Origin of the sequence: Microvirga calopogonii (genome assembly GCF_003347665.1) — a bacterium.
In the GTDB taxonomy this organism is placed as follows: domain Bacteria; phylum Pseudomonadota; class Alphaproteobacteria; order Rhizobiales; family Beijerinckiaceae; genus Microvirga; species Microvirga calopogonii.
Genome location: NZ_QDGA01000022.1, coordinates 6,819 through 64,489, shown reverse-complemented (window position 1 = coordinate 64,489; position 57,671 = coordinate 6,819). Strand labels below are relative to the sequence as shown.

Genomic DNA, 57,671 nt, shown 5'->3' with positions numbered 1-57,671 from the left:
CTCGCTGCGGCCGGGAAAACGCAGCCGCAAACCTTCATCCAGGTGGATATGTCGCATAACGGGAAGCCCCCAAATCACCCTTTCCGGGCACCTTTTGTTGGAATGTATCAAGGAATGCCATCGACCGGAAGGCGGCATGGACGCGCATCCGCTGGGGCAATGCGCAGGGCGGAACCTGCCCGCCTGGCCGCTCATTAGCCCTGCGACCGATTCGAGAATCAGGAGGGCTCCCATGGCTGAGCGCAGGATCACCGCGTTCTTCGACACTTACGACGAAGCCGCGCGGGCAGTGGAGCGGCTGGAGGCGGCCCATGTTCCGAATTTCGAGATCAGCCTCGTCTCCAACAATTTCGACGATGCCTATACGCATCGCGCGACACGCTCCTTCGACAAGGAGGGGGCGCCACACGAATTCGCCGGGGCCACTGCGGCAGCCGGCACGGTCGCCGGGGCTGGAGCCGGCCTTCTGGCAGGGCTCGGCACGGTTGCCGTTCCGGGCTTCGGGCCCGTGATCGCCGCGGGGTGGATCGTCTCGACACTCGTGGGAGCCGGCGCCGGGGCTGCCGTCGGCGGCCTCGCAGGCGCACTGGTCGATGCCGGGCTCGGCGACGAGGAAGCGCAGAATTACGCGGAAGGCGTCCGCCGCGGCGGCGCGCTCGTGACTGTGAAGGTTGATGAGACGCAAAGGGACAGGGTCGTGCGCATTCTCGACGACGAGGGCGAGATCGAACCGGGCGAAGAGACGAGGGCGGCGGCAAGGGAAGAGGATGAAGCTCCCGCTCCTCCCATCGGCGCTGCCGCTTCAACCACCACGGGGCTGACCACGGATCTCATGCCGATTCCCTTCGATGAAGATGATGGCGACCATACGCTCCACGTCGAGTTGGAGGACGAGCGTCTTCGCCGCCCGACGGGCACGAAGCCTGAATAGGAAGAGGGAAAGGTCTCTCTGCGGCTCGCCCTCCATCTCTTCGGCCCGTGCCGTCAGGCCGAGCGCATCGTGCGGACAAGTGGATCCGGTTTTTACACGATGCGCCCAAGGAACTGAGCGGTGACGCGATCCCGAAAGTGCAGGTCCACTTCGGGTCCGATGCTCTAGCGGCTGCCGCGGAGGGCTCGATCCAGGCTCCATGCGCCGCCGCCGGCCGCTGCGATGAACAGGAACACGAAGCAATAGAGAATGGCCGCATCGCCGCCGTTCAGAACGGGGTAGAAGCTGCGCGGAGCATGGGCAATCCAATAGGCGGCAGCCATGAGGCCCGAGAGCACGAAAGCAACCGGGCGCACGAACAGGCCGGGGATCAGGAGGGCTCCGCCCAAGAGCTCCAGAACGCCCGCAATCCAGGGAAGGCTGAAGGCCGCCGGTCCAGGATTGGGAGAGATCGGAAAGCCGAGGAGCTTCTGCGTTCCATGCGCCATGAAGATGAGGGCAGCGACGATGCGCAGGATGCTGAGAAGGCGCGGGGCCCAGACGGTTTCGAGCCGAGTGGTGTTCATCAAGGGTCTCCAAGCTGCAGATGGTGGAGCGGATGGCTTGGCCGATCCGCCCGTGAGCGAAGTCCCGATACAGGCTCGGCTTCGATCTTCCCAGCCTTCAACGCGAAGCTTCCGGTAACGAGTTGCTTACCACGTTCCCAACTCGCTCTGATCCGGCCCACGACTTGGGCGTTTCTCCTACGCCAACAGAACAGGGGGCTTTCATGACCATCCTCGATCCGAAAACCGGTCAGCTCGTCACCATCGATCTCACGTCCAAGCCGCGTCGCGCGTGACGTCAATCGCCGACGAGATGTTCGGCGCTTCGGATGAGCCTCACAGACTTTTCTCCTCCCAATATTTTGATCGCCCCCTCCGCTGAACCTTCATGCAGAGCGCCTAATTCAATATCGAGCGGCACGCGTTCGTGACCTGACGCACATCGCTCCTGTGACAACTTGTCGATAGTGGAATGGCCGGAACCCTTACTGTGCAACGGCATTGGCTAACAGGAATGCATTCAACTGATGCCAAGGCCAGGGTTGGGGCAGTCTTGATCGGCAGTTGCACTTTAGGCGATCTGCGTTTTTGAAGAATCGAGAGTTGAGGAGAGTCGAATGGCTCTGACGGGACGTTTCAATCTTCGCAAAACCTTCACCGGCCGCATTGTCCTGCAGGTCGAGGAAGAGGTGATGGGCTTCTGGAGCCGGATGTTCGGCAAGGCCAAGCTGCATCGCCGCTGGCGCGATGCGAATGTGCTGGACTTGGCGGCCCCGGAACTCCGCAGCCTCGTCGACTTGCGTTTCCGTCCGCGTTACATGCCCCAAACCAACGAGACACCCCAGGATTGGCCGAAGTCTCCGCGTCAGCTCGAGGCGATGCCGGCACAGACCCTTCACTATGAAACCTATCAGGAGGAGGGGCGCTTTTCGACCCATTGAGAAGCGACGGGGTAGGGCGCCTAGTCGGAAACCGAACATCATCCCACGGGGATGATGCCCCGCAGCTCAATCGACGATTTCGATCGTGAGAAGAATGGTCGGAGTGGCAGGATTTGAACCTGCGACCCCCACGTCCCGAACGTGGTGCGCTACCAGACTGCGCTACACTCCGACACCGAGAAATTCCCGGGAGGCCGGTCTTATAGCGGTGGCGCGGGGGCGCCGCAAGGGGAGAATTCGGTCTTTCTTCGAGATATCCGACCTCGCGCAAAACGGTGTTGCCAGCCGCCATCTGGCCGATTATGTACACGCCACATCTGTTGGGGCGTCGCCAAGTGGTAAGGCAGCGGTTTTTGGTACCGCCATTCCCAGGTTCGAATCCTGGCGCCCCAGCCAATGTTTCTGGGCATAGAAAATTGCCCACAAGATCAACATCTTAATTAAAGTCTTAAGCTGGCTGCGTGCCCAAGCGCGTACCCAGCGTGAGTACCCGCGAACAAGGCTGATCCCATCTTCGTGCGCGGGGGGTAGGGAAAAGGCCTGTGGATGTTAGGCCGAACCTTCATCGGCTGATTCGGCCTGTGATAGACAACAGCGGGCTGAAACTTAGCTTATGGGGGCGATATGGAATTTATGGTTTTGTTGACGCTAGAGCATTGGTTGAACTGGCTTCCAATGTTTCTTTCAGGATTCTTAGCGTTCAAATTGAAGAGTAAATGGCGCTGGGCGTGGGCTGTTCTCCTGGCCCTTCTCCCTTTGCTCGCCCTTCCAGGTAACTTCATGGGCAATAGGAATTTTGCCATCCTAAGCACGATGTTCATAGCCATCGGCTTCTTCTCTGGATCGTTCCTAGGTTTGCTGTTGCAGCGGAAGAACCAAGCAGCCGCTTGATCGCGGAGTAGCGAAGGGGCTTAGCCATCGGAAACGGCCTGAATTAGGTTCAAGCCCCTTTCGCAATTTGGGATGCCTCTTGGAAGGCGGATCACCCGCGATGTGAGCCCATTTCTACTCAGCGGGTGTCGAGGACGTGGGGACCCGAATTTCCTTGTTCGCTTCCGGCCTTACCAGCGGGGTGTCGCCACCTTCCGCCTTTGACACTTGCCTGAGTCGATCGCCAAGGCCAGGCACTAACTCCAGGGCCTTTTTGAACTCCGCTGACTTCAGAAGTTCGTGCCATGGGCTGCCGTGAGTTTCCAACTCAACAAGGCGAAGTGGCGCTTCCTCAAGGCGGGTCAGTGCGGACCCAAACAGACGGGCCTCAAGAGCCTTATCAAAGCGCGCGGCTTCTCTGCGATACCCTTCATATGCCTTCGCCACTGATGCTTTGAAAGCGTAGTCCTCAGCTAGGCGAAAGCGTTGACCAATCTGTTTTGTTGCGAGCCAAGCAAACCATAGGGGAGCCGCAAGGCTGACCGCAGCTAAGGCAACCTTGGCCCATATCGTTGTCCAAACAACAGCGGGTTGGTTCAAAGACTCTGACAAGGCCTGAACGCGGCCATAGCCTATCCCCATGCCCACCAATAGAGCCAATACTAGGCAACCTACCCAGATATTGACGGAGCGATTGAGCTTGGTTGCGCGGTCATCAAATGCAGCGGCTAGTCCCACTGATGTAGTGACGCGGTAGGCTTCCGCGCATTTGCTCACTAGCTCTTCACCTTCTCTGGAACGTTCCTGAAGGGCATCAACTAAGTTCTTAGCTTGCTCATCGTTCCCCTTGATCCGGCCAATGCATTGAGACGCTTCTTCGCCCATCCGCTCGATAGCCGCACTGTCCCTCTTGAGCCGGTCCAGCGTTGTCGGAAGTTCCTCTGCTGTGTCATGTGCGTTGTTGATCTTCTCGACCTTGGCTTCGAGCGTCACTAGGTCGCCAACAATAGTATCTAGTTGGGACTGTGCTGTTTCGACTCTACGCGCCAAAGCAGAGGGTAAGGCCCTCTTGTCTTTGACGATTTCCCAACCAAGCAAGCGGGCAACTTGGTCAGCGACAACGTTAATAAGTTGAAGGTAAGGAGGAAGCGCCGTTGAGATATTGCTATTACCCATATGCGGTATAATGGACGGGTGAAGAGCCTCAATCGAAGCGACCAGCTTCAGTAAACTCTCGCTGTCAGCGTCATCCAATTCGGTGATATTTTGTGCCTTTATCTTCACCGATAGTTGCTTTGGTACATCGGAAATTTGCTCTAGGGTGAGCGGGGCTACGTTCCAAGTCCCGAATAAATCGGTAACCCGCTGTGTGTTATTCGGATTGAGGGCAAGAACAGCAGTGGACACCTTGTCCAGCGCATCACATAGCTTCTGAAGAGTCTTATGCATCGTTGCCCCCGATTATAGCCAAGCTTAGGTCCGGCTAGCCAGTAATTGCATTTTGGCCCAATGCTATAGGCTAGTCAGATAATCCTAGCAATGACTCACCGGGTTCGGCCAACAAATTTCCTCAGATTTTCACACATTCAGTAGCTAAGCTTGCAGTATGCTTACGTGTTGTGATTTGAACTTCGGGGACGTTATCAAAAATTCTCCTTGATATGCTAACACCCTGGCGGTGGACAAACCCGGGGTGAGGCTAACGAGTCATAGTTGCCCAGGCGGTCCCAAGAAAAATCGTCGCTGTGCAACGATTTTACTTAAGATCATCCTAGGCCATCTGTGCAACTTGCACATTGTTGTAAGTGCACATCGAAGGCTAACCCTAGATGTTCAAGGCGCCTTCCTGGGCGATCATTTCCTTGTGTTCCTCAACTAGCGCCAAGGCGGTTTCAAACCATGCCTCAATCAAGGCTCCTGGAAGGCCAGGGCTGATGTATTCCAAAGCCCTCGCTAGGATGTCTGGTTTATCTCTGAAGAATACACCAGACTTCAACAGCTTCTCCGCGAGCTTCTTGGCTTCCTTGTCAAACCATTCTTCACGGTCCCAATGCTCAGAGGCCAAGTGATTGCTTCGGGCCCGACGCCATGACACGCTATCAAGGTCGAACCGTTGTTCACTCAGGGCCTTATAAACCCGCCTCATGTTTGCAACAGCGCCATCGCTGGCTTTAGTCATATCCACAATTTGCTTTCTTGAGTAACCACCGTGCCTAGCGTCCCCAAGTTTCACCAGACGCCAAGCAAGCTCTTGCCTGTCGTTCGGGGTCATTGGAAGTTTGTTCTTATTGTTGAGGGCGATGGACTCTTTGAAGGCTTCCGAAAGGGTCCCTTCAAACACCGTAATCGGCACTAGGTCTTCCCATCTCACCGCTTCGTAGGCCGCATATCGATGGTGGCCGTCCACGAGAAAGAACCGCTGGCCGATGGGCGTAACTAAGATAGGGTCTAAAGGCTCGCCCTGGTTATCAAGAGCCTGTGCGAGTTCCCTGATATGCTCATTGCTCGCCAGAGCGTTCCCACCAGGGAAGCGGGGCTGAAAGACCTTATCGGCAATCTGAATATCGTTCAGCCAGAGCCCTCTCGGGCGCTCTTGGGTCTGCTCTTCTGTGTCCTCAAGCCGCTTCAGCTCCTCAAGGTCCACCTGAGATGTCGGAAGCTCAACGTCAAACTTCCTAAACATTATTCAGCCCTCTGGGGGCATAGAGGCGTTCGCTATTCATCGTTAGGTCCTTTCAAAAGCATGTAAAAAAGAAAAGCCCGCACGATGGCGGGCCAATGAGTAAAGAGGCCAGCACAGGCCCTTCTATAGTCCGCCACAAGACCCTCTTAGGTGGCTTAGATCGTTGAGTTCCCAGAGCATTTGGTTGCAAATGTTGAGGCGGTTATTTCAAATAGGCGTCTCTAATTCATACTGTCTATATTCCTATTTTAAGGCGCCCTCAAAATAGGTTTCACGTGACCCGCCGAAGAGCCCTCGCAACCGTAGTCTTGTGCCAGTCACCGCCCCGCGGCGTCTTCACTTCACGCCTGTTCAATTCGGCAGCGATGGCCTCAAGCGTCACTAGCCCCTGGGAGCGGATATGATCGATAATGGGCAGGACACTCGCCGCCCGCTTCTCAGCCCGTTCCTTGATAGTCTTGGTGGCCTTCACGCGGCCTTCTACAAGGTTCTGTTCCTTCCCGAGGCGGACCCCTTGAGCCTTAAGTTCAGCCAAGGCCTCCCTGGTCCGCTGGCTGATGAGCTTGCGTTCCTTCTGGCCAAGCGAGGCGTATATGTGAAGCATGAACTCATCAACGTCATGGCCCATGTTGGCACAGACGAAGCGGACCTTGCGGTTCATGAGGCCAGCGATGAACTCAACATCACGCGATAGGCGATCTAACTTGCTGGTAACGATCCAGGCCTTGTGCTTGCGGGCATAGGCAAGGGCCTTCAGAAGCTCAGGGCGGTCGTCGTGCTTCCCGCTCATGACATCCGAGAAGTCTGCGATAACCTCGCCGCCCTCAGCTTCAACGAAGGCAGCAATGGCCCGCTCTTGAGCATCGAGGCCAAGCCCAGACTTCCCCTGTTCCTCTGTGCTGACGCGGCGGTAAGAGACATATTTCCTAGACATCTAGGCTCCGTACACAAACCAGAACGACCGTTCACGTTTGTAACTTAGCGTGGTTCAAATTCTCGTCAATTAGAAGATGGGCTAGCGTCCTAGATAGCTGAAGCTATTCTGGGATATGGTCAAATAGTCAGATAGAGGGGGCGGTAAAAGATTGGGTGTGGTTATCTAATAGATTACGTCGCAATTGTATTTATTCTAAGTTGTCAGGCCTTCATGGGTCCTATATTAGAAATATATACCAGGTGGCACCCTCGCCCTCACTTCGAAAAAAGGGCTAAAGCCCAAGGTTGTTGTTTGCTTTCGTTGAGAGGTGTCGTTCAATTTTGGAAAAGGGGGCCGAAGCCCCCTGATTACTCCATACCCCGCGCAACTCGCCAGTACCTGCGCTTCTTGCGTAATGACTCCTTGGTAATCCCCGTCATCTTGTGAAGGGCATTATCCGACATTCCGTAGTCGAAGGAGGCGAAGAGCCATTCGTCAGCCTCAGGAGTAAGTGCGGAGCTATTGTCGCCAGGAACCGACCGGAGTTCGGCTGGCATCGGCGGCGGTCCGCTATCCTGTCCATTCTGAGCATCAAGAAGTCTCAACGTTTCGGTAGCGAGCTGAAGCATCTTTGCCGCGTTATCCCGGATACGGGCGAGGTGGGTGTTGTCCATTTGATCACCTGCATGGGGGTGGGTTAGCCCCATTAGACTGGACCAGCTTCATTCAGCGTGTCAAGGGGGTAATTCACGGTCACCCATGTTGAAGGCGCAGAAGACCTGAGACTGTCAGCAACCCGCCGCGAAGTGGCCCTAGATTTCTTTGGTGTACGAGGGGGCGTGGGCGGTCCTGGGCGGACTTCAAGTACGGCACGACACCCCTCGCTTGATATGAGGCCTTTAGGCCGCCTTCGCGTCCTCTGTGACCTGAAGAGCTTGGCTCGTGTCAGGACTCTCAGGAAGCCTCACAGCCTCAATACAGGCCCGGCATTGTTCACGAAGCTCCGCCCCAGAATAAACGTTGAGCGTAATGCCCCCGCGCTTATGCCCGACCACAGCCGCAATGACGGATTCGGGTTGTCCGGCTTCATCCGCCTTGGTGATGAACCAGCGGCGGAACGAGTGGAAATTAGTGCGGGCTCTACGCCTTCCCTCGACTTTCTCATGGACGCCAACGGACTCACGATAGCGCCCGAAGGCCTTAACAGCGGGCATCGAGCGTTCCCGCCCTTTGTTAGGGGGCGGCTCTGGAAACTCAGGAAACAGGTCGTCCTCATGGCTTCGACCTTCCGTCATTTCCGCGATGAGCGGCACTAGGGCCGAATGGATCGGGACAATCCTTTCCCCTGGTTCGCGTTTCTGGGGCTTGAACACGAAGAATCCATTGACACAATCCTTCACCTTCAGGCTCACGATGGCGTCAATACGGGCTCCCGTGAGCGCCGCGATACGCATGAGCGGCCCCAGCGCCTTGTTGTGGGGCGTCCCATTGAGAAGTTTCAGCAGCTCCTCATCTGTGAACGCTCTTTCCGCCTCGCCCTTGGGGGTCCGCTCTTTCGGAAGGGACTGTTCGCGCCAAGGGTTGTCTTCAACCAGCCCACGCCGCTTGAGCCATTTCCAATAGGCGGTGAGTTGCGAAATGTTCTTGTTGATGGAACGGACGCTCAGCTTCTGGCCGCTCTGGCCGCTTGCTGAAACAGCCGACATGCCGCCGATGAAGCGACCAGCCGCCTTGCGGGTGATGGCCTCAATGGTTGGGCTGACGTTTTCACGCTTGCACCACTCTTCGAGGTACCTGAGGGCACGACGGTCCTCATCTTTGGTCCTGGGTTTCCGGTCAGGTGTCTGTGTGTGCCACTCGTCAACATAGGCTGACAGGGGCGTGGTCCGGCCTGTCGCAATGCCATAGAAATGGTCGGCCCTTTGTTCACGCTCAGGATCGTATTCATACTGGCCCGAATAGGGGTGCGGGTCTTTATCGAGCGGGTCACCGCGGATTTCTTCAGCCCGCTCACTCACAACCCAGAGCTTGAACTCCTCAACCTCATGGGGCTTCATCCGCGCCAGCTCAGCACGCAATGCCAAGGCCTCCTGAAGCAGAGGGTCGGCGGGCGTGTTCTTCTGGGCTTTCGCGATTTGGGCCTTGAGTTCAGCTACAACGTTCCATTTGAGGGCGTTGGCGACCTTGAGGCTATCGGTGTTCAGCCCTCGCTTGAGCTTGGTTGCGCCAAGTGTCTTTTGAAGGTCCCTGGGTACCGACACCGTGACCCGCCACATTCCCCCGTGCTTCTCAAGATAGCTCTTATCAGTCTTGTTCATGGTCCTCTTCGAGTGTCTGAGATTCAGCGCGTACCCCGCTGCGTACCCAGATTGCGTACCCAAAGCAACGCTTAAAACCCTTCAAATCCTTACATTTTAATGGCTTAATGGTACCCAAGATGAGGCTCCTGGCGCCCCAGCCATCTCTCAAAGTTTTTGAGCGTGAAGAGCTTTCGCAGGCTGTGGGCGAGAGGCTCTGCAATACTGCGCATTCCTGTCTTTTCCCGACATCGGAGATCGTCAGCTGGCTTGCGGGAAGGGCGTTCTCTATGAAGAACAACCTTGCCTGGTTCGACGCTGCGGCAGCTTCAAGAAACTCTGCTCAAGGTTCAGATCCCCATCAATAAGAACATTTATCTCTGGCGGCGCTGTCCGAGAGCAGATTTTGCTACTACCGGGTGTTCTAAAAAAAGAACATTCTGGTTGTAATAGCGGACATTCGAAGGCGATAATTCCCTTGCAATTCAGCTCACGGCCAGCCGCATAGGGGATCTATCGTGACACTCAAATCTCGCTTTGGAGGCAAAGTCGGCCTTCTCGCTTTGGCAGGGGCTACGTTCCTCGCAGGCTTCTCGATGGGGACGAGCGGCACGATGGCCGCCGGGTCCGGTCAGACACCCGTGAAGGGCGGCTCTCTGATCTATCTCGAGCAGCAGGCCCATACCAATCTGTATCCGCCGGCTGGCGGCTTCTACCCCAATGGCGGAATTCTCAATCAGATCACCGACAAGCTCACCTATCAGAATCCGAAGACGCTCGAGATCGAACCCTGGATTGCCGAGTCATGGACGGTGAATGCCGATGCGACGGAGTATACCTTCAAGATCCGGAAGGGCGTGACATTCTCAGACGGCACGCCGCTCGATGCCGCTGCGGTGGCGAAGAATTACGACACGTTCGGGCGTGGCAACAAGGAGTTGAAGCTCCCGGTCTCGGAGGTCATCAATAATTACGACCGGAGCGAAGTCATCGACCCTGAGACCGTCAAGTTCATCTTCAAGAAATCGTCTCCCGGCTTTCTGCAGGGCACGTCCGTGATCGGCTCCGGCCTCGTTTCCCTGAAGACGCTCGCGCTGCCCTACGAGGCGCTGGGCGATGCCACGAAGATCATCGGCTCCGGCCCCTTCGTCGTCGCCAGCGAGACCCTCGGACGCGAGCTCACTCTGAAGGCGCGAACCGACTATAATTGGGGGCCGGCGAAACTCGGGCACCAAGGTCGCGCCTATCTCGACGAGATCAAGTACATCGTCACGCCGGAAGACAGCGTGCGCATTGGTGCTCTCGTGGCAGGACAGGCCGACATCATTCGCCAGATCCAAGCCTATGACGAGAAGCAGGTTGAGGATGAAGGCTATCTGATCTATGCGCCCTCGACCCGCGGTGTGAACAACAGCGTTGTCTTCCGTCCCGACAATCCGCTCGTGGCCGATGTCCGGGTTCGTCGCGCTCTGCTGCATGCCACCAACACGGATGAAATCGTCTCGACCTTGTTCTCGGCTCATTACCCGAAGGCGACCTCGATCATCGCCAAAACGGCGCTCGGGTATGTCGATCTCTCGTCGAAGCTTTCCTATGATATTGAGAAGGCCAAGGCGCTGCTCGACGAGGCTGGTTGGACAATCGGCCCGAACGGACGGCGCCAGAAGGACGGACAGACGCTTGAGTTGTCGGCCTATGAGTCCCTGCCGCAGCCGCAGAACAAGGAAACCCTGCAACTCGTCGCGCAGCAATGGGAAAAGATTGGCGTGAAGCTGAACGTGCTGACCGCAGATTCGGGCAGTGCGACGGTGAATAATCTCGATCCGGCCAAGGCACCCGTCTCACCAGCCATGGTCGGCCGTGCCGATCCCGACGTGATCAAGAGTCAATACTTCCCGACGAACCGCAATGTCCTCCTGCAGAAGGGCGGAAACAGCGACAAGGTGCAATCCTTCGTCGACGAGCGCCTCAATGCGCTTCTGGATCAGCTTGCCTCCGAGCCGGATCGCACCAAGCGCCTCGCTATCGCCGGCGACGTCCAGAACTATGTGATCGATCAGGCCTACGCGATCCCGATCTTCGAGGAGCCGCAGGCCTTCGCCGCCGCCCCTTACGTGAAGGACGTGTCCTTCGAAGCCGTCGGACGTCCAAGCTTCTACGGCACTTGGCTCGCACCCCGCCGCTGACAACAGCATCGTGCCGGCCGGATATCGCGGGAACGATATCCGGCCGGATCGCATCGTCTCGATTATCGGACAGGGATCATCCATGTCGCGCTACGTGATCGGAAGGATCGGACAGGCAGCCCTTGTACTCTGGGCCGCGTTCACTGTTTCATTCATCCTGCTCCAAGCCCTGCCGGGCGACGCCGTGCTCATCAAGTTCCTCAATCCCGAACTCGGCCTGGGCCCGGAGCAGATTGCTGATATCCGTGCCTCCTATGGGGCGGACAGCCCGCTTTGGGTGCAGTATCTCCATACGGCCACGAATTTCCTCACCGGTCATTTCGGCTATTCCATCCATGCGGGCGTCCCCGTCGGCGACCTTATACTCGCCAACCTGCCGCCCACCCTGTGGCTTGCAACGCTGGGCTTCGTGTTGGCGGTCATCATCGCAGTCACGCTTGCCGCTCTCGCTGCGCTGTCGCCTTTCTCGTGGCTACGCTCCTTCATCCAGTCGATTCCGGCCCTCTTCATCTCCACGCCTGTGTTCTGGCTGGGAATCCTGTTGATCCAGGTCTTCTCATTTCAGCTCAGGCTCATTCCCGTCATCAATCCGGGACCCTGGCAGGCCCTGATCCTACCCGTTCTGACGCTGGCCGTTCCGATATCGGCGCCCCTCGCGCAAATCCTGATGCGCAATATCGACCATGTGCTGACGGAACCCTTCGTGGCAGTCGCGCGCGCCAAGGGCGCATCCCACCGCTGGGTGCTGTGGAAGCATGTGGCGAAGAATGCCGTTCTGCCGACTCTTACCATTGCCGGTATCCTCTTCGGCGAGCTTCTGGCCGGCGCGGTCGTCACGGAAGCCGTGTTCGGGCTCAACGGGTTCGGCGGACTGACGCAGCGCTCCGTCAATGATCAGGACATCGCCGTGCTGCAGGCCATCGTCGTGTTTTCCGCAGCAGCCTTCGTGCTCATCAATCTCACGGTGGACCTGCTCTACCCCGTCTTCGATCCTCGCCTCAGAGTGAGACAAGGAACTCCCGCATGACCGGACAGAACATGATCGGGCGCAGTCTGCTGCGCGACGGTACGGACATTTCCAAGAGTGCCTCTTCCTCTGGATCGAGGGATATTGCTCCTGGCGCGCGCCGTCTGCGGTTCATCGGAAGCATTCAGCCGGGTCTCGCATTGTCATGGTTTGTCATGGCTGTCGTCGTGCTCTGGGCGCTGTTTCCGCAGTGGTTCACCGGCTACAGCCCGACAGTCGGCGTCGCACGCCAGCAGCTCCGCGCACCGAGTGCCGAGCATTGGCTCGGGACGGATGCGCTCGGGCGCGACCTTCTGGCCCGCATCATCTATGGCGCGGGCAATTCGCTTTCGGGGGCCTTCGTGGCCGTCGGCGTCGGCCTCGTAGTAGGTACGACCCTCGGTATCGTCGCAGGATCGGCGCGCGGCAGGATTGACGGAGCCATCATGCGCTGCGTCGACGTGCTGCTCTCGATTCCGCAGCTTCTTCTGTCGCTCAGCATCGTCATCCTCCTGGGCTTTGGCATTCTCAATGCCGCCATCGCGGTCGGCGTAACATCGATCGCCAGCTTCGCGCGGCTGGCCCGCTCCGAAGTGGTGCGGGTCCGTGCCAGTGATTACGTGGAGGCGGCCTTTGGGAGCGGCGGAACGTTCAGCCGCGTATTGCTGCGTCACATTCTGCCGAACTCCCTCACGTCCGTGATCGCGTTCGCGGCCCTGCAACTTGGATGGGCCATTCTGACCATCTCCACACTGGGCTTTCTCGGCTACGGCGCACCGCCGCCGACTCCTGAGTGGGGTCTGCTGATCGCCGAGGGGCGAAACTACATCGCGCGGGCTTGGTGGTTGACGACCGTTCCCGGAATCGTGGTGATCCTCGTCGTTCTGTCGGCGAACCGCATCAGCCAGTCCTTTGGAAAGGCCAAAGCATGACCACGGCAATCGACATCGGGCACGTGTCTGCGGGCGTCTCGGCGGCGCCTGTTCTCGAGATCAGCAACCTCGCGGTGGGCTATCGTGGCAGCGACAGGTTTCAACGGGTCGTCCACGAGGTTTCACTCCGGGTTCAGCCGGGCGAAGTGGTGGCCCTTGTCGGCGAGTCGGGTTCCGGAAAGACCACGACCGCCCAAGCGGTGATCGGGCTCCTGGCAGAGAACGGTCGCTTGGAGGCGGGGGCGGTCCGGCTCAACGGAACCGATATCGCAGGATGGTCGCAGAGGCAGCTCGATACGATCCGCGGTAGCAAGATCAGCCTGATCCCGCAGGACCCGACGAGTTCGCTCAACCCCGTCAAGACCATCGGTGCCCAGGTGGCCGAGGTGCTTGAGATCCACCGGCAGGGCAACAGGGCAGGGATCGACGCGCGTGTCATCGAACTTCTGGCACGTGTCGGCCTCTCTCAACCGGAGCTGCGCGCCAGACAATATCCGCATGAGCTTTCGGGGGGTATGCGCCAGCGTGTCCTGATCGCTATTGCGATTGCGCTGCGTCCAGCCCTGATCATTGCCGACGAGCCCACCAGCGCGCTCGACGTAACGGTGCAGAAGCGCATTCTTGACCTGATCGACGAGCTGCGTCGCGAATACGGCACAGCCGTTCTTCTGGTAACGCACGATCTGGGTGTCGCGGCCGACCGGGCCAATCATATCGTCGTGCTCAAGGGCGGACGCATTCAGGAGCAGGGTCCGACCGCGGAGGTTCTGTCGTCCCCGCGCAGCGAATACACGCGCAAGCTCTTGGCCGATGCTCCCTCGCTTGGCAAGGCTCGTGCCGCACCGAGGGGCACATCCTTGCGCACCAGCGGCAGCGATGAAGTCATCGCCGTCGAGAACCTCGTGCAGGATTTTCCCATCGGAGACCGCCGGGAGTCCTTTCGCGCAGTGGACGGCGTATCCTTCACTGTCCAGAGGGGAACGACACACGCCATCGTCGGAGAATCCGGTTCTGGCAAAACGACCACCGCACGCAGCATCGTCGGGTTTCAGAAACCTACGTCGGGGCGCATCCTCGTCGACGGCATTGATGTCACCACCCTGCGCGGGGAAAACCTGCGCCGGTTCCGCAAGACGATCCAGCTCGTCTATCAGAACCCTTTTGCCTCGCTCGATCCGCGGCAGACCATTTTCCAGATCGTCGAAGAGCCGCTTCTGAACTTCGATCCTCTGTCGCGGGAGGACCGTGCGACACAGGTTCAGTCCATTCTTGACCGTGTCGGTCTTCCGCAATCGGTTCTGGCCCGCAAACCGCACGCGCTTTCCGGAGGGCAGCGCCAGCGTGTCGCCATCGCCCGCGCGCTCGTGCTCAATCCGAAGATGCTCGTGCTGGACGAGGCGGTATCGGCGCTCGACGTCACAGTGCAGGCACAGATCCTCGCCCTTCTCGACGAACTCCAGCAGGCCCTCGGGCTGACATATCTCTTCATCTCCCATGATCTCGCGGTTGTTCGCCAGATCTCGGATACGGTCTCCGTCCTGCACAATGGCCGGCAGGTCGACAGCGGGCCGGTGGAGGACGTGTTTCTGCGCCCCGGCAGTCCGTACACGCGCGAATTGATCAGCGCGATTCCCGGACAAGGCACCACCATTCAGCACTAATTGCAGACCATCAAGCGGAGCAAACCGATGGCAGTATCCTCGCAACCCAAAAGGCTCGGCTTCTTCACCCGCCTGCTGGACGAAGCGAGTGCAGGCGAGCGTTATCGCCTGGCGGCGGAGCAGATCATCCACGCGGAGCGATATGGATTCGACTCCGCCTGGGTGGCCCAGCATCATTTCCATGAGGCGGAAGGCGGGCTTCCTTCACCCCTCGTCTTCCTGTCGCACGTTGCTGCGCGAACCTCGAACATTCGCCTCGGCACGGGTATCATCACATTGCCGCTCGAAAATCCCATTCGCGTCGCGGAGGATGCGTCCGTCCTGGATCTGCTGTCCGGTGGGCGCCTTGAGGTCGGTGTTGGAACTGGAGGCACGCCTTCATCCTTCACGGCGTTCGGCTTAGACAGCGCCAACCGCTCCGAAATCTACGAGAGGCATTTTGCCATCCTGCGGAGAGCTTGGAGCGGCGGACATTTCGACGGCGGAGACACGCTTTATCCAGCCGCGCCGGATCTGAACGATCGCGTCTGGCAGGCGACCTTCTCCGTCGGAGGAGGGATCCGCGCCGGCAAGGCAGGCGACGGCCTCATGCTTTCGCGCACGCAACCACGACCGAAAGATGCGCCCGGGGCAACGCTCGCCGATATTCAGCATCCCATCATCAATGCCTATCTCGAAGCGCTGCCGGCCGGTCGTGCTCCCCGTATCGTCGCCTCACGCTCGCTGTTCGTCGCGGACAGCAGGGAGGAGGCGCTGCGCCTCGCAGAGAAGGGGTTGCGCCGCGTCGTGAGCGATTTCGCCGCCAAGGGGCACGTGATCCCGGGCGACACCCTGATGGATATCATCGCTGCTCTCGACACGCATGTGGGCACGCCGCAGGACGTGATCGAAAGTCTCAGCCGGGACACCACCCTGCCACGGGTGACGGACCTCGTGTTTCAGGTCCATTCGGTCGACCCACCGCACGAATACATCCTCAGGTCGATCGAACTCATCGCGAGCGAGGTCGCTCCGGCGCTCGGCTGGCAGAGGCCGGTTGCCAAACCTGAAAGACGCGTCGCCCTTGTGCATTAAGCAAATCACGTCACCAAACCGAATGTGAGAAGATCATGAGCACAAACATACCGGATGTAATCGATCATCTTGCCGGAATCAGCCCAGGTTCCAGCCTCGACAGATTGCGCGAGCAGCGGCCTCAGGCCCGGGAGAACGCACAGAAGAGTTATCTGGCGCTGTTCGAGCCGGAGGTCCCAGGTCATGTAACGGCAATCGAGCGCTATGCCGTCGCCACGTTCGTGGCGGGCCTCCATCGTCAATCCCCTGTGACCGAATTCTATGCGGCGTCCCTGCAAGAACTCGGACATCCCAGGCTGACCGACGCGATCAGGGCGGAAACGGCACGAGGTTTCACGGAGGGCCCCTACGGCCGCTATCCGCAGGGCCCGCTCACGGTCGAAGATGAAAACGGACTGGATTATCACGTCTCCACCGAGAACAAGGAGCTTCTCGGATCCCGCCTTGTCGCTGCCCTGGAGCACGCGCATCTGCTGGTCTTTCATCCCCGGGACGCGAACCCTGCCGCACTGCAGAGGCTGCTCGATGCCGGATGGTCGACGACCGATATCGTAACCCTGTCGCAGCTCGTGGCTTTTCTGTCATTCCAGATCCGCGTCGTCGCGGGGCTGCGGGCCCTTGCGGGCGCATCCGCGATCGAGGCGACTGATGCGGAATATACGCAGATCTTCACGGGCGTTCTTGCGTCCGGGGCCGTTTGAGAAGGAGCCATTCCATGACCGAGACAACGCTGCTCCATCCCGATAACCGGGAGCCCACCGCGTTCACACAGGAGGAATTGGGCTGGCTTCCCTGGCTTGAGCCGTTTCCTGCAGAGCAACTGACTGAGAGGCACTGGGCCGGTCTCGTCGACGCGTCACGCGCCAAGTCACCGTACTTCCTTCTGCTCGCCCGTGACCCGGATGTTCTGCAGGCCAGGACGAAGACCGACAAGGACATCTTCTACAACACGAGCAACGGCCTTCCCCGGGCCGAGCGGGAGCTTGCTGCGACGGCGACTTCACGCTCGAACGGCTGCATCTTCTGCGCGTCCGTCCACTCCCGGTTCGCCACGCAGTATTCGAAGCGAGGAACCGACGTTCAGCGCCTTCTCGACGAGGGCGTCGATGTGGATATCGACCGCCGCTGGAACGCCATCATTGCTGCATCCGTCGCACTGACCGACACGCCCATGGCGTTCAGTGACAGGCAGGTCGATGAGCTCCGGGCGGCTGGACTTTCCGATCTGGAAATTGTCGATGTCATCAACGGCGCGGCCTTTTTCAATTGGGCGAACCGCCTGATGCTATCCCTTGGCGAGCCGACACCTCCTGCCAAGTCCTGATGCAATGGACTGGAGAGCAGGCCACGCTGGGAGCCGGTGCTCTGGTGGTCTGCTCCCTGGACGGATTGTGGATCGGTCCGTTCGATGATGAGTTGGGGCGCGTCCCGGCGCGGAGGAGACACCGGGCGGGAAGTCCGGATAGCGGGATACGTTTGTTGTGATATAGTATCGTGCACGGGTTCATGCCTGGGCTGAGGAACCATGGGGGTCATGACCCCGGTCGCGATGTCGTGCGAGTCCAGACACCCTGGGAGGACCTTGATCCCGCCCAGCCCCATATAGCCGCTCTCCCTGCTGCGCGTTGCCGGCGCGCTCACAGGGGGGAGATGGCCGTTCATCCCCTCATGCCCGGGAATGCGAACCTAGCCGGAAGCCCGCATGGCGACCCTTTTGGCGGCGCTGGACTACAGGGCGACAACGACGTTCTGTCCACAGACAAGGTCATCGAGCACGAGGCGAAGAGCCATTCCAGCCTCTTGCTTTGGGGCAACCGGGAGCTAGTTCAAGTGTCTAAAGTTGACACTAAATATGGCCTTCTACTCGCCCTCTATGAGAATCCGTAAAATTCGTAACGTCTCGCTCACACCCGAGCTTGAAGCCTTCCTCGACAACAAGGTCACAGCGGGCCGCTATCGCAGCGCAAGCGAGGTCGTTCACGCTACCCTACGGCTCCTTGATGAGCGCGAGCGCCGAGCCGAGCAGGGGCGGCAACCGTTCTGGGAACCACCTGATGAACGATAGGCTGCCAAGCGAGCGTGATCCTATTGCGCTCGACTTCCTTTCGGGCGGCGAGATGGGTTCCCTCATGCGGGCGCACGATTGGTCGTCCTCGCCGCTTGGAGCACCTTCAACATGGCCGCAGTCGCTGCGCTCCGTGGTTGGCCTGCTCCTCGGCTCGAAGTTCCCGATGTTCGTAGCCTGGGGCCCGGAACTCGGATTCTTGTACAATGATGCCTACGCTGAGATCCTCGGCGCCAAACATCCACGGGCGCTCGGCCTGCGCTTCCACGACATCTGGTCCGAGATCTGGTCCGACATCTCTCCATTGATCGACGCGGCTCTGGCTGGCGAGGCAAGCTACCGGGAGAACCTGCCGCTCCTCATGAACCGCAAGGGCTTCGACGAGCAGACGTGGTTCACCTTCTCCTATTCCCCGGTACGCGACGAGAGCGGCCAGGTGGCTGGCATGTTCTGTGCCGTCGCCGAGACGACGGGCCAGATCCTCGCCGAGAGACGGCAAGCCTTCCGCATCAAGCTTGAGGAGACGCTTCGTATTCTCGCCGATCCCCGCGAAGTCATGGAGGCAGCAGTCGAGGCGCTTGGGCAGCATCTGGGCGCCAACCGGGTCGGCTACAGCGAAGTGCAGGCCGACGATGAGACGATCGTCTGCCAGACGTGCTTCGTTAATGGCGTGGAGCCCCTCATCGGGACTTTTTCGCTTCGCGCCTTCGGCCCTGACAGCATTGCCCGCCAGCGGGCGGGACAGATCGACGTCTGCGACGATCTCGTGGCCGACCCGGCGCAGGTACATGCGACCTGGGTGGCAATCGAGACCCGCGCCTTCGTGTCGGTACCGCTGGTCCGCAATGGCCGCTTCACAGCATCTCTGTACGTGAATTTTCGGGAGGTTCACCGTTGGTCCTCCGAGGAGGTGGAGCTGATCGAGGAGGTCGCCGCGCGAACATGGTCGGCCGTGGAGCGAGCACGAGCCGAGGCTGCGCTTGCGGACAGCGAAAAGCGGCTTCGCGCCTTCGTGACTGCAAGCTCTGACGTGGTGTACCGCATGAGCCCCGACTGGGCCGAGCTGCGTCAGCTCGAAGGAAGGGGGCTCCTCCTGGATGCGGAGAGCCCAAACGATGCTTGGCTCAGCAGCTATGTTCACCCCGACGACCAGCCGCAGGTCGTGTCGGCGATCCAGGAAGCGACCCGCGCAAAGAGCATGTTCGAGCTGGAGCATCGCGTGCGCAGGGCAGACGGAACATTTGGTTGGGTACACTCGCGCGCGCTGCCGATCCTGCGGGAAGACGGCGAGGTCGTCGAATGGTTCGGAACCGCAAGCGACGTGACGGCCCGCCGGCAAGCCGAGGAATCCATCGAGAGGCTCGCCCTGGAGCTTGCGCAGGAACGAACCCGTCTCGCAACGCTGATCGAAAACTTGCTCGTAGGCGTGGCCCTTGTCGACATACAGGGGACGACGGTGCTTTCGAACCCGGCCTTCCGCCGCTACCGGCCCGACGGCGTCATTCCATCGAGATTGCCCGATGACCGGGAGCAGTGGATCGCCCATGATGACCAGGGTTGTCCTTTGCCAAAGAGCCAGTATCCCAGTGCGCGTGCGCTGCGGGGCGAGCTGGTTACAGGCATCGAGTTCCTACATCGCTTGCCCGATGGCCAGGAGAGTTGGACGCGGGTAAGCGGTATCCCTATACGTGACTCCGATGGGCGGGTGAGCGGCGCCTTGGCGGTGATCGTGGACATCGACGACATCAAACGCAGCGAAGAGCACCAGAGGCTCCTGATCAACGAGTTGAATCACCGGGTGAAGAATACGTTGGCTACAGTGCAGTCCATTGCCAGGCAGACGCTCCGGAATGCGCCAACCATGGAGGACGCCAAGACTGCTCTGGAGGGGCGGCTGCTGGCTCTATCCCGGGCACACGACGTTCTCACCTCAGAGAACTGGGAGGGGGCAGAGCTACGCGAGATCGCAGCCCAGGCAGTCGAGCCGTACAGTAACCGTAGCGAAGACCGCCTGCATCTGAACGGGCCCAAGGTTCGTCTGTCGCCCCGGATGGCGCTTGCCGTAGCCATGATGCTCCAGGAGCTTGCAACGAATGCGGTGAAGTATGGTGCACTGTCCAGTGCGAAGGGCGAGATCAGGATGAGTTGGAGGCTTGACGGGGGCACTCCTGGACGCCTTCGCTTCCGTTGGGAAGAGAGCGGAGGTCCGCCGGTTCAGCCGCCCACACGAAGAGGCTTCGGTAGTCGGCTGATCGAGCGAAGCCTCGCCCTGGATCTCGATGGTGATATTCGCATCGATTTCGCCGCGACTGGTGTCATCTGCACAGTGGATGTTCCGATTGGCTGATGAATGAGCGATGGAATTGGCATCCGCCATTCGTTATGGAGCGACCGTCCGGGCAGATAGCCCTTTCCCAGCTTCCAGTGGAAAGGTCCGGTCATGCCGTCAAAAATCGTCGTCAGGCCCGTCGGCGCAGCGATAGCCGACAAAGCATTGCGGATTGTCATCGCTGGGCACATAGGCAGGTTGGGGATATTGGTCGACTTGGCAATAGCGGGCATCCCGGACGAAGCGTCCATAAGTGTATTGGCCCGTACTCAGAACGATAGCACCTCGCGAGCTCACCAGATTGCGGTCGGCTGAGCAGGGCCGGCCTGTCGTTGACGGGCCGACCTGAGCCAGAGCTCCTGTCGACAGAAAGATCAACGCGAGAGTTGAAGTCAGACGGGGCATGATGATCTCTCCATTGCACGTGTTGGCAACCGGGGCGCCAGGAAACAGCGCCCACCGTGTTTACTCGTTGCTCGCCCGTACGAAGCGGGGCATCGCCTCCAGCGACCGCTTGGTCGCATTCGGCAGCACGATGTCGCCGTCCTTGAACGTAAATTGGCTGACGGGCACCGCGGTCAGGTGCTCCCCGAGATTGAGGAAGCCGCCCGTGCCGACGATGGCGTAGGTGGCTGTCTTGTCAGGTGCGACGATCAGGTCTGCGACATGACCAATCCGCTCGCCTTTGTCGTTGTATATCTCGCGTCCGAGGATCTGGTTCTTCACGCTGAAGCCGCTGTAGAGCACCCGCACGTCCGTGATGGCAACACCGATTGTCGATGAGCCCGCGATAGGATCAGTGCTGGCACTGCCCGTCGTTGCCGGGATGCTGGCGCTCGTCGGCACCATTCTGGTTTGATCCGCCGCCGAACGTTCCTCGGCACGCTCGATCTTCGGAGGCTTCCAGGTGCCGTTCAGGATCGACGGGGCGGTCTCCTTAGGCCAGTAAAGGCGCAGCATCAGGTTCATGTCGCCTTTGGGAGCCGGCAGCCAGTTATCCTCCTTGCCCGCGCCAGGGGATTCATTCTGGAGGTAGCGGTCGATGGACCCATCCGGATTCTGGGCAAGTCTGTTGCGCTCGCTCAGCGTGTAGCGGTTGAGCGGATTGCCGACGAAGAAGAACTGCGAGTCGTACATGGTCAACGACCAGAAGCCCTCGACTGGAGGCAGCTGTCCCTTGTCGAAATGGAGGACGTACTTCTCCGTTCCTGTGAGCTTGCGACCCGAAGAGTCCACGCTGGTGACCGGATAGACGGCGTCCTGCGGCAGGTTGGCGCCCAGCCCGAAGGCCGCGACGGTGGCGCGCTTGGGATAATCGATTCCGTAACGCCCGAGCGTCGTGGCGACCATCCAGCCATTCTCGATCTCGCCGATGGCTCGGACGCCTCCGGCGATTTCCTCCCAGCCTGCCCGGTGGGCGCGTTCGACACCCTTCGCAATTTCGGGATCGAGCTGGTCGGTGTCGAATGCATGCCCGGGAACGATGCCGATCTTCGCCATGCGGGCGAGTATCGGTGCATCCTCCGCAGGAGGTGGATTGTCCTTCATCAACTGCGCCAGCAGGCTAAAGAACGGGCCGGGCTCAAGGCGGTTGACCTGCTTGCGCACCGACGTCTTCATGTCGATCCCGGAGTCCACCTTTCCTGCGGGTGGGGTATAGGGCCTGCCATAGGCGCTGAGCGGGACTAGCTTGATCTGATCCTGCAGCGCCCAGACGGCCCTGTAGTCTTCCGGTGTGCCAGTCGAATAGATCCGGCCGAGGATCCAGACCATGCTGGTCGGCGATTTGATTTCCTTAACTCCGTTCGGCAACGTGCCGCGCCAGTTCGGTCCTGTGATGGCGTAGGACTGGGGGCCGGTGCCGGTTGTGCGCTTGCCGGGATCGGCAATGACGTTGGTCCAGGCGGAGAGCATCGGGAAGAGGAAGTAGCGTCCGTTCATGTCAGGCAAGGAGATCACATAAGGCTCTTGGCCGACATCCACGAAGCCTGCGGTATACAGGGTGTCGGCATTCGGCGCGGTAACATCCCTGTAGGTTGCAGTTGGGTACTCGCGCAGGCTGACGACCTGGCCCATCGGAGCATGGCTTCCACTGGGCTGGGCGACGTTCGTGATAACGCGGCGGGTCATCTCCATCGTGACCAGTGGATAACCGTAGATGTAAGCGTCCCTGGCGATGGCGAAGGCCTCTTGCTCCTTGAGGCTGGCCGCGGACAGGCCGGGGCCGGCTTCAACAGCCTGTGCCCATACCGCAGATCCACTCAGAGCGGTGAGGGCGGTTGCCATCAGGGCTGCTGCGGTGATCCGTGATAGACTGCTTCGAGTCATTGGAAAGGCCCTCCAGTGCTGGTCATAGCAGGACGATGGGCCATTGTGGCTCATGAAAGCCGGTATGCTTGATCGATGCGGACAATCGCTTGATATTTCGCGACAGGTCAGTGTGTAGCTTTCGGTAGGAAAGCTTCAAAAACATGACCAGGTCTCGTGGAAGCCGTGGCGATCCAGTAACTGCGAGAGCTTTTTCCAAACGCCCTGGTGCTTGACCTCGCGTCGGATAGGCCGTCGAGCAACGCCGGGGTCTGCATCTGAGTCCGATGTCACTATCCTGACGAACAGTTGACGATCTGACGCCACGCGCGCAACATCTTCCATGGGGCGCCTTTGAAAGTCTGCCCATGATTGGGAGGGCGGCTCATGCGAAACACGCTTCCAATCTGGATTCTTACGGCTCTTGCATCCGTGATCGCTCCACTGCATGCCGGTGCTCAATCCAACATCCGTCGGGTTGAGGAAAGCCGTCCTCTTGTTCTGAGAGTGACACCGCGCGGCTCCAATCGACCAATCCCGGTTTATCTCGTCGGTATGACCTATGTGCCTAGGAGCGCTTTCGATCCGATCCCGCTTGCTGCTCCGCTTGGGCCGTCGGCGAACAATACGACGATCGTTCTACCGGAATCGTCTGCCTCCTGCTCCATCACTCGAGTGAACGGGAGATCGTTTGCGAGTTTCGGCTGCCTCGCTCAGTGAAAAGGAGCTCGATCCAATGGCTTGCCTGCTGCCCGATTCCGCCAGGCTCCATTCGTAGACTGATGGCCCCTTCCCAGATCGCCATACTACCGGCATCGGCTATTGGTTCGTCACATCCAGAGCCCTGCCGCGGAGCCGGGCGCTGTCGGCCTTCCATGACTGGGTGAAGGCCGAATTGACCATCGCGAAGAACTGATGGTGCTGGACCTTGGGCATGTATCAAACCGATGAGCGGCCGTGCGGGATTTTGCCGGCCGCTCAAGGATTTCGTCCGAAAGTTACCCGACGCGGGGGCGAAGCGGAGCCGCGGAGCCGAGGCCGAGGGTGGCGGGCTTCACGGCGAATGCTCCATCGCCGATCAGGACATGGGCGATTGCGGCGAGCGCCAGGAAGGCGGGATATTCCCAGCCTCCATTGGGAGCGTTGAAGACCCAGCCGTTCGGGGCATGGACGAGCAGGGCGCCCAGGAGGATCGGCAGGAGGACGACGGACACGGCGCGGCCGTAGAAGCCCAGCAGGATGGCAAGGCCTCCGATCAGCTCGGCCAGGATGATCGGCCATGCGAGAGCGGTCGGGAAGCCGACCTGTCCCAGAAAGCCGGCAAAGCCCGGTACGGTGAAGACGGCGATCTTCAGATAGGCATGGGCAATGAACATGATGCCAAGAGCCGCACGAAGGGCGAAAGCACCATAGGGAGCAAGGCGGGTGTCGATCATGGTATTGTCTCCGGGACCACTATGGTCCGTGTGGCAAGAACCTGATCTTTTCATCGATGCAATGCAATGGACCTGATTGCAGGGCAATCGTTGCCGAAATGCAAGAATGCCCCGCCAAGGGCGAGGCATCCTCCAGTCGGAATGCGCACGGCCGAGCGACCGAGCGATGTTCAGGCCGACGGAGCCGTCCAGGGAGCCCGCCCTTCGACCGGGTAGGCGGGATCGTTGTATCCGGGCGTCGAGGGATGACCCGTCGGGACGAGGCCGTCGACGAAGGCTTCGTCCTCGGCCGTGAAGCGATAATCGAGGGCCTTCAGATAGTCGTCCCATTGCTCTTCCGTGCGCGGGCCCGCGATCACCGCCGTGATGATGCGGTTGTTCAGAACCCATCCCACGGCGAACTGGCCCGCCGTGATGCCGCGAGCCTCCGCATGGCGCTTGATGTCCTGCGCGATCTGGAGGGACTCGGGCCGCCATTCGGTCTGCATCATCCGCTTGTCCTGACGGCCGGCGCGGCTCGATTCCGGCGGCGGCGCGTCAGGGCTGTACTTGCCGGTGAGGACGCCGCGCGCGAGGGGCGAGTAGGGCACGACGCCGAGGCCGTAGTATTGGCAGGCGGGCAGATGCTCGACCTCGGGCATCCGGTTCATGGCGTTGTAATAGGGCTGACTCACCACGGGCCGGTCGATGCCGAGATCATCGCAGAGGCGGCAGATCTCGGCGACGCGCCAAGCCTTATGGTTCGAGACGCCGAAATGCCGGATCTTGCCCTGGCGCACGAGGTCACCCATGGCACGTACCGTCTCGGCGAGGGGCGTCGAATAATCCTCCCTGTGGATGTAGTAGATGTCGATCCACTCCGTGCCGAGGCGCTTCAGGCTCGCCTCGGCGGCCTCCATGATGTGCCGACGCGAGAGACCGCGCTCGTTGGGGCCTTGTCCGGTTGGATTGGCGACCTTCGTGGCGAGCACCCAATGGGAGCGGTGAGGCGCGATGGCCCGTCCCGTGATCTCCTCGGAGATGCCCTCATTGTAGACGTCGGCTGTGTCGATGAAGTTCACGCCCGCCTCACGCGCCTTTGCGATGATGCGCGCGGAGAGAGCTTCGTCAGTCGGTCCGCCGAACATCATCGTGCCGAGGCAGATCGGTGAGACCTTGAGGCCGGATCGACCCAGGTTGCGGTAATCCATGTGAATCTCCGTCAGTGTGCATTCATCGGATAAGCATAGAGGCGCTCGATCAGCGCTTCGGCAGCGCACCAAGCGCCGACAGCTGCGCCTCGGCTTCAGCGACGGAGACCGCTCCGGGCTTGAGCCCTTCCCGCGCCATGCGCGCCCCCAGTTCCGTGAAGTAGGTGTTCGCCGGGACCGGCACACCGTGCAGGCGCCCGAGAAGTGCGATCTCGCCGTTGAGGTAATCCGTCTCGATGGACCCGCCGCCGCGCGCGAGGCTCTGAGTCGTCGAGCTGCCCAGGCGGTCGATCCCGGCAATCGGCTGCTGCTTCATGAGCTGCGCCCTGCGGGCATCGGCGGCGCCCACATCGAGCCACTGGATGCCGGCAGCCCTGTAGGCGGCTTCGGCCTCGGCGCGAAGCAGGCTTTCCAGATGCTTGTAATCGGCATCCATGCCGAGCGCAGCCTGCAGGATGTTGCTCAGGTTGAGAATCAGCTTGCCGTACTTGCTTTGCATCACGTCCTGCGACACGAAGGCCGCGACATTGGCCGCTTCCAGAGCTTCCGCAAGCTTCGTGTCGTGTCCGTTGCTTCCGCCTGGATAGCGCCCGATGTCGAAGATGCCGTGACGCGGAACGGAGAACGCGCTGACCTCGCCGGGCGCCGAGATCGCTGCCGGCATCATCACCGTCACGCCATGCACCTCGGGAAACAGGCGAAGGGCCAGCCGCTCGTTCGTGACGCCGTTCTGAACGCAGAAGATGGGCTGCCCGGCGACGCCCGCAGCACGCAGGCGTTCGAGAGCGGCGAGTGTGTCCTGGGTCTTCATCGTCAGCAGGATGGCGTCGTCCGGGCGGAAGTCGATCTCCGTCGGGTCGGACACGCAGGAGAACTTGGTCCGCTCGGTCTTCTCCGGCGTGCGCAGAAGTAGGCCGTCATCCTGGATCGCCTTGAGGTGGGCGCCGCGCGCGATGCCGATCACCTCCCGGCCCGAGAGCGTCAGGGCCGCGGCAACGGTCCCTCCAATTGCGCCGACGCCATAGACAATGATCCGCATGATGATCCTCGCGTGAAAGCTGAATGAGAGGGAAAATGACTCAAGTCTTCTTTAAGCGCGTTAGGCTGCGTGTTCCAGCATTAAGCGCGCTTTCGGCGAAGCGGCGGCGATACGCGGTCGAGGGTGCGCTGGAAAACATTTGAAGGTCCCCTCCACGCCATCACCGGCCTTGCGCCGGTGATCCGGATTGCTTGGCCGGGACAGGCCCGGCCATGACGTGGTTGGGCACTGTCATTCCGTGGCCGCGTAGCGGAACCCGGAATGACAAGGGTGCGATATTTACCGGAAAGAGGTGCTGCGTCTCAGTCCCGTGCCGCCCACACCATGCCGCGCTGGAGGATGGTGCGCATTTCCGGCACGTCGAACTCCTTCGCCACATGTCCGAGGGAGCTGTAAAACACGCGGCCCTGGCCGTGACGGCGCTTCCACACGACCGGCATGACCACGCCTTCGATCCAGGGAGCGTGCTCGCCCGAGAAGGTCGTCGTGGCGAGAACCTCGTTCGAGGGATCGACGTGCATGTAGTACTGTTCGGAATGATAGTCGAAATCCCGGATGCCCTGCATCACCGGATCGTCGGGCCGCGTGACGTTCACCCGGTAGTCGATGATGTTGCCCGGATGAGCCACCCATTGGCCGCCGCACATGAACTGGTACTCGACCGCCTCGCGGAAGGCATCGCCCATGCCGCCGTGAAAACCGGCGAGGCCGGTGCCTTCGCGGACGGCCCGGGAGAGATTGGAGACTTCCTCCTTCTCGATCTTCGACATGGTGAAGATCGGCACGATGAGGCTCATCGTGGAGAGCTGAGGGCTGGCGAATGCGCGCGTCGAGTTCTCCAGGTGTACCTGGAAACCCTCGTCCCGCAGCATCCCGGCCACGATTGCGGCGCATTGCTCCGGCTCATGGCCGTGCCAGCCGCCCCACACGATGAGTGCTTCGCGCATCGTTCGTACCTTCTTCTCTCTCGCTTCGATCGGTCTCAGGCGGCGGAGGCCGTCTCGGGCGGGCCTTTCCAGAGAGGCGCCGCGTCGGCATCCTCCAGCACGGCCGGGCGTTCGAGGGACGTCGTGATCGCCCGAGGCTGTCCGGTCGCCGCTCCTTCGAGGATGCTGTGCATCACTTCCAGAACATGCAGACCCAGGCGGCCGCTGGAACGGTGCGGGGTTCCGTTCAGCGCGGCGCTTGCGAGGTCGGCGAGGCCAAGTGCGCGGTAGTTCGCCTTGTCGGGAACGTCGGGAGCCCAGTTCGGCGAGCGCCAGTTGGGAGAGCCCAGCGGCATCTCGCTCGAGTCGACGGCGCGCCAGTCGCCGCCGCGCTCGGTGATCTCCACCTGACCGCCGAAGAAGTTAGGATCCGGCACCCGCAGCGAGCCTTCCGCGCCGTAGATCTCGATGGCCGGATGGCTGTGCTTCCATACGTCCCAGCTCATGCAGAAGGTGACCTGCGCGCCGGAGGCGAATTCGAGGAGCGACATCACATGCGTCGGTGTTTCGACGGGGATGCGATGGCCCTTGCGTGGCGACTCGGATGTCACGATGCGCTCGGGGAAACCGATGCTCGACATGGCGAACACGCGCTGGACGGGGCCGATCAGGTTGACAAGGGCGCTCAGGTAGTAGGGCGCCATGTCGAGGATCGGGCCGCCGCCGGGCTTGAAGAAGAATTCCGGATCCGGGTGCCAGTGCTCCATGCCGTGCGACATCAGGAACGCCGTTCCGGACAGGATGCGACCGATCTTGCCTTCGTCAACGAGATTACGGGCGAGACGTCCACCGGCGCCGAGGAAGGTGTCCGGGGCGCAGCCGAGAAGAAGGCCGCGCGCTTCCGCCTCGTCCACGAGCTTGCGGCCCTGCTCGAAGTCCACCGCCAGGGGCTTTTCCGAGAAGACGTGCTTGCCGGCCGAGAGAGCCGCGAGCGAGACGCCGAAATGGGCGGCCGGTACCGTGAGATTGACCACGAGGTCGATGTCCTGACGGCCGAGAAGCTCATCGACCGTCAGGGCCTCGATGCCATGGCGGCTCGCCTGAGCCTGCGCGACCTCCGGCTTCATGTCGGCGCAGGCGCGCAGGGTGAGGCCGCGATAGGCGGGGATGTTCCGGAGATAGATGCCCGAGATGTTGCCGCATCCGATGATGCCGACGTTGAGGGAGTTCATGATCCTAATCCTCGATGGTGCGCAGGAAGGCGAAGCTGTTGCGGGCGGTCGCGGCCGGGTCTGCCGGCTTGTCATGTTCGACGACCATCCATTCGGCCCCGGCGTCGCGGCACACGCGCCAGAGCTCGCGCCAGTTCAGGGTGCCCGAGCCGACATCGGCCCAGCCGTCCTGATCCTCGTTCTGCCCGGCGGGCGCGATATCCTTCACGTGGGCGGCCGTGATCCTGCTGCGGTAGCGGTCGATCCACTCCTTGGGATCCGCATTGCCGCGCACCAGCCAGGCCACGTCGATCTGCCAGTCGAGGGGGCTCGAACCGGCAGCCTCGAAGATCAGTTCGAGGGCCGTCTTCGCTCCGTCCTTCGGCTTCAGCTCCCAATGGTGGTTGTGATAGCCGAGGCGAATTCCCTGTCCCTGGAAGCGCTCCGCAATCTGTCCCAGTTCGCGGCCGAGCGAGCGCCAGCCGTCGGCATCCATGTCGCGCTGCTCGGGTGGAACCGCCGGCATGTAGAGATGGGTGAGACCGAGCGTCTTGCAGGCATCCACGATGGCATCGGGCTTGTCGCGCAGGGCCGCCATGCTGACATGGCTTGAGGAAGCTTTCAGACCGCGCGCATCGAGCTTCGCGCGGACCTCCGCGGCCTTGTCGAGATGCGAGCCGACCGCTTCCACGTAGCGATAGCCGGCGCTGGCCACCGTATCAAGGATCAGGTCGAGATCCTCGAGGGATCGCAAGGTGTAGAGTTGAATGGAGAGAATATCCGTGACGCTCATGGGGTCCTCAGGGTTCGTGAAAAGGGTGCGACAAGCCGTGCGGCGAGGTCTGTCGCGATGTTGGCGTGGTCACAGGCGCTCGCCGGTCTCGGCCGAGAAGAGGGACACCTGCGTGGGGTCGACGTGAAGCGTCATGCTCTCGCCCGGTGTGGCCCTGCGGCTGCCGGTCGTGCGGACCTGGACTGAGCCGATGGGATCGCTGCACCAGATGACCGTGTCGGCGCCCATGGGTTCGACGATGTCGACCTTGAAGCCCGGCCATGCTCCGTTGCTCGTGATCTCCAGATGCTCGGGCCGCACGCCGAGCACGACCTCCTGGCCGGCCGTCGGCGCTGTGGCGAAGGGATAGGCGGAGAGCGACAGGCGTCGGTCGCCGGCGAGGAAGCTCAGGCCCTCTCCGGTGTTCTCGAGCCGGCCCTTGATGAAGTTCATCTGCGGCGATCCGACGAAGCCCGCCACGAACAGGTTGGCCGGGCGGTGGTAGATCTCGTCGGGTGTGCCGATCTGCTGGATCTTCTGCTCCTTCATGACCACGATCCGGTCCGCGAGTGTCATGGCCTCGATCTGGTCGTGCGTGACGTAGACCATCGTGGTCTTGCCGAGCCGGGCATGAAGCCGCTTGATCTCGACTCGCAGCTCGTTCCTCAGCTTGGCGTCGAGGTTGGAGAGTGGCTCGTCGAACAGGAACACGGCGGCATCGCGCACCAGGGCGCGGCCGATGGCGACGCGCTGGCGCTGGCCGCCGGAAAGCTGGTCGGGGCGCCGGTCGAGGAGCGGCGTGATCTGAAGGAGTTCGGCGGCCTTCGCGACGCGCTTCTCGATCTCGGGCTTCGGTGTCTTGGCCATCTTCAGGCCGAAGGACATGTTCTCGCGCACGCTCATGCGGGGGTAGAGGGCATAGGACTGGAACACCATGGCGATGCCGCGATCCTTGGGCTCTTCCCAGGTGACGTTCTTGCCGTTGATCCAGATCTGCCCCTCGGCCACGTCGAGCAGGCCCGCGATGGCGTTGAGCAGGGTGGACTTGCCGCAGCCGGAGGGTCCCAGCAGGACGATGAACTCGCCCTCATCGATATCGAGCGAGAGGCCGTCGAAAACCTGAACGGCTTCGAATGCGACGGTCACGTCACGAACGGAAACGGTCGACATGTCTTATCCCTTCACAGCGCCGGCGGCGATGCCGCGGACGAACCATCGTCCGGAGACGAAGTAGACGACGAGCGGGACGAGCGCCGCGAGCATGGTCGCGGCCATGTCCACGTTGTAGGCGCGCTCGCCTTGCGTCGAGTGAACGATGTTGTTGAGCTGCACGGTCATGGGCAGGTTCTCGCGGCCCGCAAAAGTCAGGCCGAAGATGAAGTCGTTCCAGATGCCGGTGGTCTGCAGGATCGTCGCCACCACCAGGATCGGCGTCGACATGGGCAGGATCACTCGGAAGAAGATCGACCAGAACCCGCCGCCGTCGATGCGCGCGGCCTTGAACAGCTCAATGGGCAGTCCCGCGTAATAGTTGCGGAACAGAAGCGTCATCGTCGGCAGGCCGAAGATCACGTGCACCAGCACGATGCAGGTGAGCGAGTTGTAGATGCCCGTCATCGAGAAGATGCGCACCAGGGGATAGAGAAACACCTGATACGGGATGAAGGCGCCGAGCAGCAGGATGCCGAACATCACATTGGCGCCTTTGACCCGCCAGAACGACAGGGCATAGCCATTGATGGCGCCTGCGACGATCGAGAGGATCACGGACGGGATCAGGATCCGCACCGAGTTCCAGAACCCGACGCTGATGCCGTTGCATTCCAGGCCCGTGCAGGCGGAGGACCAGGCCTTGCTCCACGCCTCGAAGGTCATGGCGGCGGGCAGGGCGATGATGTTGCCGAGCCGGATCTCGTCCATGGGCTTGAGCGAGGTCATGACCATGATCCAGAGCGGCAGCAGGAAGAACAGGGCAGCCGTGACAAGGAAGGCATAGACGCCGATGCGGCCGATCGTGAGATGCTGCGGGCGGCGGCCCTGGGGCACCAGGGTGCTCATGCGTGCCTCCCTTCCTGGCGGATGTAGCGGGCATAGACCCACGGCGCGAGGACGATCACGACGGTGATCAGCATCATGGTCGCGGCGGCCGTTCCGAGCGCGATGTTGTTGCGCTCGAAGAGGTGGTCCATGACGAACTTGGCCGGCACTTCGGTGGCGATGCCGGGACCGCCCAGAGTCATGGCGACGACGAGGTCGTAGAGCTTCACCACGCCGGTTGCGAGAAGCACGACGGCGGTGACGATCATGGGGCGGAGCAGGGGGATGACGACGGAGGTGTAGACGCGCCAGGTCGGAATGCCGTCGACCTTGGCCGCCTTCCACAGGTCCTTGTCCACTCCGCGCAGGCCGGCCAGCAGGATGGCCATGGTGAGGCCCGCGCCATGCCACAAGCCTGCGATCACGATGGTGTAGATCGCCATCCTCTGGTTCACGAGCCAATCGAACGTGAAGCTCTCGAAGCCTAAGTCGCGCACGAGCTTCTGCAGGCCGAGTCCCGGATTGAGGAACCACTGCCAGGCGACGCCGGTGACCACGAAGGACATGGAATAGGGATAAAGGAAGACCGTCCGGAAGAGCCCTTCGCCGCGCACGTTCTGATCGATGAAGACCGCCAGCAGGAAACCGATGATCAGGCAGCCCGAGATGAACAGGATGCCGAAGATGACGATGTTCTCGGCCGAGGTGACGAAGCGGTCATTGACGAAGAGGCGGCTGTACTGCGCAAGGCCGACCCAATCGAGCTTGGGCAGGAGGGTCGAACTCGTAAACGAGAGCCGCACGGTCCAGAGCATGCAGCCGATATAGACGACGAGAACGACGAGAGCGGTCGGCAGGAGGGCAATGGCGGCGGGCAGGCGTGTTCGCACGCTGCGTCGGGTCTTCGTGCCGCTCGGGTTGACGCTGGGAGCGCGGATCGAGATCGTTTCCACCGGACAGGCTCCATGGAGAGTGTTCGAACCTCAGGCATGGGTGCCTCGCCCCGTGTCACGGGGCGAGGCGAACGACGCTCAGGTCGCATCCCGCATGGCGTTGGTGACCTTCTCCATGAAGGCATCCGCCGACATGTTGGGAGTGTTCCAGTACTGGGTGACGGCATCCTGCATGGCGCCGGAGAAATTCGGCGTGCTGAGGAGTTCCATCGCCTCGACCTGATTGGCCGGATCCTTCAGGACGGCGTGGGATTTCTGGGCGCAGACATCCATGGACGAGACGTCCACATCCATCCGCACCGGGATCGAGCCCTTCTTCTTGTTGAACTCGAGCTGGGTGTTCGGATCGAGCAGGACCTCGATGAGCTTGTCCTGGGTCGCGAGGGCGGCCTTGTCCTTGGTCGCCGGGAAGACGAACACGTCACCGCCGATGACCTCCTTGGGGCTTTCGCCTACGAGGGTGCAGCCATATTCCTTGCCGGGCGTCTGGCCGGCCGCGGTGAACTCGCCCTTGGCCCAGTCGCCGTTGAAGTGCATCGCGGCCTTGTTGGTGATCACGAGAGCGGTCGCGTCGTTCCAGTTGCGCCCGGGGCTGCCGGGATCGACAAGGCCGCGCATCTTGCCGAAGAGCTCGACCGTTTCCTTGAACTTCGGATCCTTCGTGATCTGCGGGTCACGGGCTCCGTAGAGCTTGCGGAACATGTCCGCGCCGCCATGGCCGACGAGCACCGCCCGGAACAGGTTGTGCTCCCAGGTCGGCTGGCCGCCGAGTGCAATCGGGATGACTCCCTTGGCCTTCAGCTTCTCTCCGGTCGCGACCAGTTCGGGGAAGGTTTTCGGAACGTCGAGGCCCGCATCCGCAAAGATTTTGGTGTTGTAGAACATCCAGTTCTGGCCGTGGATGTTGACCGGAACAGCGTAGAATTTGCCGTTGCGCACGGAAGCATCCACGATCGGCTTGGGCATGATCTCACGCCACTTGCCGGCTTTGGCGATCGCATCCACGTCGCGCACCAGATCATTGCTGACCAGTTCGTCGAACTGCTTGCCGGTGTTGAACTGCATCATGGTGGGGGGATTGCCGCCCACCATCCGGTTAATGCCGGCCGTGCGGGCATTGGCACCGCCCGCGATGGCGTTGTCGACCCAGGTGCCGCCGGCCTTCGTGAACTGATCTGCGAAGACCTTCACGGAGGCGGACTCACCAGCCGATGTCCACCAATGCAGAACCTCCGCCTTCATCTGCTGAGCCATCGCTCCGGTGCTGCAGAAAAGGGCAACAGAAAGGGTATACGCGGAAACGCGTGTCTTCATGCTCATGGCTTCCTCCCAGAAGCGTTTTATCGATTTTTGTAATCGATTACATCTTGCGATATAGGTTGTAGTGGCTTTTTAGATTAGTCAAGACATGAGTTGAGGTAAGTTATTTCCTATGAGAGAAGGTAACGTATCTTGCTGACGGCGCGGAGGTAACCTGCATGAGCCGGAAAAGCTGGCGCTCGGTGAAGGAGATACGCATTGCCGATGTGGCTCGACTTGCCGGGGTATCGACCGCCACCGTCAGCCGCGTCCTCTCGGAGCCGGGAAAGGTGCGACAGAAAACGCACGATCTCGTGATGGAGGCGGTGCGCCGGAGCGGCTACATCCCCAACAGCACGGCGCAGAAACTGCGCACCCGCCGCACCATGAATGTGCTGGTGGTGGCGCCGCGTCTCACCAATCCGGTCTTCGCCGAGATCCTCCGCGGCGTGGACGACGAACTGACGCAGTCGGGCTATGGCATCATCATCGGCAATCTGGACAATCGCAGGGAGCGTGAGGCCCGCTATGTCGACCTCGCCCTGTCCCGGCAGGTGGACGGCGTTCTTCTGCTGACGGGATACATTCCGGAGAACGGTGCCCGCGACATGCGGGAATCCGGGCTTCCGATCGTGGCCGTGTGTGCGGCCATCGACGATGACAAGATCCCGAAAGTGGTCGTCGAGGATCGCGAGGCGTCCCGCAAGGCCGTCGAATATCTGGCGGGGCTCGGACATCGCCGATTCGGCTACATCTCGGGAACGCCGGGTTCGATCATCGAGCACGAGCGGTTCGGAGGGTTCCGGGAAGGCATCGAGGCGACGGGCTGCGGCCAGGACGACTTCGTGCGCTGGGAGGGGCCGTTCGTGTTCGCGACGGGTGTCGCGGCGGCCGAATCCTTCCTGAGGATGAAGGATCGCCCCACGGGCATTTTCGCCGCCTGCGACGAGAGCGCCATAGGCTTCATCAAGCGCATCAGGGAGGAGCGAATCCGCGTTCCGCAGGATGTGTCCGTGATCGGTTTCGATGGAATCGAATTCGCCGATTACACGGAACCGACGCTCACCACGTTCCGGCAGCCCCTGCACGAGCTGGGACGTGCCGGCGCCGACGTTCTCATGAAGCTGATCCAGGACGACATGAAGCCTGAAGACTGGAACATCCGGCTGCCGCTGACTCTGCTGGAGCGCGATACCACCGGACCGGTTCTGCACAAGGACTACCAATCCCTGCGGCGCTCCTCGATCTGAGCGCGCTGCATCGACGATAATTTTTTCAAGGATGAGGAGAACGCCATGCAGCCGGTCCGTTGGGGAATCCTGAGCACCGCGAAAATCGGCCGGACGAAAGTGGTTCCGGGCATGATGAAGAGCCCGCTCTGCGACGTGGTCGCCGTTGCGTCCCGGGACGAGGAATCCGCTCGCGCCATGGCGAAGGAGCTCGGCATCGCAAAGGCCTATGGCTCCTACGAGGCGCTGCTCGCCGATCCGGACATCGAGGCGATCTACAACCCGCTTCCCAATCACCTGCATGTGCCTATGACCCTGGCGGCCGCTGCCGCGGGCAAGCATGTGCTGTGCGAGAAGCCGATTGCCATCACGGCCGACGAGGCGGAGCAGCTCCGGCAGGCCGCATCGCAGGTGCTGATCGCCGAAGCCTTCATGGTTCGCCATCATCCGCAATGGCAGCGCGCCCGCGCGATCATCCGAAGCGGCGAGATCGGGGAGCCGCGCGCGATGCAGATCGTCTTCTCGTATTTCAACGTCGACCCGGGCAACATTCGCAACAAGGCCGATATCGGCGGGGGAGGGCTCCTCGACATCGGCTGCTATGCCGTCGCCGCAGGGCGCTATTTCTTCGAGGCCGAGCCGCTCCGGGTCGTCACGCTGATCGATCGCGACCCCGCCTTCGGCGTCGATCGGACCACGAGCGCCCTGATGGATTTCGGCGCCGGGCGGCAACTGGCCTTCACGGTCTCGACCCAGGCCGTGCCGTACCAGCGGGTCCAGATCCTCGGGGCGAAAGGGCGGGTCGAAATCGAGATTCCCTTCAATGCGCCGCCCGGTACCCCGACCCGCATCTTCGTCGACGACGGCAGCGCCCATGGCAACCGCTCCGCCCGGGCCATCGAGTTCCCGGCAGTGGACCAGTATCAGCTCCAGGGAGAGGCGTTCAGCCGCGCGATCCGTGGTACCGCGCCATTGGATTATGGTCTTGAGGATGCCGTCATGAACATGCGCATCCTGGATGCGCTGCGGCATTCAGGAAAAACCGCTGCGTGGGAACCTGTCTTGGCCGGCTGAGATCCGACAGATGGCCGCCACATAAGCCAGCCAGTATCGGTCGGGTGGAAGAGCCTCGTGCGGGCCCGGCGACACGACCCACCTGGGCTAACTAAAGCAAGCCTTGGCGCAGTCTCCTCAGGTTACCGCGACGTCACCTGACAGAGCGCTAACCTTGTGCCGCAGATGAGTAACCAGCAGTCCCGCGCCAATGGTCAAGCAATCGCGATGTCCCCCGGGTACCTGGATCACCTCAAGTCGAGGGCTGAGGTGCCGCCATGAACGGCCGTCGTGGTCGGCCGAGTAAAAGACGACAGGCACATCAAGTGGCGCCGGACGATATTGCGCCATCGCGATTGAATAGGTTTCCCATAACGATGGCGGGATCTCTTTATTGGGATTGGACAGAGCATCGAACATCTTGGCAATCTGTTGGCTTGCCGGCAGCTTGGAAAACTGCTTCTGCAGCGTAGAGATCTGCTCGCTTGTCGACCGCTTGAAGAACCTCTCCAGGCAGGCCATCAGCTCAAAGGTCCAGCGCAGCCGACGAGGTGAAACCATGTGCTCCATGAGCCCGAGTATTGCCCGTGGCACTGGACGTGCATTGACCGTCGGGGGGTCGACCATCGCGACCAATTCTACCTTGCGACCAGATGCCATCAACTGGCGGGCTGCTTCAAACGCCACCATCGCGCCGTTGCATTTGCCGCCCAGAACGACGGGGCCGCTCGGGTGCCTTTCCAGGATAAGCGGTAGGCGGTCGGTGGCCATCTTCTCGATCGACGATGGAATCGGCTCACCACGAAGACCATGGGGATCGATGGTGATGATCGGATGATCATGCCCGATGAGCTTCACCATTTGCCTCATACACGAACTGCCGCTGACGAGGTCCCCGTTAAAGAAGAACAGGGGCGTCCGGTTGCTGTCAGCATTGAAGTGGAAGAACGGCGTTGCCGGCATGGCTGCTTTCGTGGCGAGTTTTGCGGCAAGCTGACGGATGGTTTCTGCCCCGAACAGGATCGTTTCCGGTACGGAATGGCCGATGATCTGCTCGACGTGCATGAGCATTTCCATCGCTAAAAGAGAGTCACCGCCACTGTCAAAAAAATCATCGTCGACCGTCATAGCTTCGAACTTGAGCAGCTTCCGCCATAGGCGCAGCAACTCAGATTCCAAATCCAATGGCTGTTCAGTCACATCACGCACAGGCGCCGCCACCGGACGGTCCAACAGGGCGCCATGAGACTCGCTCAGCCATCGTCGTTGAACCTTTCCCGTTGCCCCCTTCGGCAGCTGGCCGAGGATGAGGATGCGGCGGGGAATCTTGAACGAGGCTAGCTCGCTCCGCAGAAACTGGCGTAGGTCCGCCGGTGTGGTCCGCGCTCCAGGCCGGAGAACGACGGCAACTGCAACGTCCTCGCCGAGGCGCGGATGGGGGATTGCGAAAGCTGCGGCCTCGGCTACTGCCGGATGACGTTGCAGCGCAGAATCAATCTCGGCTGGAGCGATCTTTTCGCCGCCACGGTTGATCAGTTCGCTCAAACGGCCATGGAGGGACAGGAAGCCGTCTCTGTCTAGGCTGCCAATATCGCCTGTGCGAAACCAGCCCCTTACGAAAGCAGCCTGATTGAGTTCCGGTGCATCGAGGTAACCAGACATCACAGTGGGTCCACGGATCCAGACCTCACCCCGCTCGCCAGGCGGTACGGGATCTCCATCTCCACCAACAATGGCCACTGTATCGGGCCAAGGTTTCCCGCAGGTCCCTGGCTTGTTCAGGCCGGGTTGTGGCTGATTGGCAGCAATCTGCGCCGCCTCGCTGGAGCCGTAATGCTCCAGCACCGGCACCCCCAAAATTCCCTGCAGACCGTTCTGCACCTCCTTTGGGAGGGGGGCCCCGCCGGATAGAACGAAGCGCAAAGTGTGCGCCGCCTGCACCTCCACAAGGCTCGTTGCCTTGTCCAGCACAGCATTGTGCAGTGTGGGACCCGCTGAGTACCAAGTCGGCCGCAACGCATCGAACCACTCGTCCAGAGCCGGGACAGCAACGTTCGCGGGGATCGCAATGCTGCCGCCGGTCAGGAGCGGCGTAAAGATGGTGACTTTGAGCCCATGAGAATAGTACGGGGGCGATATGCTTAGACAGCGGTCTTGGGGTGTGAGGTCGAACCAGGCTTGGAGCCGGGCCGCCGCCGCCAGCATATTGGCATGGCTGAAGGGAATGAGTTTTGGCTGCGCGGTCGTGCCCGAGGTCTGCAGGATGAAGGCGGCTGAGCACGGATCTGGCTCTGCGTCGCTAGCAGGGCAATCGGAAGCCTGCACAGCAATAGCTAGCTCGAGTCGATCGTGTTCGATCAGTGCCGCTTCGATGATAGCAAGTCCCCTCTGCTGTGCGATCGGACGAACGTCGGAGGCACCACCTTGCGGCACGAGAAGAGCGTTCAGGCGCAGCATGTCCAGACGCCGATCGATTTCCGCCAGGCTCAGTCGTGGATCAAGAGGGACCGCAGTGCTGCAGCAGGCCACCGCCACAATGGCGAGAAGTGCCTCTGGGCCATTGGGCATCAGCACTCCGATCCGGGCGCGGCAATCAAAACCAGCTTTGCGCAGTTGTCGGCGGATCTCGGCCAACTGGCGCTGCAGATCCTGGTAAGTCAGAGGTGCAAATCCGGAAGAGACAATGGCAGGCTGGTGCGGAGAGCGCCTGGCATTCTGACCTATCATTTGTCCCAATGTGAGTTGGACTTCAGATTTCCTGTCATTGATAGAAGGTGAGGCTCCGTCGGAGCAAACCGTGCGAGCTGATTTCTCCATACGCAGGAACAAATCCTCCTCCCAGAAATGGGTACCCTTTTGGCCTCAAATGTGGCGAATTATCGCGAGAACGTGACGACCCTGGGCTTAGATTGAACTAAGTCACGTTAATCTCATAGGGATCCGAAAGGACTAAATAGATGCAAGGAAGGCTGAGCAGCCTTCTCTATTGCTACGAAATCTAGCGGAGATGGGTACCTCAGAATATTCGTTTGATTTTCAACCTAGGTAAATTTCTCGTTGCTGGGAAATCGCATATGGGCCCAGCTGTGAAATTCCATTACAGGAGCCAGCCGCAACGAAGTGCCTGCGCATCTATGCGACCTCGGATGGCGAGTCGCATTTCGACGAAGTCCAATTGCCGACGATGAGGAAGTCGGAGCAACCCGATGCGGTGTCGTTTGACGTTACGGGCAGCTATCCGGCGCCCCGTGTCCGCATCACCCACCTCCCACCAGATCCTTCGCGGGGTTACTTGGCATACGGTCACAGAGCCGATGCTTATGATCAGAGTGGGTGGTCAGTGGAGTACGAAACGGGCGACGGAGAGGTGCGGCGGTCAATGGGCGCTCTTCACTAAGGCGAGGAGGTACATCGCTTCCACGTCGCCACCTCTTGAAGCCCGGTGGAGAATTTGGTCGATGGTTTCGTTCTCACCAGGCCAGTGTCTGTCGCAGACGGCAAGCACCTGTTCATAGAGAGCTCGATTCACAGGAGCGATGTCCCACGCAGAGGCGAATGCAGCCCTGATCTCCTCCGCTGAGGCGTCGGGCACGTCCGCGGCCACAAGCGGATAGGCAAGCTCGAACAGACCACCGGCGCCGACCGTATGTTGTTCGTCCGCAAGTGCCCTGATAACCCGCTGGACCGCTCGCCGGATAAGATGTTCACGCTCATGAACCATGGAAGCATCCCGATCGGCTGTGGAGGTCAGAAGCAAGGTGCCTCTCGGCAGGGTTGGTCCAGTCTGCTCCGACTTCGATGAGCCCTTCAGTTCCGGGTCGTGGGATGACCAGACGGCATCGAAAGATGGTTGTTCAAAATTCGGACCATCGCTGCGACCTCCTGTCTTGGTATGGCAAACCCGACCGCGCCGAAAGCAGGATGGTCGAACGCGAGAACCGATCCGTCGAGCTGTGCCACCTGAATGTACCATCTCGGTCGGTTCACGGTGGCAACGGTTTGACCTTCGAGCGGTGGCATCGGCAAGCCCTCGACCATGCGATGGCGGGTCTGGCCCAGGACCTTGATCAAGCTACTAAGCTGATCCAAATCCAGCACTATAGGGGATGGGGCTTGCCCAGCTGCGGCGAATTCAATGGCAACGGACTGGCGGTCTTCCGACACCTTAATGCCTAGTCTCATCTTGGCCATGCTTGCAAATTCCTCATCATCTGCACTGTATTGGAGCATCGGCCCCAGAAGAGCCCACATTCAAGACCCAATCCGATGTTCCACATCATTTAAAAGCGCATCGCCTTAGCCGGAAAAGCGGATCCCTTTGCCAAGCGATGCGGTACTGTATCGCGGAAAGTGACCTTTTACCAAGGACCCGATCAGGTATGGGTTCAGGCAACGTCTTGAACGCCGCGGGATTTCGGTCCGAACTGTGAGGTCGCGAAAAATCGGACATAGCTGGTCACGGGGTGATCGGCTCCACATGTCGTGCACGGCTGCTGTCCTATGTCAGTGCTCAGGCGCTGGCTGAGTAGGCCCTACCTGGAAGCTCACATATCTTGACAGCAATCGCGCCCAAATCCTACTGCTGGACCGTGACGATTGCTCGCTGCAATCTCAATCTCGTTGGTGAGTTGCTATGAACGCCGAAAACCAAAAGGCGACAGCCCTCAAAGCCTTAGGCGGTGGTTGGGCCCTCGTTGCGGCTCTTGGATGGGGCTTGTGGGCATGGTCGGTGCTGACTGATCGCACCAGGGAGATGTCGAGCCAGGCGGCGAGCCGGCAAAGTGATCTCGAAAGGATCTCAGCTGAGCGCGATCAACTGGCGGGCGAGCGTGACCAACTTCGGGCACAGATTGGAGACCTGCAGAACGCCGAGAGGCGCTTGATGCGGACAAAGGAGGAGGTCGCCCATCTGGAGTTCCTGCGGGTGCGGCTGAGTGAGGCTGTGGACCGGGCTCAGGCACAGCTTGGTGGGCGGCCAGCTCCGGAACCGCAGGCAAACTCACGGGTTGCACCGCCTCCAAGGCCATCGCCTCCTCTGTCGCAGCAACAGATCCGCACCGCCCAGGAAGCGCTCACCGAATTGGGCTTCGGTCGTCTGGACGCGGACGGTGTGATAGGACCCGGCACGCGGGCAGCGGTCGAGGCCTTTGAGCGCGCCCGCGGCTTGACCGTGACGGGCGAACTGACTGCTGGCACGGTTGAGGCGCTCGAAGAAGAGATTGGGAGTTCTCTCCGCTAGCAGACTGATAAGGCAATTGGGGCAAGGACTTTGCCCTGGAGACTGACAAACCCGAACGGCGATGGGGCTGGGGCAACGCTTCGCCTCTGAGCAAAAAACCGCTTGGATGGCGCTTGATCGGAGGCGATAGAGCCGGCGACTACCAGATTTTCGCCAAAGGCAGGACCAATGCAGCAGAAGGAAGGGGTTGCTGCGGAGGCTGGCGGCCAGATCCACAGCACTCGTCGCGGTAAGCCCGACCCGCCTTCAGGCGTCGGCCTTTCACAGATATCTTAGATCAGGCTGCTCAGATTGACCATATCGGTGCCCCCTCGGGCAAATTCGCGAATTCCTCAATAGAAGGGAGGCGCGGGGCCCGGGCCAGATGAAAAGCAAATGAGCGGAACAGATGACAGCCGGAATTTGATACCGTGTGCTACCGTGATTGTGGTTCCTGCCCATCACAGCCGCGATGGCTCTGTAACCGGGGTTAAGTCTCCTCAGCCCTTCTCGCAACAGGCCTGATGCGAGAAACGAAACTTTGATGCGATTTGGTTCCGCGGCTCTCGTGTCACGCCGGGCGCCAGTACTCTCCTGACCAGTCTGTTGTGCGAAATCCTGCATTCGGCCCTCTCGCCGTGAAAAGGGGCCCGCGCCAGCGATCTATCGCCTTCGCACTGCGGCAAGGCCTCTTCGATGATCGCATTCGCAGCTTGTCCAAAGCGCAAAGGAATGATCCGGGCAGGGATGATCGTCCCAGTGATCTGAGCCGAGGAGGACCATAGCGGGGGCAGCGTCAGCGCACACATTCAGTATCTGGTCGGCTCCAAGGCTCAACGGCAGAGAAAGATTCGGGTTTGTCTCAGCGAGGCGGGATGTCGACGAGCAGACCAGTCGGGAAGCGGGATGATCTGACACGAAGCTTCGCTTGCCGGTTCAAGAACTCAAACGTGGTAGTTGAGTGGCTGATGAGCTTAATGGCTCCAAACGGATGTCGATAATGCAACTGCATGGCTGGGTACGCCAAGGTTCATCGGTTGATCCTGTGATCAGGTGCGAGGCCGATGACAGATCTGCAGAAGGTGGATGTGGCAGAAATCCTGCTTGCAGGCTGCACTACGCTAGGACGGCATGGAAAGGCGGCCATTGCCTTCGGCGGCCTTGGCGGTGTCGCCGACATTGCATCCTCGAATCCGCGGAGTTTTGGAAAAACGTTACTTCGAGCTGTAAAAACGATTCAATTAATAGGAGTAACGGGGGGACGAAAACGAGCGCGGTTTTCGTGGTCCCCAGAGTCCTGCAGAAGGCCCGGCTGTGAGGGTGGGTGGACCGGATTTCCGCTGGGTATCGTGCCAAGCGAGCGTGGCAGCCATGCCTATGGTCATGCGGGCCGGCAATCTCGGCCCGAGAGCGATTTGCCGAGTCGCGGCATTCCTCCGATTGCAGAATGCGGGCACCGTCGTCAGCCCTTCCGTCCTGAACAATCGGTATGAGACCAATCATGCCCATATCGACCGCCCGCTTCAGGATCGCTCTGCTCTCTGAGCCCTCGGTAGGGGGGAGAGATGCGGCGTCCAGTTCATCAGCGTGGGCTCCGCTTAACGGCCTGCCCACCGACGTGCAATCGGGCCGGTGGGCAAACAATACCCTGGCAATTCAAAGATCAACGCACGGTCGGGCGTGCAAGCTGGAACGTCCAGGGTGGGGTGGGAGGTCCACGGTGGGCCAAGCTATTGGCGGCACGCTGGACTGCATCCTGCTTCCGCCGGTGAGGGCATTGCGGGATGCTGACGGCGCACCGCCTTCACGCGTACCCGCGGAGGATGCGCTGCTGCGACGGCCGCCACCTCGTCGCCGACCAACACACGGTGGACCACAAGGAGTTCGGCCGTTGCGAGGATCGCCTCCCGGTTTGCCCATACCACGGCCTCGGCCTGCCGCATGAGATGCTGAAGGTCCTGCTCGACCAGGGTGGTCACCTCCCGATCCCATTGCAGGAGGCGCTCTGCCTCTGCGGGCTCGATCCGGTGCGCGAGAGTCGCACCGAGACCGAGAGAAGCATGCAAGCTGGTCACGATTCGTGTGGCCTCTTGTAGGTCATGGGACGCCCCGGCATTGGCACCGCGGCCGAGGAGCGAGTCTGCTGCGCGGCCGGAGAGCAGTGCGAGCGCCCGCCGCTCCAGATCTTGGCGGCCGGGAACACCGGTCAGGAGGCGCAGCCTGGTTGCCCCTGCGGCATCGCCGGCAGGCTGAACGGTGACCTGCACCACCGCCAGGCCGAGCCTGTGGGCGACAATGGCATGGGCTGCCTCATGTATGGCCACAGCGCGGATCTCATCAGGGTGACGAGCGTCGGGCGGTGCGATCTCGGAGAGGAGGTCATCAAGACTCATAGGGCGGCCGGAAGAGCGTGCCCGGCGCCGGGCTGCCTTGACAGAGCCGGCGAGCATCGCGCCCGTGGCCCCTGAGCTCAGGCGCGCGGCAGGGGTTACATCGACCGCTGCGAGATCAGGACCCAGATGCTGTCGCAATATCCCGAGACGGCCCTGTTCATCGGGTGGCGTGATCTCGAACTGACGGTCGAAACGCCCGGGACGTAGCAGGGCAGGATCGATATTTTCCGGATGGTTCGTGGCCGCGATCAGCACAATGCCGGCCCGGCGCAACTCCTCCCATCGCATGAGGCAGTGCGTGACGACAACTGAGAAGAAGTCGCTGTTGCGGTCCGAGAGCTTGGCTCGGTTCGGAAGCGCATCAAGCTCGTCTACGAATCCGACCGCCGTTCGGGCTGAGGAGCTCCGAGCGGCCATCAACAAACCGTCGCAGAATTGGTCGATCTGCTTGATTATGTCGTTAAGATAGCCTGGGGAATTGCCGAACCACATGGCCACGCTCGTGGCACGAAACGGCACGCCCGCCTCTGCTGACAGAACTCTTGCCAGGAGTGTCTTGCCGGTGCCGGGCTTGCCCCAGAAGAGGGCGCCCTCAAGCTCGCGGGGATCGAGATCCCCAGCGCGAACCCGGGCAATATCGGCCACGAGCATTTCAGCCCAGACCTTCGCCTCGTCGTAACCAGTCAGGTCAGCGAGGGGGGGCAGCGTCTCCGCCTCTGGTGGGCCAACCCGGTGGCGCGCGGCGCGCTTCAATCGGGCCAGGTAGGCGCGCGGGGAGGTGGTGGTACCAGCACAGCGCAGTACCGCTGCCACGTCGCGTAGGTCAAGGCCCGCCAAATGCTCCGCTCGCACGAGTGGGGGCCGCCTGACACCGCACCACTTCGCAATCACCTGACCCACGAGAGCAGGGCTCAATGGCGGGATTGCGAGGGTATGATCGGCCGCCGCCACCAGGACCTGCGGGAGGAACGCCATGGACGGCGCGATGCCGATAACCGGACGCCCCAACGACATTGCGTGCAAGGCACTGTCCTCGCGGTTATCCGATGTGGACTTCTCCCGATAGGCTGCCCCAATCACCTCGACACGGCCCACGGCCAGATTTGCTATCGCATCCTGGACCGGCTCCACCCAGGCCGCACTCGGCACTTGCAGGACGATAACGATTGCCCTCCTGTCGCGCAAACCTCTTAAGGCGGCGCGGCTGAGCGCTGCCTTGACCGCGGCACGGGCGATGAGCTGCGTGGGCGAAAGGCTCGTCTGGTGGGACAGCGAGGAGCTGCCGCGTCGAGGGGCAGTCTTGGAGGCAAGGTCCATGAAGTCATTGAAGGAGGTCGTCTCGACGGTTGCGGCACCAGGCTGCAACGCTCCGCTCTCCTCGAAGGCCGGGTCCGAATCCGGTTCCTTCAGCGGCGGGAGGTCAGGGTACGGGGGTTCGGGCCGATTGGCACATCCGCAGGAGGACTGTTCCCGGCTGGAACTGGGCTGGTGGTTGACAGTGGAGGAGGTTCGCATGGATGTGCTCCGGCAAGCGCCAGCGCGGGATTACGCGCGGCGTTGCGATGAAATCGAAGGGAGGGGGTGGCCTGCTCACGCAGGCCACGAGTTCTCAGGCTGCGTCCCAGAGGTCTTTGGGCCCGTTGCCGCCGGTCACCACGCGGCCCGCATTGGTGAGCGAGGGCAGGGCCACATGCCGGGTGACGCGCAGGAGGCCTTGGCGGGCCGCAGGCCGCAGAACGCCGCGCTCCTGCATCAGCCGTCGCTTGTTGGCGAGACATGGCTGGATGCCTAAGCGGTCCTCGCCGGCAACGAACGAGCCTTTCTCCAGCACGGTCCAGGGTCCGATCACGCGGGCTTGTGCCGAGGCCCCGTTGAAGGTGAGCCTGTAGCGTCGGGCTTCGGGATGGGAGAGAAGGTCCTCCGGCACGTCAACCGTGAAGCCGGAGGGCAGGGGCGGTAGAGCCGCCTGGGCCTGTGGGATAGGCTCATGCGCCGGGATTGGCCGTGCCATATGACGCGGAACGAGCACGGCCCGTCGCGGCTCGAACATGTCGCAACCTGCGCTGATAAGCATAGGCCTGAGATCGGCCAGCCAATGCTCGACGAGCTGAGGCTGGACTTGACGCAGCCAGGATCGGGTGGGCGGGGCGCCAGTCACCTCATAGCGGCCCGCCCTGACGGCGCGCTCCGTCAGGATCTCCTGCAGGGCCACAATCTCGTCCCGGCCAAAGCCGTCCTCGTCTCGGGAAGCGACCAGCAGGAGCTCCTCAATGGGAAGGGGCGGGGCGTTGAAGTGCTCCTCGAAACGCCTAAGCGGCCACATGGTCTCGCCGATCCTGGCCTCGGGAGCATCGACACCATCGATGCCGAGTTCCCGCAATGCTCCCCGGTGGAACAGGGCGTAGCAGAGGGGGCGCTGGAAAAGGGTCCGGGTGAGCAGAATGGGGGCGTCGGTCACCGGCGCTATGCCGACGACCAATCCGCTGGTCGGCGTCGTGATGAGGCGGGCGCCGCCCGGCTGGTCGGTGAGCAGTGTCACCTGCACGGGGACCATAGAGCATGGCCGGGAGGCGGTCTGCTCAGGGATGACAGGTGTGATCAGCCTGCGCATGGAGCGCAGGATGGAAGAAAGCGACATGATGTTGTTCCTTGTCAGCTGCGATCAGGCCAGCGCACCGGGCGAGCCAAAGAGGCGCGCACGATGCGCGTCAGCCTGTCACGAGGGATTGTTGATGAAGGCGGCGGGAGATCAGGCCGGGAGCCGGGGACCGCGCAGCGCTTTGCCGACAAGGAAGGAGAGGGCCATGAGCCTCATGGGGCCGATGGAGTCAATCAGGGCTTCCGCGACTCGGCGGAAGGCGCTAAGAGCAAGGATAGCCGTAATCATCATCTGTTCCTGAGATGAGGGTTATGGTCAGGTCGCTACCGGTGTCCTACCACCCGTAGCGGCCGCCCCTTGTGAGGGCTGACCAGCAGTTGGGACTGCATTCTCCAAGATATCCACATATTCCGAGACGGCAAGCCGCATTCTTAGGCGTTGGTTAACGAAATCCTGCCTGCCCGCAAAGCGTTTCGCGTTGCCCGGCAGCCGTGCTCCTGATGCCCATGCATGAGGCCTCCCTGGGACGGCCCAGATCACAGCTTGTCGGTAGGGCCTGATCCACGCTGCGCAACCGGTCGCGGCCTTGGCATACTGCCCCTGTTCGCCGCATTCTTCTGGCCGAGGCTCGCGACGGGCTCTGACCTGATCTGACTGCGGAGAGAGTAAGAGCCCGCCGGGGCCATCAGGCGATTTCTTCCGTCTTCGTCTTTCCCGCCACGGGCCCGGGATCCGCGAATCGCGGATCGTCGGATCCGTGCACAACGCCCACGGCGTAACGGCCAAGACTGTCGAGCGCCGGAGCAAATGCATCCTGAAGCGTCCTCGGAACAGATCGGCGGTCGGGATCCGTCGGACCAGTGATCGAAGAGCGGGGCGGGGCCTCGCGGCGGTTCCAAGCCGCGATAGCACGCTCTTCAGGTCCGAGGGCGGATGGCGCGCTCGGAGGATTGAGAGGGGAGGAGGCCTTCGGGACCACCTCGTCAGTGCACGCTTCGTAGAGGTCAGCCAAGATTTCGTCGACCGACGATGTCTGGCTCTCCAGAGGCTCCCTCGTCACGTGGGGAGCCGCTTCTTCCGGCTCGCAGCTGTTTTGGGTCGCCTCGGCCTGTGAACAATCCAGGATGGTCTGTCGCGGCTCACTTTCATTGGAGATAGCCGCGGGCGGTTCAAGCCCTATGGCAGCCGCCGGGGCCTTGTAGGTGCCAATGGTGCCGCCAGCGAGGCGCACCAGAGGCCGCAGGAGGCTCACATCTGCGGTTCCGACGAACAGGACCGGTTCAGCGTCCGGTGCGCTTACGCATTTGAAACCATGGTCCTTAAGCACCAGCTCAAGTTGGGCATCCGGCTTCGAACCGAGCGCAATCAATGAGGGCTTGACCTTGGACTTCAGAGGGCCGGCGATCTTCCTCGCCTGCTCGATCCGGGCAAGTCCCTCCTCGTGGGCCCGAGCCCGGAACTCGGGATCTTCAAGCATTCCTGTGACCAGCCGCAGCGCACCGCACATCACCGTCGGGCTGCCCTCGCAAGCTTCGACGAGGCCGCTGTCACGGGCGGTGATGCGGACCAGCCTGTCATCGGCGAGCCCGCGCTTGCGCATAGCAGTCGCCAGCACTGTCGCAGCCTCATTGATATCGTCGATCTCGGCAAACATGAGAATGCCCCTCGCACGGCAGAACGCTTGAAAGTTGGTCCCCGCCTGAGCAGGTGGTGCGCCGCCTCCGAACCGTGCAAATCGTTTGCGACGCGCTTGATGAAGAGCATCCTGCGAGATTTTGCACTTGACAACATGAATCTTCGCGATTCCTGCCATTATGGCAGATGAGTCGGAGGGCTCAAGCTCCCGCTTCAGGATAGTTCTCCCTTGGGGCGTGGTGATTGAACCGTCCGGACGAGGCTTCTCATCTTAGACTAAGTGATGAGATCGCAAGAAAGAGCCACCTCGGTCGCTGATTGAGCATCAGTCTAGGATCTTGTTGCCCTGTTCGAATTTATCCTGCGGTGGCTCAGCCGGGAGATATTTGTTCCTTGCATAGCAGCTGGAAACAAAGGGGGAGAGCCTCTGGAGCTGCCGCTGCGATCTGAGGCATTGCGGTAAGCAAACTGAGCATGTGCAGATCGCTCTTAGAGCCTTGCAGTCAGGCCTTAATGACCCGGCTGCTCACGATGCCGGCCTTGGCGCAGGCATTGCGGGTGTCGATCACGAGTGCCGCATTCTCGACAACCGAGCGGTAATCAACGGCGTCGTGATCGGTGGCGATCAGAACCGCGTCGTATGTCCGCAGGATTTCGGGCGTAAGAGGGATCGAGCGGCGTCCGGCCAAAGGGGCATGCTTGCGCGTTGGTGGCAGTTCCGGCACGTGCGGGTCGTGATAGTCGACGCGCGCGCCGCGGGCTTCGATCAATTCGATCAGCTTCAGGGACGGGCTTTCCCGCATGTCATCAACGTTTTTCTTGTAGGCGACCCCGAGGATCAGGATGGCCGCTCGGCTGAAGGGGACGCCGCGCTCGTCGACCGCCCCGGCAAGTCGGTCGACCACATAATAGGGCATGTGGGTGTTGATCTCACCGGCGAGTTCAATGAACCGGGTGGTGATGTCGAACTCCCGCGCCTTCCAGGTGAGATAGAACGGATCGATTGGGATGCAGTGCCCGCCAAGACCCGGGCCAGGATAGAATGGCATGAAACCGAAGGGCTTGGTCTTGGCGGCCTCAATCACCTCCCAGATGTCGATACCCATGGCGGAATAGACCACCTTGAGCTCGTTCACGAGGGCAATGTTGACCGCTCTGAAAATATTCTCAGTCAGCTTGACGGCCTCGGCCGTGGCCGTGGAGGATACCGGAACGGTGGTGGCCACAAATTCGCTGTAGAGGGAATTGGCGAGGGCAAGTGCGTCGGGGCCATCGCCGCCGATCACCTTCGGAATGGTGGATGTGGCGAAATCCGGATTGCCGGGGTCCTCGCGTTCGGGCGAGAAGGCGAGGAAGAAGTCTTTGCCGCTAGTGAGCCCTGTGGCCTCGAACAAGGGTCTGAGCACTTCATCCGTCGTGCCGGGATAGGTGGTGGACTCCAGAACGATCAGCTGCCCTGGGCGCAACCGGGCAGCGATGGCCCGCGCCGTCGTCTTGACATAGGACAGGTCAGGTTCACGGTACTTGGTGAGAGGTGTCGGCACGCAAATCAGGAGGGCGTCGGGCTCGTCAAGACGGCTGAAATCCGTGGTGGCCTCCAGGCGATGGGCTATGACAGCCTCGGCGACAAGGGAGGAAGGGATATGCTTGATTGTGCTCTCGCCGCCATTGAGCCGCGCGACATAGGACGGGTTGATGTCGAAGCCGAGTACGGAAAAACCGGCCCTGGCGGCCGTGAGGGCCAAGGGCAGGCCGACATAACCAAGGCCGAGGATTCCGATGCGCGCTTGGCGAGCCTGGATGCGCGCCAGCAACGCCGGAACATCGGCAGCGTGTTCGGCATCGCTCGGATGATGGGTGGGCATAGGAATTCCCAGAGATCGTTTGCGGACTTCTGGAAGGAAGAGCGGGCCACGTCAAGATGACTCCGCACCCTTTGCCCCGCGACGGTGCGCTTGCAGGCACCAGCGACAGGTCTACGGGAGGAGGATTACTCTTTCTAGGGGACTATCTTGGGGCGAACATCAGGATACCATTGCCAAGATCATTCGCTGGAGCGGCCTGACTGCTAGCGACATCAGCATGGACGAGCGGAGCAACCAGGGATATGGCGTCATCACTCAAATTTGGAACAAGCGGACTGCGGGGTCTCGTCACCGAACTAAATGGAGTCCCCGCGTTCGCTTATACCCGGGCCTTCGCCGAACTGCTGAAGGAGGATGGCTCGGCTGCGACCTCGCAGCGCAAGGTGCTGGTCGGGAGGGACCTGCGCGCGAGCAGCCCCAGCATCGCACAGTTGTGTTGTGCAGCCTTGCAAGACGCGGGGCTTGTCGCCGTTGATTGTGGTGCTCTTCCAACCCCAGCGCTCGCTTACCATGGCAAGCGCTTCGGCCTGCCAGCGATCATGGTTACTGGGAGCCATATTCCGGAGGATCGCAACGGCCTGAAATTCTACCGGGCGCAGGGTGAGATCGACAAACAGGATGAGGCTCGTATTCTCGCCTGGCATAGCAAGCAGAGGATTCTGCACCTGCCAGACAATGCCTGGAAGATCCGTGCGGAAGCGGCGGATACCGACCCTGTTGCCGCCTATAAGGCACGTTACTTGGATTACTTTGGGGTAGGGGCGCTGTCAGGCCTTACGGTGGGAGTGTATCAACACTCATCTGTGGCTCGGGATATCATTGTCGAAGTCCTCGAAGTCCTCGGCGCGCGGGTAGTGCCGCTGGGGCGTGCCACGCAATTCATTCCCGTCGACACTGAGGCCCTTCGCGATGAGGATGAGGTACTGGCGCGGCAATGGGCCAACAAGCAGACGCTCGATGCCATTGTCTCAACCGACGGCGATGCGGATCGCCCTCTCGTTTCGGATGCAGGTGGCGCCTTCCTGAGAGGCGACCTGGTTGGAGCGATTACCGCCAAGTCTTTGGGCGCTGATGCTGTCGTGACGCCGGTGACCTCCAATTCTGCGCTGGAATCAGCCGGTGCCTTTAGAACAGTAATTCGCACTCGCGTAGGCTCACCCTATGTCATCGAGGGGATGAAGGAGGCGGCGCAGTCCGGAGCCCAGGCCATCGTCGGTTTCGAGGCCAATGGCGGCGTCCTGCTTGGTTCCGAGTTTGTGCGAGCAGGCCGCACGCTCACAGCCCTCCCAACTCGGGATGCCATGCTGCCCCTCCTGTGTGCTCTTGAAGTGATTATCACTCAGGGCAAGCCTCTCGCCGCGATCGCGCAGGCCTTTTCCTTCAAGGCAGCAGCTAGCAACCGTCTGGAACGGATTGCGTCAGACAAGAGCGCCGCTTTCGTTTCCAGGCTCCAGCATGATGACGCGTTCCTGTCAGATCTGATGGCACCTTTAGGTGGCGCGGATCGAATCAACACCCGCGATGGACTGCGAATTACCGGGAGGAACGGTGAGGTCGTGCACTTCAGGCCTTCCGGCAATGCGCCGGAACTGCGCGTCTATGTCGAAGCCATGACTCCGGCACGAGCCGAGAGCCTCCTAAACTGGGGGCTCGCCGAGGCCAAGCGATGGGTTGGGTGAGCACAGGAACAAACTCAACTCTACGCATGGTTAAACCGATTTCTGCCCGAGGTGGCCAAGTCGGTTGTTGACGCTGTCCCACATCCCGCGGCAGATGAGTTGGAGCCGCGAGATTCGGTTGTCGGCGAGAGTGGTATAAGCAACCAAGAAGCCCAGGCTCCTGCTGATGAAATAGAGCCTCCAAGCCGGAGGTGTGCTGGGCTGACGCGCTAGCCAGAGCGCATTCCTGACCCAGTAGTAGTTCCTAATCGGGGCATGCACGGCTATTTGACGTGAACCTAACCGGGTCGTCCCGGTGCCAAGCCGGTGGTCTACAGTGGCACTGGGCGAAAGGAAGCATCTATAACCGGCGGTCCTCGCCCGGAAGCACCATTCCACATCGACCAAGTCGATGAAAAGATCTTCTTTGAAGCCACCTACCGTTTCCAGAACGGAAAGTGGAATGAGAGAGCCAGAAGCAATGATGAAATCGCTCTCTAAGGGATGGTCCCGCTCTGCGAGTGAAAGTCGCGATAGTCGCAGCCCCCTGGCCCGATAGGCTCTCGTCTGGCGTTGGCTGTTGAGTTCATAATAGGCAGGTCCGATGGCGCCTATGCAGCCATGCTCCTTCTCGATAGCCGTCAGATTATTCGACAAATCCGCCACGACACCCGGCGCCAGAACCGTATCCTGGTCAAGCAACAGGACATGCGAGTAGCCCTGGGATCGCGCCATGGCAACGCCTTGGTTCTGAGCTCTAGCAATGCCCAGATTCTGTTCATTGTGGATGACCTGGCTTCCGGTACTCGATGCGACATCTCTCACCTTAACGGCGTTCGCCGAGCCGTTGTCGACCACCACGATCCCTTGAACTTGGGCCGCCACGGATTGCAGAACCCGGGTCAGCAGCTCCGTGTCGGGATTGTAAGCGACGGCGACGGCCAGAACGCGCATTCGAGCTCTCCAAAAGCAGTCCGCCCCAATAGATGGTTAGCGGAAGGTGGGCAAGCTCAGGCGTGTCAATCAGAGTGGCGCCATTCGAGCTTGGCCTTGCACCCGCATTGGGCCAAGTCCCGACCTTGGGACCGCGGGCGAAGCCAGAGCCCGTCAGGGAACATGCATCCTTCCTAGTGGCGCCAAGGAGACGTGAAGGCCGTCAGTGGTGCTGGAGCAAATCTAAGAGGTGCAGGGACGTCTTAGGGGCCTCGTTCAGCCTGAGCGGATAAGGCCGACCACCGGCACCGAAAGCGTGGCACCGTAGCTGATGTCCCCTTGGGGTGCGGCCGCCACTTCCCTGAAACGGGTCGCAATCACAGAGAGTAAGGTCGTCTCCCTCAGCGATAGGTTTTCCTATCGCCTTCGGAGAACGTGCTGCACGTGCGGTCAATCCGCATGCACTAGCTGGCTTCTGTCGCAGAACAGGACTCGCACTGTCCTGTAGTCAAATTCATGCAGTGCTCTTGTTACGTTATGGCGGTTCATAACCTTGGGAAGGCGTCGATCTGACACTCATGACACTCAGATGCGGTGATACACATCGTCAAGACGCACGATGTCGTCCTCTCCTAGGTAGCTGCCAGTTTGAACTTCGATGAGTTCCAAGGGGATCTTGCCCGGATTCTCGAGCCGATGGACTTCCCCAATCGGGATGAAGGTCGACTCGTTCTCATGCAGGATCCTTTCCTGGTTCCCAATTGTGACGAGGGCCGTTCCGCGCACAACGATCCAGTGCTCCGCACGATGGAAATGTTTTTGCAGTGACAAACGTCCGCCGGGTTTGACCATGATCCGTTTGACCTGATAACGGGGCCCAAGATCAAGTGACTGGTAGGAGCCCCACGGGCGGAACACCCTGAGATGCTCCTCAACCTCTTTGCGTCCTTCACTCTTTAGCGTCTTGACAAGGGTGCGCACCTTATCGCCCTTGCGACGATCGTATACGAGCGTGGCGTCTCTGGTCGAAATGACCGCGAGATTGTCGACGCCGACGACACAGACAAGATCTTCGCTTGAGACGAAGTTGTCCTTGGCATCGAGAAACACGGCTTCGCCTTTTGATGCATTCCCGTTTTGATCCTTGTCGGTGAGCTGCCACACGGCATGCCACGAGCCCACATCTGACCATCCCATATCGACCGGCATGACGGCGATGCAGTCCGCTTTCTCCAATACAGCGAAATCAAAGGATTGGGCTATGCAGGTGCCAAATGCCTCCTGATTTAGAATACTGCATCCGAGGTCCTGACTAGCATCTGTCACAGCGCGTCGCGCCGCGGCAACCGTTGTCGGGTCGAACCGCTCATATTCTGATAGCACGAGATCCGATCGGAAGAGGAAGTTGCCGGAATTCCAAAGGTAGCCCGCTTCAAGGTAGCGCCTCGCGGTTTCCTCATCAGGTTTTTCAACGAAGGCCTCGACTTGGCAGAGACCACATGGGTCCAGTTCGATCCCCCGCTTGATATAGCCATAGCCCGTTGCCGGATGATCAGGGACAATGCCGAACGTAACGATGTTTCCGACCTCGGCTTGTCTTGCCGCGGCTTGAACCGCACCGCGGAAGGCCGCTACGTCTCGCACGACGTGGTCGGCGGCTAAAACGAGGACCAGAGCCTTTGGATCGCGCTGAGCCACGTAACTCGCGCCTGCCGCAATCGCTGGTCCAGAGTCGCGCTGCATGGGCTCCAGGAGAATATCGGCCTGGATGCCAAGTTCTTGAAGTTGGTCCGCAACCATGTGGCTGTAGGCACGATTTGTGATCACAACAGGTTCAGCGAAAAGCTCAGAGTCTGTAACCCGAAGGATCGTCTCTTGGAAACTCGAATGCTTTCCAAGCAGATTGATGAACTGCTTAGGCGCTCGCTCACGGGAGGCTGGCCACAAACGGGTTCCGGCGCCGCCGCACATGATGAGAGGAACGATCTTTTGTGCCATAATGACGAGCCCTAGATAAAGAAGACCTCGGTGGCGATGCTGCGATTACGAGCAATCTGCACACCAGCGAGAAACTTTAACATTCCGATCTCTCCGATGCTCCGCCGCATCCGAGGTATTAGTTCGGAGTGGAAAGTATAGGCAGAGCTGCATCGAGAGGATGCTATACGCCTTCGGGGTAATCCATTAGGTCGTGGCGCGCGCGAACTGATGGATGAAGATGGGCGGGATCCAGCGTGCTCCAACAGTCATGCCAAGTGCGACCCGCGATGCTCACCCGGATACAACGACATCGGGCAGGAGATATGTCCGATACAGCACTGCCGGCGGTCAATCTGATGCGGCGACTGCCAACATCATCACCGCACCGAACCGCCGTTCGAAGTGTTCAAGGTTTGGCTAATCGTCTCTGCTGATATCATGGTTTAAACCAGACAATCTGGGCTTTGAAGTAGCAGCGGAGAAACCCAAAGGCCGCCGCATTGCTGGATCGCGGTCAAAGCACATGTCTCCAGCACTCCAGACGAAGAAGGACCTCCATACCGTCGGTGGACAAGGGTAAAATCCTTACGGGATCTCTACGCCAAGATACCGTCTCCTAGGGGGAGGCGGCCCTCGTAAACGCCAAATTGCAGGAAGTGGGTTAGAGGGTTGATGCCCGCAGCTGCGACATCGGGATTGGCTGCCAGATAGGCTTTCGTGTCAAACCATATACTCGGATCGCGGCCCTCTCGCCAACCATAGGTATCAAAGTGGTCAAGAGGGTTGATGCCGGCGGCTGCGACATCCCTGTAGGCCTGCAGGTAATCGCTGGTATCAAAGTACGCACTGGGATCACGGCCCTCCTGCCAGCCGTTGGAATTGTAATGTGTCAGCGGGTTGGGCGGTCCAAAGAACCCGACATCGGGATTGCCAAGAAGATAATATTCGAAGTCGAAGGCGTTCGGCGCAATGTCAGGGCCGATGGTGGCATAGATCTCGCGGCCCTCCGCCCGCCCGAAGACGAGATAATGCTCTAGCGGGTTGATGCCTGCTGCGGCCACATCTGGATTCGTCTGCAGATAGAGCTCATTGTCGAACCCGACGCTTGGGTCACGCCCTTCTTGCCAGCCGACGGATGCATAGTGATCTAGCGGGTCGATTCCGGCCAAATCGACATCGATGTTGGCTGAAAGGTAGCCGTCCGTGCTGAAGAAGGCATTGGGGTCCCGCCCCTCGAGCCAACCCCAAGTGGCATAGTGAACATCCGGATCAATACCTGCCGCGGCCACGTCAGGGTAGGTTCGCAGATAGAAAGCATCGTCCACCAGAAGATTGTAGGTGGGCGAAAGGGGGGATGACCAGTCGATGACTGGGTCGAAGGCGTAATAGCTATCATAGTAATCGTCGTATGCGACGTCGACTGGAGATTCATAGAATGAGAAGCCAAGAGCGAAATCATAATATGGATCACTATAGGAGAGCGGGTCGTCTGAATAGTAAACGTCATCATAATAAAACATTGCATTTCCTCCGCAGATGCACGGAAAATGGCTAAGCTTATCCGCTTGGGTTTCATGCACAGACGCTGATTATACGCTAGGCAGCATTGAAAATCATGATTTGAGGCCTGGTAAGATCGTTGATATTTTGGGTAGTCGCTGAGCTCGGCTAGCAAAGAAAGGTAATAAGCTGAGTGTCGCGGCACTCTATGCTATCTCTCGGCATACCCCGATGTGGCGGCGGCTGGTGTCAATCCGCTCGGACATTATCTAAGGTTCGGCCTCTACCAGGGGCGGCCTCGGTTCAGCGATAGCATCGTAGGATAAAGCAACACAGCAGCCGTGCGGGTTGCGGGTCTTGGCGGGAGGGCCGCTCGGCACGGAGTTGATCTCAGCGGGGGACAACCATAGGCATTGAGCCCGGAGTATGTCCGGTCCAGAGCAGTCCTTCGCGAGAGGCCTTGCACTTTGTACAAAGGCGCTGGCTTGCAACCCGTACGGCGCGCCGAAGCTGAGGGCCGCGGCAGAAGCGACAACTCGCCTCGACGATGCGCTGCATTGTCTGGGACGCAATTGAGTCCCACTCCTTATTATTTCGGCCGTGGATAAGGGTCGGCATGTGGGACCGAAACAGGTGGTGCAGCATGAAAACCCTGCATCACCTGTTTCGGTTATCGTTTGACGAGTGCTGACGAGGGCTTGTCTACCCGATGATGCTGTCGCTGAAGCCGGAGCGTCCCTCGTAGATGCCGAACTGTAGGTAGTGCTGCAGCGGGTTAACTCCGGCCTTTGCCACATCTGCATAAGCGGTCAGATAGGCGTTCGTGTCGAACTCGGGTGAAGGATCGCGTCCTTCCTTCCAGCCGAACGCGTTGTAGTGATCGAGTGGGTTGACCCCGGCGGCCGCCACATCGCTGTAGGTGGAAAGATAGGCTGAGGTGTCGAAGAAGGCATTTGGATCGCGTCCTTCCTTCCAGCCAGAGGTATTGTAGTGCGTGAGTGGGTCAACTCCGGCGGCGCCCACATCCGGGTTGGCGAGGAGATAGTACTCGGCGTCAAAGGCGCCCTTGACGTTCAGGCCAACCGCCTCGTAGGCCTGACGGCCCTCAGAGCGGCCGAAGGCAAGGTAATGCTCGAGCGGATCGATGCCGGCCGCCTTCACGTCGGGATTGTGCTGCAGATAAAGCGTGGTGTCGAAGTTGATTGACGCGTCCCGCCCCTCCTTCCAGCCAAACTGGTGATAGTGCTCAACCGGGTTGATGCCAGCGGCAGCCACATCCTTGTTGGCTCCGAGGTAGGTGACGGTGGAGAACACAGCATTCGGATCACGGCCCTCCTTCCACCCAAATTGCGCATAGTGTGCATCGGCATCAACGTGGGCGTTCCACACGTCCACATTGTGAGCGTAGTAAAAGAGGTCATCTACCAATGCATTGCCGTCCGCCTCATCCACACTGCCATCTATGAACTGGAAGTGCTTGAAGTCAGAGAGGACAAAGTGCTGTCCTCCGGGACCGTCGATTACGACCTTGGAGTCGGTGAAGGTGAAGGTGGCATCGGTCAGCTTGAAGTTGAAGGCCGCTGTATCTTCTTTCACATCTGTGATGGCCAGATTGAACGTAGGCGAGGTGATCTCGCCGAGACCTGCGGTGTCAGTGGCTTTCACCTCGACCGCGTAGGAGTTCTTGGCCTCGAAGTCGGCCCCGCCCTTGAACCACAGCTCTTTGCCGCTGGCACCGTCGCGGATCTCGAACTGGACGGCATCCGCCCCGACCAGCGACAGGGTGTTGGTGCCGAGCCCGTCGTCCACCACAGCGATGTCCGCGACCTTCAAAGCGGCGCCATTCTCTGGCGTCGAGAGGACCGGGTTGACCAGGCTTGCCGCCGTCGGGGCCTTGTTGCCGGCGTCTTCCTTTACGTCCGTGATGGCCAGATTGAACGTAGGCGAGGTGATCTCGCCGAGACCTGCGGTGTCAGTGGCTTTCACCTCGACCGCGTAGGAG

The 57,671-nt window shown here is 60.6% G+C and carries 46 protein-coding genes, 2 tRNA genes and 1 pseudogene (1 of these 49 only partly in view); 18 read left to right on the top strand and 31 right to left on the bottom strand.

Annotated features, from left to right (window positions below):
- Positions 1-30, bottom strand: partial view of a hypothetical protein gene (locus DDF70_RS17565; RefSeq protein WP_245435535.1) — the 5' portion only. Its footprint begins 234 nt before the window's first position; only the first 30 of its 264 coding nucleotides appear in the window; its start codon is at positions 28-30; its stop codon lies beyond the left edge, outside the window.
- Positions 31-232: 202 nt separating this feature from the next.
- Between DDF70_RS17565 and DDF70_RS17560 the strand changes: the two genes are divergently transcribed.
- Positions 233-931 carry a hypothetical protein gene (locus tag DDF70_RS17560; protein ID WP_114946152.1) on the top strand — a complete coding sequence of 233 codons (699 nt, stop codon included), beginning with the start codon at positions 233-235 and terminating at the stop codon, positions 929-931.
- A gap of 164 nt (positions 932-1,095) precedes the next feature.
- Here the strand turns inward: DDF70_RS17560 and DDF70_RS17555 are convergent, their stop codons facing one another.
- Positions 1,096-1,497 (bottom strand): DoxX family protein, encoded by a 402-nt coding sequence (locus DDF70_RS17555; RefSeq protein WP_114946151.1) that lies wholly within the window; start codon positions 1,495-1,497, stop codon positions 1,096-1,098.
- A gap of 596 nt (positions 1,498-2,093) precedes the next feature.
- Here DDF70_RS17555 and DDF70_RS17550 point away from each other — a divergent pair.
- The gene (locus tag DDF70_RS17550; protein ID WP_114946150.1) at positions 2,094-2,417 is read left to right on the top strand and encodes a hypothetical protein; all 324 of its coding nucleotides are present in this window, start codon (positions 2,094-2,096) and stop codon (positions 2,415-2,417) included.
- A gap of 95 nt (positions 2,418-2,512) precedes the next feature.
- Here DDF70_RS17550 and DDF70_RS17545 read toward each other — a convergent pair.
- Positions 2,513-2,589: transfer RNA gene (locus DDF70_RS17545), tRNA-Pro, on the bottom strand.
- A 149-nt stretch (positions 2,590-2,738) separates the two neighbouring features.
- Between DDF70_RS17545 and DDF70_RS17540 the strand changes: the two genes are divergently transcribed.
- Positions 2,739-2,813: transfer RNA gene (locus DDF70_RS17540), tRNA-Gln, on the top strand.
- Between the two features lie 228 nt (positions 2,814-3,041).
- Entirely contained in the window at positions 3,042-3,308 is a 267-nt protein-coding gene (locus DDF70_RS17535) for a hypothetical protein (RefSeq protein WP_114946149.1), read from the top strand.
- Positions 3,309-3,422: 114 nt separating this feature from the next.
- Here the strand turns inward: DDF70_RS17535 and DDF70_RS17530 are convergent, their stop codons facing one another.
- The 5 genes from DDF70_RS17530 to DDF70_RS17510 form a co-directional block, all read right to left on the bottom strand.
- On the bottom strand, positions 3,423-4,736 hold the full coding sequence (locus DDF70_RS17530) for a hypothetical protein (RefSeq protein ID WP_114946148.1): 1,314 nt from the start codon (positions 4,734-4,736) through the stop codon (positions 3,423-3,425).
- Between the two features lie 376 nt (positions 4,737-5,112).
- Positions 5,113-5,970: a ParB/RepB/Spo0J family partition protein gene (locus DDF70_RS17525; protein ID WP_114946147.1), complete on the bottom strand. Its 858-nt coding sequence runs from the start codon at positions 5,968-5,970 to the stop codon at positions 5,113-5,115.
- A 271-nt stretch (positions 5,971-6,241) separates the two neighbouring features.
- The gene (locus DDF70_RS17520) at positions 6,242-6,904 is read right to left on the bottom strand and encodes a recombinase family protein (protein WP_114946146.1); all 663 of its coding nucleotides are present in this window, start codon (positions 6,902-6,904) and stop codon (positions 6,242-6,244) included.
- Between the two features lie 350 nt (positions 6,905-7,254).
- Positions 7,255-7,560: a hypothetical protein gene (locus tag DDF70_RS17515; RefSeq protein ID WP_162820467.1), complete on the bottom strand. Its 306-nt coding sequence runs from the start codon at positions 7,558-7,560 to the stop codon at positions 7,255-7,257.
- 225 nt (positions 7,561-7,785) lie between these two features.
- The gene (locus DDF70_RS17510) at positions 7,786-9,204 is read right to left on the bottom strand and encodes a tyrosine-type recombinase/integrase (protein ID WP_114946144.1); all 1,419 of its coding nucleotides are present in this window, start codon (positions 9,202-9,204) and stop codon (positions 7,786-7,788) included.
- Positions 9,205-9,779: 575 nt separating this feature from the next.
- Between DDF70_RS17510 and DDF70_RS17505 the strand changes: the two genes are divergently transcribed.
- The 9 genes from DDF70_RS17505 to DDF70_RS17460 all read left to right on the top strand — a co-directional run bounded on the left by DDF70_RS17505 (position 9,780) and on the right by DDF70_RS17460 (position 20,454).
- Positions 9,780-11,369, top strand: a complete 1,590-nt coding sequence (locus DDF70_RS17505) for a TIGR04028 family ABC transporter substrate-binding protein (RefSeq protein ID WP_114946143.1) — start codon at positions 9,780-9,782, stop codon at positions 11,367-11,369.
- Between the two features lie 82 nt (positions 11,370-11,451).
- Positions 11,452-12,396 (top strand): ABC transporter permease, encoded by a 945-nt coding sequence (locus DDF70_RS17500; RefSeq protein ID WP_114946172.1) that lies wholly within the window; start codon positions 11,452-11,454, stop codon positions 12,394-12,396.
- Positions 12,393-13,307, top strand: coding sequence for an ABC transporter permease (locus DDF70_RS17495; protein WP_114946142.1), 915 nt, complete (start codon positions 12,393-12,395; stop codon positions 13,305-13,307). The genes DDF70_RS17500 and DDF70_RS17495 overlap by 4 nt, the downstream gene beginning before the upstream one ends.
- Positions 13,304-14,968, top strand: coding sequence for a dipeptide ABC transporter ATP-binding protein (locus DDF70_RS17490; protein ID WP_114946141.1), 1,665 nt, complete (start codon positions 13,304-13,306; stop codon positions 14,966-14,968). Before DDF70_RS17495 ends, DDF70_RS17490 begins: the two co-directional genes overlap by 4 nt.
- 27 nt (positions 14,969-14,995) lie before the next feature.
- A complete protein-coding gene (locus DDF70_RS17485) occupies positions 14,996-16,042 on the top strand; it encodes a putative FMN-dependent luciferase-like monooxygenase (protein WP_114946171.1) in 1,047 nt (348 codons plus the stop codon).
- Positions 16,043-16,077: 35 nt separating this feature from the next.
- On the top strand, positions 16,078-16,743 hold the full coding sequence (locus DDF70_RS17480) for a CMD domain protein (RefSeq protein ID WP_114946140.1): 666 nt from the start codon (positions 16,078-16,080) through the stop codon (positions 16,741-16,743).
- Between the two features lie 14 nt (positions 16,744-16,757).
- Complete coding sequence (locus tag DDF70_RS17475) at positions 16,758-17,366, top strand: alkylhydroperoxidase domain protein (RefSeq protein ID WP_114946139.1); 609 nt, start codon at positions 16,758-16,760, stop codon at positions 17,364-17,366.
- A gap of 528 nt (positions 17,367-17,894) precedes the next feature.
- Positions 17,895-18,107 carry a type II toxin-antitoxin system ParD family antitoxin gene (locus DDF70_RS17465; RefSeq protein ID WP_342633926.1) on the top strand — a complete coding sequence of 71 codons (213 nt, stop codon included), beginning with the start codon at positions 17,895-17,897 and terminating at the stop codon, positions 18,105-18,107.
- A complete protein-coding gene (locus DDF70_RS17460) occupies positions 18,097-20,454 on the top strand; it encodes an HWE histidine kinase domain-containing protein (protein ID WP_114946136.1) in 2,358 nt (785 codons plus the stop codon). Before DDF70_RS17465 ends, DDF70_RS17460 begins: the two co-directional genes overlap by 11 nt.
- 99 nt (positions 20,455-20,553) lie before the next feature.
- On the opposite strand, the gene DDF70_RS17455 is transcribed toward DDF70_RS17460, so the two are convergent.
- From DDF70_RS17455 to DDF70_RS17400, 12 genes are all read right to left on the bottom strand, one after another.
- A complete protein-coding gene (locus tag DDF70_RS17455; protein WP_114946135.1) occupies positions 20,554-20,841 on the bottom strand; it encodes a hypothetical protein in 288 nt (95 codons plus the stop codon).
- 60 nt (positions 20,842-20,901) lie between these two features.
- Positions 20,902-22,764 (bottom strand): DUF1254 domain-containing protein, encoded by a 1,863-nt coding sequence (locus tag DDF70_RS17450; RefSeq protein WP_205772440.1) that lies wholly within the window; start codon positions 22,762-22,764, stop codon positions 20,902-20,904.
- Between the two features lie 977 nt (positions 22,765-23,741).
- A complete protein-coding gene (locus tag DDF70_RS17445) occupies positions 23,742-24,179 on the bottom strand; it encodes a DoxX family protein (RefSeq protein WP_114946134.1) in 438 nt (145 codons plus the stop codon).
- Between the two features lie 170 nt (positions 24,180-24,349).
- Entirely contained in the window at positions 24,350-25,369 is a 1,020-nt protein-coding gene (locus DDF70_RS17440; RefSeq protein ID WP_114946133.1) for an aldo/keto reductase, read from the bottom strand.
- Positions 25,370-25,418: 49 nt separating this feature from the next.
- Entirely contained in the window at positions 25,419-26,408 is a 990-nt protein-coding gene (locus tag DDF70_RS17435; protein WP_114946132.1) for a ketopantoate reductase family protein, read from the bottom strand.
- Between the two features lie 302 nt (positions 26,409-26,710).
- Positions 26,711-27,355 carry a ThuA domain-containing protein gene (locus tag DDF70_RS17430; RefSeq protein ID WP_114946131.1) on the bottom strand — a complete coding sequence of 215 codons (645 nt, stop codon included), beginning with the start codon at positions 27,353-27,355 and terminating at the stop codon, positions 26,711-26,713.
- A 35-nt stretch (positions 27,356-27,390) separates the two neighbouring features.
- Positions 27,391-28,566: a Gfo/Idh/MocA family protein gene (locus DDF70_RS17425; RefSeq protein ID WP_114946130.1), complete on the bottom strand. Its 1,176-nt coding sequence runs from the start codon at positions 28,564-28,566 to the stop codon at positions 27,391-27,393.
- Between the two features lie 4 nt (positions 28,567-28,570).
- Entirely contained in the window at positions 28,571-29,338 is a 768-nt protein-coding gene (locus DDF70_RS17420) for a sugar phosphate isomerase/epimerase family protein (RefSeq protein WP_114946129.1), read from the bottom strand.
- A 69-nt stretch (positions 29,339-29,407) separates the two neighbouring features.
- The gene (locus tag DDF70_RS17415) at positions 29,408-30,487 is read right to left on the bottom strand and encodes an ABC transporter ATP-binding protein (protein WP_114946128.1); all 1,080 of its coding nucleotides are present in this window, start codon (positions 30,485-30,487) and stop codon (positions 29,408-29,410) included.
- Between the two features lie 3 nt (positions 30,488-30,490).
- Positions 30,491-31,375 carry a carbohydrate ABC transporter permease gene (locus tag DDF70_RS17410; protein WP_114946127.1) on the bottom strand — a complete coding sequence of 295 codons (885 nt, stop codon included), beginning with the start codon at positions 31,373-31,375 and terminating at the stop codon, positions 30,491-30,493.
- Positions 31,372-32,298: a carbohydrate ABC transporter permease gene (locus DDF70_RS17405; protein WP_425374088.1), complete on the bottom strand. Its 927-nt coding sequence runs from the start codon at positions 32,296-32,298 to the stop codon at positions 31,372-31,374. Before DDF70_RS17405 ends, DDF70_RS17410 begins: the two co-directional genes overlap by 4 nt.
- A gap of 87 nt (positions 32,299-32,385) precedes the next feature.
- Positions 32,386-33,627, bottom strand: a complete 1,242-nt coding sequence (locus DDF70_RS17400; RefSeq protein ID WP_114946125.1) for an ABC transporter substrate-binding protein — start codon at positions 33,625-33,627, stop codon at positions 32,386-32,388.
- 158 nt (positions 33,628-33,785) lie between these two features.
- Between DDF70_RS17400 and DDF70_RS17395 the strand changes: the two genes are divergently transcribed.
- Both DDF70_RS17395 and DDF70_RS17390 read left to right on the top strand, forming a co-directional pair.
- A complete protein-coding gene (locus tag DDF70_RS17395; protein WP_114946124.1) occupies positions 33,786-34,856 on the top strand; it encodes a LacI family DNA-binding transcriptional regulator in 1,071 nt (356 codons plus the stop codon).
- Between the two features lie 45 nt (positions 34,857-34,901).
- A complete protein-coding gene (locus DDF70_RS17390) occupies positions 34,902-35,909 on the top strand; it encodes a Gfo/Idh/MocA family protein (RefSeq protein WP_114946123.1) in 1,008 nt (335 codons plus the stop codon).
- A 117-nt stretch (positions 35,910-36,026) separates the two neighbouring features.
- Here DDF70_RS17390 and DDF70_RS17385 read toward each other — a convergent pair whose 3' ends face one another.
- The 3 genes from DDF70_RS17385 to DDF70_RS17370 form a co-directional block, all read right to left on the bottom strand.
- Positions 36,027-38,717 (bottom strand): AMP-binding protein, encoded by a 2,691-nt coding sequence (locus DDF70_RS17385; RefSeq protein WP_245435534.1) that lies wholly within the window; start codon positions 38,715-38,717, stop codon positions 36,027-36,029.
- A gap of 547 nt (positions 38,718-39,264) precedes the next feature.
- A complete protein-coding gene (locus tag DDF70_RS17375) occupies positions 39,265-39,609 on the bottom strand; it encodes a hypothetical protein (protein WP_114946121.1) in 345 nt (114 codons plus the stop codon).
- An 86-nt stretch (positions 39,610-39,695) separates the two neighbouring features.
- The gene (locus DDF70_RS17370) at positions 39,696-40,139 is read right to left on the bottom strand and encodes a hypothetical protein (RefSeq protein ID WP_114946120.1); all 444 of its coding nucleotides are present in this window, start codon (positions 40,137-40,139) and stop codon (positions 39,696-39,698) included.
- 631 nt (positions 40,140-40,770) lie between these two features.
- On the opposite strand from DDF70_RS17370, the gene DDF70_RS38090 reads away from it, so the two are divergent.
- Positions 40,771-41,127 (top strand): peptidoglycan-binding domain-containing protein, encoded by a 357-nt coding sequence (locus DDF70_RS38090; protein WP_245435533.1) that lies wholly within the window; start codon positions 40,771-40,773, stop codon positions 41,125-41,127.
- Positions 41,128-42,836: 1,709 nt separating this feature from the next.
- On the opposite strand, the gene DDF70_RS17360 is transcribed toward DDF70_RS38090, so the two are convergent.
- Positions 42,837-44,864 (bottom strand): AAA family ATPase, encoded by a 2,028-nt coding sequence (locus DDF70_RS17360; RefSeq protein ID WP_162820465.1) that lies wholly within the window; start codon positions 44,862-44,864, stop codon positions 42,837-42,839.
- A gap of 244 nt (positions 44,865-45,108) precedes the next feature.
- Entirely contained in the window at positions 45,109-46,137 is a 1,029-nt protein-coding gene (locus DDF70_RS17355) for a hypothetical protein (RefSeq protein WP_114946117.1), read from the bottom strand.
- 63 nt (positions 46,138-46,200) lie between these two features.
- Between DDF70_RS17355 and DDF70_RS36665 the strand changes: the two genes are divergently transcribed.
- Complete coding sequence (locus tag DDF70_RS36665) at positions 46,201-46,404, top strand: hypothetical protein (protein WP_162820464.1); 204 nt, start codon at positions 46,201-46,203, stop codon at positions 46,402-46,404.
- A 379-nt stretch (positions 46,405-46,783) separates the two neighbouring features.
- On the opposite strand, the gene DDF70_RS17350 is transcribed toward DDF70_RS36665, so the two are convergent.
- Together DDF70_RS17350 and DDF70_RS17345 are read right to left on the bottom strand one after the other, a co-directional pair.
- Positions 46,784-47,752: a hypothetical protein gene (locus DDF70_RS17350; RefSeq protein ID WP_162820463.1), complete on the bottom strand. Its 969-nt coding sequence runs from the start codon at positions 47,750-47,752 to the stop codon at positions 46,784-46,786.
- A 484-nt stretch (positions 47,753-48,236) separates the two neighbouring features.
- Positions 48,237-49,598 (bottom strand): nucleotide sugar dehydrogenase, encoded by a 1,362-nt coding sequence (locus DDF70_RS17345; RefSeq protein ID WP_114946115.1) that lies wholly within the window; start codon positions 49,596-49,598, stop codon positions 48,237-48,239.
- A 242-nt stretch (positions 49,599-49,840) separates the two neighbouring features.
- Here DDF70_RS17345 and DDF70_RS17340 point away from each other — a divergent pair, with 242 nt between their 5' ends.
- Complete coding sequence (locus tag DDF70_RS17340) at positions 49,841-51,277, top strand: phosphomannomutase (protein ID WP_114946114.1); 1,437 nt, start codon at positions 49,841-49,843, stop codon at positions 51,275-51,277.
- Between the two features lie 30 nt (positions 51,278-51,307).
- Here the strand turns inward: DDF70_RS17340 and DDF70_RS17335 are convergent, their stop codons facing one another.
- The 4 genes and pseudogenes from DDF70_RS17335 to DDF70_RS36660 all read right to left on the bottom strand — a co-directional run.
- The gene (locus DDF70_RS17335) at positions 51,308-52,210 is read right to left on the bottom strand and encodes a glycosyltransferase family 2 protein (RefSeq protein ID WP_114946113.1); all 903 of its coding nucleotides are present in this window, start codon (positions 52,208-52,210) and stop codon (positions 51,308-51,310) included.
- 564 nt (positions 52,211-52,774) lie between these two features.
- Positions 52,775-54,187 (bottom strand): mannose-1-phosphate guanylyltransferase/mannose-6-phosphate isomerase, encoded by a 1,413-nt coding sequence (locus DDF70_RS17330; protein ID WP_114946112.1) that lies wholly within the window; start codon positions 54,185-54,187, stop codon positions 52,775-52,777.
- A 578-nt stretch (positions 54,188-54,765) separates the two neighbouring features.
- Positions 54,766-55,689 (bottom strand): hypothetical protein, encoded by a 924-nt coding sequence (locus DDF70_RS17325; RefSeq protein ID WP_114946111.1) that lies wholly within the window; start codon positions 55,687-55,689, stop codon positions 54,766-54,768.
- Between the two features lie 682 nt (positions 55,690-56,371).
- Positions 56,372-57,671: pseudogene (locus DDF70_RS36660) on the bottom strand (amidase family protein); the annotation flags it as partial.

Bases quoted from the DNA above. Each gene is read 5' to 3' on its own strand.
- DDF70_RS17560 (WP_114946152.1), top strand. From the start codon at position 233: ATGGCTGAGCGCAGGATCACCGCGTTCTTCGACACTTACGACGAAGCC.
- DDF70_RS17555 (WP_114946151.1), bottom strand. From the start codon at position 1,497: ATGAACACCACTCGGCTCGAAACCGTCTGGGCCCCGCGCCTTCTCAGC.
- DDF70_RS17550 (WP_114946150.1), top strand. From the start codon at position 2,094: ATGGCTCTGACGGGACGTTTCAATCTTCGCAAAACCTTCACCGGCCGC.
- DDF70_RS17535 (WP_114946149.1), top strand. From the start codon at position 3,042: ATGGAATTTATGGTTTTGTTGACGCTAGAGCATTGGTTGAACTGGCTT.
- DDF70_RS17530 (WP_114946148.1), bottom strand. From the start codon at position 4,736: ATGCATAAGACTCTTCAGAAGCTATGTGATGCGCTGGACAAGGTGTCC.
- DDF70_RS17525 (WP_114946147.1), bottom strand. From the start codon at position 5,970: ATGTTTAGGAAGTTTGACGTTGAGCTTCCGACATCTCAGGTGGACCTT.
- DDF70_RS17520 (WP_114946146.1), bottom strand. From the start codon at position 6,904: ATGTCTAGGAAATATGTCTCTTACCGCCGCGTCAGCACAGAGGAACAG.
- DDF70_RS17515 (WP_162820467.1), bottom strand. From the start codon at position 7,560: ATGGACAACACCCACCTCGCCCGTATCCGGGATAACGCGGCAAAGATG.
- DDF70_RS17510 (WP_114946144.1), bottom strand. From the start codon at position 9,204: ATGAACAAGACTGATAAGAGCTATCTTGAGAAGCACGGGGGAATGTGG.
- DDF70_RS17505 (WP_114946143.1), top strand. From the start codon at position 9,780: ATGGGGACGAGCGGCACGATGGCCGCCGGGTCCGGTCAGACACCCGTG.
- DDF70_RS17500 (WP_114946172.1), top strand. From the start codon at position 11,452: ATGTCGCGCTACGTGATCGGAAGGATCGGACAGGCAGCCCTTGTACTC.
- DDF70_RS17495 (WP_114946142.1), top strand. From the start codon at position 12,393: ATGACCGGACAGAACATGATCGGGCGCAGTCTGCTGCGCGACGGTACG.
- DDF70_RS17490 (WP_114946141.1), top strand. From the start codon at position 13,304: ATGACCACGGCAATCGACATCGGGCACGTGTCTGCGGGCGTCTCGGCG.
- DDF70_RS17485 (WP_114946171.1), top strand. From the start codon at position 14,996: ATGGCAGTATCCTCGCAACCCAAAAGGCTCGGCTTCTTCACCCGCCTG.
- DDF70_RS17480 (WP_114946140.1), top strand. From the start codon at position 16,078: ATGAGCACAAACATACCGGATGTAATCGATCATCTTGCCGGAATCAGC.
- DDF70_RS17475 (WP_114946139.1), top strand. From the start codon at position 16,758: ATGACCGAGACAACGCTGCTCCATCCCGATAACCGGGAGCCCACCGCG.
- DDF70_RS17465 (WP_342633926.1), top strand. From the start codon at position 17,895: ATGGCCTTCTACTCGCCCTCTATGAGAATCCGTAAAATTCGTAACGTC.
- DDF70_RS17460 (WP_114946136.1), top strand. From the start codon at position 18,097: ATGAACGATAGGCTGCCAAGCGAGCGTGATCCTATTGCGCTCGACTTC.
- DDF70_RS17455 (WP_114946135.1), bottom strand. From the start codon at position 20,841: ATGCCCCGTCTGACTTCAACTCTCGCGTTGATCTTTCTGTCGACAGGA.
- DDF70_RS17450 (WP_205772440.1), bottom strand. From the start codon at position 22,764: ATGACTCGAAGCAGTCTATCACGGATCACCGCAGCAGCCCTGATGGCA.
- DDF70_RS17445 (WP_114946134.1), bottom strand. From the start codon at position 24,179: ATGATCGACACCCGCCTTGCTCCCTATGGTGCTTTCGCCCTTCGTGCG.
- DDF70_RS17440 (WP_114946133.1), bottom strand. From the start codon at position 25,369: ATGGATTACCGCAACCTGGGTCGATCCGGCCTCAAGGTCTCACCGATC.
- DDF70_RS17435 (WP_114946132.1), bottom strand. From the start codon at position 26,408: ATGCGGATCATTGTCTATGGCGTCGGCGCAATTGGAGGGACCGTTGCC.
- DDF70_RS17430 (WP_114946131.1), bottom strand. From the start codon at position 27,355: ATGCGCGAAGCACTCATCGTGTGGGGCGGCTGGCACGGCCATGAGCCG.
- DDF70_RS17425 (WP_114946130.1), bottom strand. From the start codon at position 28,566: ATGAACTCCCTCAACGTCGGCATCATCGGATGCGGCAACATCTCGGGC.
- DDF70_RS17420 (WP_114946129.1), bottom strand. From the start codon at position 29,338: ATGAGCGTCACGGATATTCTCTCCATTCAACTCTACACCTTGCGATCC.
- DDF70_RS17415 (WP_114946128.1), bottom strand. From the start codon at position 30,487: ATGTCGACCGTTTCCGTTCGTGACGTGACCGTCGCATTCGAAGCCGTT.
- DDF70_RS17410 (WP_114946127.1), bottom strand. From the start codon at position 31,375: ATGAGCACCCTGGTGCCCCAGGGCCGCCGCCCGCAGCATCTCACGATC.
- DDF70_RS17400 (WP_114946125.1), bottom strand. From the start codon at position 33,627: ATGAGCATGAAGACACGCGTTTCCGCGTATACCCTTTCTGTTGCCCTT.
- DDF70_RS17395 (WP_114946124.1), top strand. From the start codon at position 33,786: ATGAGCCGGAAAAGCTGGCGCTCGGTGAAGGAGATACGCATTGCCGAT.
- DDF70_RS17390 (WP_114946123.1), top strand. From the start codon at position 34,902: ATGCAGCCGGTCCGTTGGGGAATCCTGAGCACCGCGAAAATCGGCCGG.
- DDF70_RS17375 (WP_114946121.1), bottom strand. From the start codon at position 39,609: ATGGTTCATGAGCGTGAACATCTTATCCGGCGAGCGGTCCAGCGGGTT.
- DDF70_RS17370 (WP_114946120.1), bottom strand. From the start codon at position 40,139: ATGTGGGCTCTTCTGGGGCCGATGCTCCAATACAGTGCAGATGATGAG.
- DDF70_RS38090 (WP_245435533.1), top strand. From the start codon at position 40,771: ATGCGGACAAAGGAGGAGGTCGCCCATCTGGAGTTCCTGCGGGTGCGG.
- DDF70_RS17355 (WP_114946117.1), bottom strand. From the start codon at position 46,137: ATGTCGCTTTCTTCCATCCTGCGCTCCATGCGCAGGCTGATCACACCT.
- DDF70_RS36665 (WP_162820464.1), top strand. From the start codon at position 46,201: ATGCGCGTCAGCCTGTCACGAGGGATTGTTGATGAAGGCGGCGGGAGA.
- DDF70_RS17350 (WP_162820463.1), bottom strand. From the start codon at position 47,752: ATGTTTGCCGAGATCGACGATATCAATGAGGCTGCGACAGTGCTGGCG.
- DDF70_RS17345 (WP_114946115.1), bottom strand. From the start codon at position 49,598: ATGCCCACCCATCATCCGAGCGATGCCGAACACGCTGCCGATGTTCCG.
- DDF70_RS17340 (WP_114946114.1), top strand. From the start codon at position 49,841: ATGGCGTCATCACTCAAATTTGGAACAAGCGGACTGCGGGGTCTCGTC.
- DDF70_RS17335 (WP_114946113.1), bottom strand. From the start codon at position 52,210: ATGCGCGTTCTGGCCGTCGCCGTCGCTTACAATCCCGACACGGAGCTG.
- DDF70_RS17330 (WP_114946112.1), bottom strand. From the start codon at position 54,187: ATGGCACAAAAGATCGTTCCTCTCATCATGTGCGGCGGCGCCGGAACC.
- DDF70_RS17325 (WP_114946111.1), bottom strand. From the start codon at position 55,689: ATGTTTTATTATGATGACGTTTACTATTCAGACGACCCGCTCTCCTAT.